Genomic DNA, 57671 nt, shown 5'->3' on the forward strand with positions numbered 1-57671 from the left:
GTCGACCGCCAGCACGGCGGCCTCGCGGACCCATCCGTGTTCCAGCAGGCGCGCTTCGATTTCGCCCAGCTCGATGCGCAGGCCGCGCAGTTTGACCTGGTGGTCGATGCGCCCGGCGTACTCGATAACGCCGTCTTCGCGATAGCGTGCCAGGTCGCCGGTGCGGTACAGGCGCTCGCCCTTGACGAAGGGATGAGCAACAAAGCGTTCGGCGGTGAGTGCCGGGCGACGGTGGTAACCACGGGCCAGGCCGATACCGCCCAGGTACAGCTCGCCCAGCACGCCGACCGGCGCCGGCTCGAAGTTGCTGTCGAGGATGTAGCAACCGAGGTTGGCGATCGGGCGGCCGATCGGCACGGCGTCGCGGCCTTCATCCACACAGGTCCAGTGGGTCACGTCGATGGCGGCCTCGGTCGGGCCGTACAGGTTGTAGAGCCCGGCCTGCGGCAGCTTGGCGAACACCTGCTGCTGCGCGTCCACCGGCAAGGCTTCGCCGCTACACACGATGCGCAGCAGGCTTTGGCAGGTTGCGACGGCCGGGTCTTGCAGGAATGCCTGCAACATCGACGGCACGAAGTGCAGTGTGGTGACCCTCTCTTGATTGATCAGGCGGATCAACTTCGCTGGATCACGGTGATCGCCCGGCGCCGCGACCACCAGGCGCGAGCCGGTCATCAGCGGCCAGAAGAACTCCCACACCGACACGTCGAAGCTGAACGGGGTCTTTTGCAGCACCGTGTCGCTGCCATCCAGGCCGTAGGCTTCCTGCATCCATTGCACGCGGTTCAGCAGCGCCGAATGACGGTTACCCGCGCCCTTGGGCTGGCCGGTGGAGCCCGAGGTGTAGATCACGTAGGCCAGGTTTTCGCCGTCCAGGGCGATATCCGGGTTGGCGTCGCTGTAACCCTCAAAGTCAGCCTCGCCCAGCACCAGGGTTTCCAGCCCTTGGGGAATCGGCAGTTGCCCAAGCAAATGCGCCTGGGTCAGCAGCAGCTTCACGTCGCTGTCTTGCAGCATGTAGGCCAGGCGTTCACGTGGGTATTCCGGGTCCAGCGGCACGTAGGCGCCACCGGCCTTGAGCACCGCCAGCAGGCCCACCACCATGTCGATGGAGCGCTCCACGGCCAGGCCCACCAACACGTCCGGCCCCACGCCAGCCTCGATCAGGCGATGGGCCAGGCGGTTGGCGCGGCGGTTCAGCTCGGCGTAGCTCAAGCGCTGCTCGGCAAACACCAGGGCCGCTGCGTCCGGCGTGCGCGCGGCCTGCGCTTCGATCAACTGATGCACGCAGAGCTGCAACGGGTAGTCCCGAGCGGTCGCGTTCCAGTCGTGCAGCTGCTGCTGACGCTCGGTCGCATCCAGCATCGCCAGCTGGCCCAGCCGCTGCTGGCCGCCCTCAAGCATCGCTTGCAGCAGGCTGACCAGATGGCGACCATAGCGTTGCACCGCGCCTGCGCTGAAATGCTCGCGGGCAAAGCTGAACTGCACCGACAAGGTGTCACCGACATCCACCAGCACCGTGAGCGGGAAGCTGGTTTGCTCGCGCGAGTCAGGCAGGCCAAAGCGGATACCGCTGCCGCCGCTCTGTTCCAGGGCCTTGGACACCGGGTAGTTCTCGAACACCAGGATGTTATCGAACAAGGCTTCCCCGCCCTGTCCGGCCCAGCGCTGGATATCGTACAGACCGGTGTGCTCATGCTCGCGCAGGGCCAGGTTCTGCGCCTGCACCGCTTGCAACCACTGCGCCACGGACTGTTGGTTATCCACCGCGCAGATCACCGGCAAGGTGTTGATGAACAGCCCGATCTGCTGTTCCACCCCCGCCAGCTCCGCCGGACGCCCGGCGACAGTGGCACCGAAGGACACCACCGCTTGCCCGCTGTGGCGCTGCAGCAGGATCAACCACGCCGCCTGGATCAAGGTATTCAGGGTGACCTTGTTGCCGCGCGCGAACGCCTCAAGGCGCGCAGTTAGCTGGCGATCCAGGCTCAGTCGATGTTCGCCCTGCCCGTCCGCCGCCATCGGCTGGCTGCTGCCCAGGCGGGTCGGCGCTTGCAGCGCATTCAGTTGCTCGCGCCAGAAGGCTTCGGTCGCACCCGCATCACGCTGCTGCAGCCAGCCGATGTAATCGCGATAGCGCCCGACCGCTTCAGGCACCGCCACGCCGGCGTAGCGTTGCAGCACTTCACCGAACAGTCGCGAGTTGCTCCAACCGTCCATCAGGATGTGGTGGTGGGTGTAGATCAGCTCATGGCGCTGCTCGTCGGTGCGCACCAGGACCAGGCGTACAAGGGGCGCCTTGGCCAGGTCGAAACCCTGACGGCGCTGGGTTTGCTGCAGGTTCTGCAGTGCCAGCTCAAGTTCCGGCATGGCCCGCCAATCAAGCTGTTCGATCGGCAAACGCGCCTCGCGGTACACCACCTGGCACGGCCATTCCAACTGACCTTCCCAGAAGAATCCACTGCGCAGTACATCATGGGCTTGCACGGTAGCGTCCCAGGCCTGTTGGAACCGCGCCACGTCCAGGCCCTCGACTGTCACGCGGATCTGGTTGATGTAGTCGCCGGCCGCCTGTTCGTACAGGGTATGGAACAGCATGCCCTGCTGCATGGGCGACAAGGTGTAGAGGTCTTCGATCGCCTCGGCGGCCAGGGGCAAGGATTCAAGCTGTTGTTGGGTGAGGCGCGACAACGGAAAGTCGGAGGCCGTCACGCCGTGGTTGCCCGGGGTGCAGCAATGCTCCAGCACCGCCGTCAATTCGCGGGTAAAGGCCTGGCTCAAGGCCTCGATCTGCGGCGCGTCGAACATCAGCGGGCTGAAGGTCCAGCCCATCTGCAGTTCACCGCCATACACTTGGCCGTTAAGGGTCAACCAGTTGCCCAGTGGGGCGTCCGGGCTCTGTTCGGTACCGGCGCTTTCCGAAGCCGGCGTGAACAGGCCGTCCGGTTGGTCAAAACTGCCGTCGAACTGGCCCAGGTAGTTGAAGGTAATGCGCGGCACCGGCAACGCGCTGAACGCCTGGCGCGTGGCGTCATCGCCCAGATAGCGCAGCGCGCCGAAGCCCAGGCCTTTGTCCGGTACCGCGCGCAGTTGTTCCTTGATCTGCTTGATCGAGGTGGCGAGAGATTCTGCCGGAGTCAGGCGCACCGGGAACAGGCTGGTGAACCAGCCCAGGGTGCGGGTCAGGTCGATATCGTCGAACAGCTCTTCGCGGCCATGCCCCTCCAGCTGGATCAGGCTGGAGGCCTTCCCGGTCCACTGGCAGACCACGCGTGCCAGGGCCGTCAGCAACAAGTCGTTGATCTGGGTGCGATACGCCGTGGGCGCCTGTTGCAGCAACTGCCGGGTGCGCTCGGCATCCAGCCTGCTGACCACCGTCCGGGCCAGGCGAGCGGGACGCGCGGCGTGCGGATCACGGCATGGCAAGTCGGCAGACACGCCTTGCAGCTGTTGCAGCCAGAAGTGTTTCTGCGGCTGTACCGCTTCGCTGCGGGCATGCGCCTGCAATCGCTCGGCCCAGGCTTTGAACGACGAGGTTTTGGCCGGCAACCTTTGTTGGCGATACTGGCTTTGCAAGTCCTCAAGGAACACCCGCCAGGACACGCCGTCCACCACCAGGTGGTGCATGACCAGCAGCAGGCGCTGTGAACCATCGGCCATTTCGGCGAGTACTGCACGCAGCAACGGGCCTTGTTGCAGGTCGAGGCTGCGTTGGGCACGCTCGCACAGGTTCTGCAGTTCGGCGCTGTCCTGCACGCTCGCTTGCCACAGCAAGGTGGCGGCTTGCGCGTCATGCCGAGCTGTCCAGCCCTCGGCCTGCCGGCTGAAGCTCAAACGCAGCACGTCGTGGTGCTGGGTGAGCGCTTGCAGCGCAGCTTCCAACTGATCGCCACGCATGGGTTGGCGCGGCGTCAGCAACACGGACTGGTTCCAGTGATGGTGGTCCGGCAGCTCCCGCTCGAAGAACAACTGCTGGAACGGCAGCAACGGCGTTTCGCCCTGCACCGGGCCCTGCTCGATCACTCGTGCGGTCTGCAACTGCGCCACGCGGGCCAGGCTGCGTACCGTCTGGTGCTGGAACAGCGCCTTCGCGGTGAAATGGATGCCGGCGGCGCGCGCACGGCTGACCACTTGGATGGAGATGATCGAGTCACCACCACGCTCGAAGAAGTTGTCGTTCGAACCCACCTGCTCGACGCCCAGCACCTCGGCCCAGATCGCGGCGATCCGCTGCTCAAGGTCATTTTGCGGCGCTTCATAGTGATGGGTGGCTTCGGGTCTGGGCAGGGCCTTGCGGTCGAGCTTGCCGTTGGGGCTCAGGGGCATCTGCTCGAGCAGCATCCATTGTGCCGGGACCATATAGTCCGGCAGGTGGTGGGCCAGGTGGATGGCCAGCACTTCGCGCCAGTCATCGCCGGCATTTTGCAGCACCAGGTAGCCCACCAGGTATTTGCCGTCGACCGCCAGCACGGCGGTTTCGCGAACCCAATCGTGTTCCAGCAGGCGCGCTTCGATTTCACCGAGTTCGATGCGCAGGCCGCGCAGTTTGACCTGATGGTCGATGCGCCCGGCGTATTCGATCACGCCGTCTTCGCGATAGCGTGCCAGGTCGCCGGTGCGGTACAGGCGTTCGCCCTTGATAAACGGATGGGCGATAAAGCGTTCGGCGGTGAGTGCCGGGCGATGATGGTAACCACGGGCCAGGCCGATACCGCCCAGGTACAGCTCGCCCAGCACGCCGACCGGCGCCGGCTCGAAGTTGCTGTCGAGGATGTAGCAACCGAGGTTGGCGATCGGGCGGCCGATCGGCACGGCGTCGCGGCCTTCGTCCACACAGGTCCAGTGGGTCACATCGATGGCGGCCTCGGTCGGGCCGTACAGGTTGTAGAGCCCGGCCTGCGGCAGCTTGGCGAACACCTGCTGCTGCGCGTCCACCGGCAAGGCTTCGCCGCTGCACACGATGCGTTGCAGGCTTTGGCAGGTCGCAACGGCCGGGTCTTGCAGGAATGCCTGCAACATCGACGGCACGAAGTGCAGTGTGGTGACCTTCTCTTGATTGATCAGGCGGATCAACTTCGCTGGATCACGGTGATCGCCCGGCGCCGCGACCACCAGGCGCGAGCCGGTCATCAGCGGCCAGAAGAACTCCCACACCGACACGTCGAAGCTGAACGGGGTCTTTTGCAGCACCGTGTCGCTGGCGTCCAGGCCGTAGGCTTCCTGCATCCATTGCAGGCGGTTCAGCAGCGCCGAATGGCGGTTACCCGCGCCTTTCGGCTGACCGGTGGAGCCCGAGGTGTAGATCACGTAGGCCAGGTTTTCGCCGTCCAGCGCGATATCCGGGTTGGCGTCGCTGTAGCCCTCAAAGTCAGCCTCGCCCAGCACCAGGGTTTCCAGCCCTTGGGGAATCGGCAGTTGCCCAAGCAAATGCGCCTGGATCAGCAGCAGCTTCACGCCGCTGTCGTGCAGCATGTAGGCCAGGCGTTCACGTGGGTATTCCGGGTCCAGCGGTACGTAGGCACCGCCGGCCTTGAGCACCGCCAGCAGGCCCACCACCATGTCGATGGAACGCTCCACGGCCAGGCCCACCAGCACGTCCGGCCCCACGCCGGCTTCGATCAGGCGATGGGCCAGGCGGTTGGCGCGCCGGTTCAGTTCGGCGTAGCTCAGGGACAGGTCATTGAAGCGCAATGCAGGTGCATCCGGCTGCGCCTGCGCCTGGCCTTCAATCAGCGAATGCACCCACTGCCCTTGCGGGTAGTCGCGCTCGGTGGCGTTCCACTGATACAGGATCTGTTCGCGCTCCCCGGCGTTGAGTAGTGCCAGGTCCTGTACGTGCACTGCTGCGTTTGCCACGGCATCACGCAGCAGGCTCAGCCAATGCTCGCCCATGCGCGCGACGGTGGCGGCGCTGAACAGGTCGGTGGCGTAGGTCAGCGACGCCCAGATGCCCTCGCCGCTTTCCTGGGTATCCAGGCTCAGATCGAACTGGGCGCTGTGACTGTCCCATTCCAGGTTGGCCACGCGCAGGCCTGGCAATTGCTGCGCGGCGCTGTGTGAATGGGCCTGGTGATTGAACATCACCTGGAACAGCGGGTTATGGCTCAGGCTACGCTCCGGTTGCAGCGCTTCCACCAGTTGCTCGAAGGGCAAGTCCTGGTGGGCCTGGGCCTCCAGCGCACGGCGCTTGGTGTGTTGCAGCAACTGGGCAAAGGTCATCCGGCCATCGAGGTCGGCCTTGAGCACCTGGGTGTTGACGAAGAAGCCGATCAGCGACTCGGTCTCGACACGGTTGCGATTGGCGATCGGCACGCCGATGCGAATATCCTGCTGGCCGCTGTAGCGGTACAAAAATGCCTGGAAAGAGGCCAGCAGCAGCATGAACATCGTCACGCCTTCGCGTTGGGCCAGGGCTTTGAGGCCCACCACCAATACCGGCTCCAGCGCGATGTCCTGCCGCGCGCCACCAAAGCTCTGCTGCGCCGGGCGCGGCTGGTCGAACGGCAACGCCAGCACCGGCTGCGGGCCGCTGAGCAATTTATGCCAGTAGTCCAATTGACTGGCTTTCTCCCCCGCTTCCATCCAGCTGCGCTGCCACATCGCGTAATCGGCGTACTGGATCGGCAGCGGCGCCAATACACACTCCAGGCCCTGGCTGTAGGCGGCATAGAGTTGCATCAATTCCTGCACCATCACGCCCATCGACCAGCCATCGGAGACGATATGGTGCTGCACCAGCACCAGCACGTGCTCCGCTTCACTCACCGCGAACAAGCTGACCCGCAGCAGCGGGCCTTGCTGCAAATCGAAGGGCCGGGCGATTTCAGCCTCTACCCGCGCCTTGAGGCGGGCTTCGTCGACCGCGCTTTCGGCGATCTCGATCGGTGCAGGCGCCAGCACTTCCTGGGCACGCTGTTCACCGTCCAGGTGCAGGCGGGTGCGCAGGCTTTCGTGGCGCGCCACCAGGGCGTCGAAACTGCGTTGCAGCGCGGCCTTGTCCAGCCGCCCGCTCAGGCGCAGGGCGCCGGGGACGTGATAGGCGGCGCTGTCCGGGTCCAATTGCCAGAGAAACCACTGGCGTTCCTGGGCGTAGGACAGCGGCAGGTGCTGGCCGTCCTCGCGGACCGAGGCAATCGGCAGTTGGGCGAAGCTCATGCCGCGGCTTTGCAGGCGCTGGTAAAACTGCTGGCGCTGTTCCAGAGGCAGGCGAAGAAAGCGCGAAACCAGATCGATATTAGGGTTGGAAAGCATGGTTCAAATCGCCTCTAGTTCGCTCAAAAAGTCACGAAGGTCATCAAAATCTTCCGCGCTGCCGGCGCGGAAGGTGGCGGCGGCCTGCACGTAGGCGCGCAGCGTTTCGGTCTGGAACACTTCCACCAACGGCACTTCAAGGCCCAGTTCGGCCTGGACCCGCGAGGTGATCTGGATCGCCAGCAGAGAGTGGCCGCCCACCTCGAAGAAGTTGTCGTTCAGGCCCACCTGCGGCAGGCGCAGCACGTCGGCCCAGATCGCGGCGATCTGCTGCTCCAGCTCGGTTTCAGGGGCTACGTAGGCTTGTTGCAACTGGCTGGCGTCCGGCTCGGGCAAGGCCTTGCGGTCCAGCTTGCCGTTGGGGGTCAGGGGCATCTGCGCCAGGAACATGAAATGCGCCGGCACCATGTAATCCGGCAGGCGGGTTTTCAGGGCCCCGCGCAGGCTGTCGCGGAACTCGGCCTGGTCGGCCAGGTTGGCGTCTGCCGGCACCACATAAGCGACCAACTGCTTACCGGTCGGGCCGTCCTGGGCCACCACCACGGTTTCACCGACGCTGTCCTGCTCACGCAGGCGCGCTTCGATCTCGCCCAGTTCGATGCGGAAACCACGGATCTTCACCTGATGGTCGACACGGCCGAGGTAATCCACCACGCCATCCGCACGGCCACGGGTCAGGTCGCCGCTGCGATACACACGGCTGCCCGGTTTGCCGAACGGGTCCGGCACGAAGCGCTCAGCGGTGAGCGCCGCACGCTCCAGGTAACCGCGCGCCACGCCCTCGCCGCCCAGATACAACTCACCGGCCACACCAATGGGTTGCAGGTTGAGGTGCGCGTCCAGCACGTAGCCGCTGCGGTTGCCCAGCAGCGTGCCAATCGGCGCGTAGACGGCGCCGCACGGATCGCCCTGGCGCGCCTTCCACAGCAGCGGCGTCACCACGGTTTCGGTCGGGCCGTAACCGTTGAACAGATAGGTCGGCTTGAGCGCGCGCCAGGCCAGGTCGTAGCTGGCTTGGGCAACGGCGTCACCGCCGAAGCAGTACACGCGAACAGCCGGCGGATTACCGTCGCGCTCGGCATGTTCGGCCAGCTGCTGCAGGTACACCGGAGGGAACACGGCCATGGTCACGTTGTGGCGGTGCATTTGGGCGTAGGTGTATTCGGGCAGCCACAGGCTGTCATCACGGATCAGCACGCTGGCACCGTTGATCAGCGGGTGCATCCAGCCTTCGTGGGCGCCGTCGAAGGCGAATGACATGAAGTGCAGTTCGCAATCGGCCGGCGATGTTTCATAACGTTCGCCAGTGGCAATGATGTGCGCCACCAGCGGGCCGTGGGAGACCGCGACGCCCTTGGGCATGCCGGTCGAACCCGAGGTGTAGATCACGTAGGCCAGGTTGTCGCCGTCCAGCTTCACCTCAGGTGCGCTGTCGCTGTAATCGGCCCAGTCTTCGGTGCGGTCGATTGCCAGGGTATCCAGCCCTGCGGGAATCGGCAGTTGCTGTAAGGCATGGGTGTGGGTCAGCAGCAACTTCGCACGGCTGTCCTGCATCATGTAGAGCAGGCGATCGCGCGGGTATTCGGTATCCAGCGGCACGTAGACGCCGCCGGCTTTCATCACCGCCAAAAATGCCACCAGGCTCTCGGCACTGCGCGGCATGGCAATCGCCACGCGCACTTCGGGGCCGATGCCACGGCTGATCAGGGCATGGGCCAGGCGGTTGGCCTGGCGGTCCAGTTCGCCGTAGGTGAGGGTTTGCGCGTCGAATTTCACCGCCACTGCTTGAGGGGTTTCAGCGGCGCGGTCGGCGACACGTTCGTGAACCAGACGCTCGGACGAGAAGCCCGCGTCCGTCTGGTTCCACAGTTGCAGGATGTGCTGTTGCTCATCTTCGCCCAGCAGGTTCAATTGGCCGATGGTTTGCTGTTGGTCGGCAATCATCGCCTGCAACAGGTTCTGCCAGTGGCGCGCCATGCGTTCAATGGTCGAGGCTTCGAACAGGTCGGTGGCATAACTCAGTGATGCGCCCAACTGTTGCGCCGATTCCTCAATATCCAGGGTCAGGTCGAAATGCGCGGCCGTTTCATCCCAGCTCACCGGGCTCACGTCCAATTGCGCCAGGCGTTGCAAATGCCGGCCCGCCAGGCTGACATGGTGATTGAACGCAACCTGGAACAATGGACTCAAGCTCAGGCTGCGCTCAGGCTGCAACGCTTCGACCAATTGCTCGAACGGCAGGTCCTGATAAGCCTGAGCTTGCAGAGCACGCTGTTTGACCTGGGCGAGTAACTCACGGACGGTGGTCTGCCCGTCGATATCGGCCTTGAGCACCTGAGTATTGACGAAGAATCCGATCAGCCGCTCTGTCTCGATTCGGTTGCGGTTGGCGATCGGTACGCCGACGCGGATGTCCTGCTGGCCGCTGTAGCGATGCAGCAACGCCTGGTAGGAGGCCAGCAACAGCATGAACAGCGTCACGCCCTCACGCTGCGCCAAGACCTTGAGGCTATCGACCAGCGGGGTCGGCAGCGCAATATTCAAGCGCGCACCACGATGGGACGGCACCGCCGGGCGCTGGTGATCGAGAGGCAACTCCAGCACCGGTTGTTCGCCGCCGAGCAGTTCAAGCCAGTAGTCGAGTTGACGGGACTTCTCCCCCGCTTCCATCCAATCGCGCTGCCACCGGGCGTAGTCGGCGTACTGGACCGGCACGGCCGGCAATTGCGGGGTTTGGCCTTGGCTATAGGCGGCGTAAAGCTGAACCAGTTCGTCGACCATTATCTGCATCGACCAGCCATCGGAAATGATGTGGTGCTGCACGATGACCAGCACATGCTCATCCTCGGCCAGGCGCAACAGACTGACCCGCATCAGTGGGCCATGGCGCAGGTCGAACGGCTGGGTAATGCGGGCCTCGACCAACGCTTTCAGGTCGGTCTCATCGGCTTCTACCGGACTGAGCTCCATGCACACCTGGGGCCTGATCACCTGCACCGTGCGGTCAGCATCCTGCTGCACATGGGTGCGCAGGCTCTCATGGTGCGCAATCAGCGTATTGAAGGCGCGCTGCAACGCGACATAGTCCAACTGCCCTTTGAGGCGTAACGCGCGGGGCACATGATAGGCCGCGCTGTGCGGGTCCAGTTGCCAGAGGAACCATTGGCGCTCCTGAGCGTAGGACAGCGCGAGCGGCTGGTCACGCTCGACACGCCCTATCGGGCATGCTTGGACCCGGGCGTCGGTCAGCGCCTCGACGAAGCGCTCGAGCACCGGCTGATCGAACAGCGCCTTCAATCCGACATCCAGGCCGAGCCCCTGGCGCGTGCGGGATATGGCTTGAGTGGCCAGCAGCGAATGTCCGCCCAGTTCGAAGAAATGGTCGTCCAGGCCGATCCGTTCCACGCCCAGCACCTCGGACCAGATAGCGGCGACCTGGCGTTGCAGCGCGGTCTGTGGGGCCACGTAGTCACGGGCCTGCACATCGGCTTTCGGCAGCGCCTTGCGGTCCAGCTTGCCATTGGGGCTCAGGGGCATCCGCTCCAGCCGCATCCACTGCGCCGGCACCATAGAGTTCGGCAGGTTCCGGGCCAAGTGGGCGCTCAACACATCACGCCAATCGTCACCCGCGTCTTGCAGCACCAGGTAGCCCACCAGGTATTGACCGTCTACCGCCAACACCGCCGTCTCAAGCACCCAATCATGCGCCAGCAGACGCGCTTCAATTTCGCCCAGCTCGATACGCTGGCCTCGCAGCTTGACTTGGTGGTCGATACGCCCGGCGTATTCAATCACACCGTTATCGCGGTAGAGCGCCAGGTCGCCGGTGCGGTACAGGCGCTCGCCGTGGACGAACGGGTGGGCGATAAAGCGTTCGGCGGTCAGTGCCGGGCGGCGGTGGTACCCGCGAGCAAGGCCGATGCCGCCCAAGTACAACTCGCCCAACACGCCAACGGGGGCGGGCTCGAAGTTGCTGTCGAGGATGTAGCAACCGAGGTTGGCAATCGGACGACCAATCGGCACCGCGTCACGATCTTCATCCACGCAGGCCCAGTGGGTGACGTCAATGGCGGCTTCGGTCGGGCCGTACAGGTTGTAGAGCCTGGCCTGCGGCAGCTTGGCGAAGGCTTGCTGCTGGGCAGCGACCGGCAGCGCTTCGCCGCTGCACACGATGCGCTGCAACGTATGGCAAGTGACAACCGCCGGCTCCTGCAGGAAAACCTGCAACATTGACGGTACAAAGTGCAACGTGGTGACCTGTTCAGCGTTGATCAGGCTGACCAGCCTGGCCGGATCACGGTGATCCCCAGGTGCGGCAACCACCAGGCGTGCGCCGGTCATCAACGGCCAGAAAAATTCCCACACCGATACATCAAAACTGAATGGAGTTTTCTGCAGCACGCTATCGCCGGTACCCAGTGCGTAGGCTTCCTGCATCCACTGCAAGCGGTTGGTCAGTGCCGAGTGCCGGTTGCCGGCGCCTTTGGGCTGCCCAGTGGAACCGGAGGTGTAGATCACATAGGCAAGGTTTTCGCCATCCAGGGCTACGCTTGGGTTGGCTTCGCTGTAAGCGTCGAACCCCACGCCATTGAGTATCAGACGCTCGACGCCGGACAGCACCGGCAATTGCTCAAGCAGATGAGCCTGGGTCAACAACAACTTCACGCCGCTGTCAGCGAGCATATAGGCCAGGCGCTCCCGCGGGTATTCGGGGTCCAGCGGCACGTAGGCGCCACCCGCCTTGAGCACGGCGAGCAGGCCCACCACCATGTCAATGGAACGCTCGACGGCCAGGCCCACCAGCACGTCCGGGCCCACACCGGCTTCGATCAAGCGATGGGCCAGGCGATTGGCGCAGCGGTTCAGTTGCGCATAACTCCAACGCTGCTGCCCGAAGACCAGCGCCGGTGCGTCCGGCGTGCGTGCGGCCTGCTCTTCAATCAACTGATGCACGCCGCGATGCAACGGGTAGTCACGCGCGGTGGCGTTCCAGTCGTAGACGATTTGCTGGCGCACCGCGTCCGCCAACATCGGCACATCGCCCACGCGCTGCAAAGCCACCGCACTGCTCAAACCAAGGAGCAGGTGCTGGAAGGACTCGGCCAGTTGGCGGATGTCGCCTTCGCCGAACAGCGCTGTATCGAAGCTGAATTCGAATTCGAGCGCTGTGCCTGCACCCAGCAGCACAGTCAACGGATAGTGGGTCTGCTCGATATTCTGCACATTGCTGAACGTGAGCCCGGCCGACGTACCTTGAGCCAATGCCGCGCTTACCGGGTAGTTTTCAACGACCAGCAGCGTGTCGAACAACGCCCGCCCCCCTGTATCGGCCCAGCGCTGGATATCGAACAGCGGCGTGTGTTCGTGCTCGCGCAGGCTCAGGTTGAGTTCCTGCACCTGTTGCAACCATTGGCCAATCCACAGTTGCGGATCGGGCGTGGCGATGATGGGCAAGGTGTTGATGAACAGGCCGACCTGCTGCTCAATGCCCTGCAAACCGGCCGGCCGGCCGGAAACGGTAGCGCCGAAGGTGACCGTTTCCTGACCGGTCTGACGCTGCAGTAACAACAGCCACGCCGCTTGCACCAGGGTATTGAGAGTGACTTTGTGCGCTTGGGCAAACGCCCTGAGTTGGGCGGTCTGCTCGACACTGAGGGCCTGATGTACATTGCCCTTGCTCGACGAAGGATTGGCCAAGGCGCCCCGCGCCAAATAGGTCGGTGCTTGCAGTACCGCCAGCTGGTTTTTCCAGAACACCTCGCTGGATGACTGCGCCTGCAACCAGGCAATGTAGGTTCGGTAATGCCCCTGGACCGCCGGCAATGGCTGACCGGCATAGTGCTGCAAGACCTCCCCGAACAGCTGAGCGCGGCTCCAACCGTCCAGCAGAAGGTGGTGGTTGGTGTAGATCAGATGGAAACGCTCGGCACCGGTACGTACCAGTTTCACGCTCAGCAGCGGTGCCCGTTCCAGGTCGAATCCCTGTGCGCGTGTCGACTCGCTCAATGCGTTTAGTGCCGCTTGCTGGTCGGGTCGCGCCTGCCAGTCGTATTCGGCGAACGGCAACACGGCTTCGCGGTAGACCGCTTGCAACGGCTGCGCCTGTGCATCCTGCCAGACAAAGGCGGTGCGCAGCATGTCGTGCCGCGCCAACACCTGCTCCCACGCGCGCTGGAAACGTGCCACGTCCAGGCCCTGGATGTCAGCGCGCAACTGGCTGACATAAATATCGTCCTGCCCTTGCTGGTACAGGCTGTGAAACAGCATGCCTTGCTGCATGGGCGACAACGGGTACAGGTCCTGCACGGCACGGGGTGCGAAGGCCAGATCGTCCAACTGCGCCTGGCTCAGACGGGCCAAGGCGACATCGGCCGGTGTGAGGCCGCCATGTTGCGGATCGACGCAATGGGCGATCAGCGCCAGCAGTTCCTGCCGGTAATCATCCACCAGGCGCTCAATGGTCGCCGCCTCGAACATCTCACGACTGAAGCCCCACCGCAGCGCCAGTTCCCCGCCGTACACCTGCCCCTCCACCGTCAGCCAGTTGGCCAGCGGCGCTTCAGGATCCTGGGCCTGGCCGCTGCCCTGGTCCGCCGGGACGAACAGCGCCGACTCGTTGAACTGACGATCAAACTGGCCCAGGTAGTTGAAGGTGATGCGCGGCGCGGCCAGGTTCGACAGGGTGGCGCGGGCGTCAGGCGCGCCGAGATAGCGCAGCAAGCCGTAGCCGATGCCTTTGCCCGGCACGGCGCGCAGTTGCTCCTTGACCGATTTGATCGCGCTCGACAGCTCGCCATCAGCCTCAAGGCGCACTGGAAACAGGCTGGTGAACCAGCCGACGGTGCGGCTCAGGTCAACCGAATCGAACAGGTCTTCGCGCCCATGGCCTTCCAGCTCGATCAACGCGGCCGGCTGGCCGCTCCAGCGCGTGATGACGCGCGCCAGTGCGGTCAGCAACAGGTCGTTGACCTGGGTGCGATAGGCTGCCGGGGCGTCTTGCAGCAGTTGACGAGTGTGTTCGGCGCTGAGGCGAATTTCGAGTTGGCTGCCCAAGCGGTTTTGCAGACCTCCCCGGGGGTTGTCGCAGGGCAGATCGGCGGTCGCGGTCTGCGCCTGCCAGTACGGCAGTTGAGCGTCCAGCGTCTGCGCATGGGCCTGCAATTGCTGCGCCCAGTGCTGATAGGCGCTGGTCTTGGCCGGCAACGCGGCGTTGCGATAAGCCTGCTGCAAGTCTTCGAGCAGGATGCGCCACGACACACCGTCCACCACCAAGTGATGCACCACCAGCAGCAGGCGTTGGCTGCCATCAGCCATGACGACCAGGACCGCACCCAACAGCGGGCCCTGTGCAAGGTCGAGGCTACGCTGGGCGTTGTCGCAGAGTGCGGCCAACTCAGCGTCTCCGGCGGCCTGGGCCTGCCACAGCTCGGGCGTGGTCACCGGCGCGGCATGGGTTTGCTGCCAGCCTTCCGGGTGGCGCACAAAACGCAGGCGCAGGGCGTCGTGATGGTTGATCAGTTGGGCCAGGGCCGCTTCCAGACGCACAGGTTCGAGGGCTTCACGCGGGGCCAGCAGCAGCGACTGGTTCCAATGTTGACGCGCCGGGATCGCCTGTTCGAAAAATCTGTGCTGCACGGGGGTCAGCATCACCTCGCCGGTGACCGGCCCCTGGTCGATAACGCTCGCTGGCTCACAGGTTGCCACCCGCGCCAGGCTGCGGATGCTCTGATACTGGAACAAGTCCCGTGGACTGAGGCGTATGCCGGCCTGGCGCGCACGGCTGACCACCTGGATCGAGATGATCGAATCACCGCCCAGTTCGAAAAAGTTGTCGTCCAGGCCGATCCGTGGGGCACCAAGCAGATCGCTCCAGATCGCGGCCAGGGCTTTTTGCAGCGCGTTTTCCGGCGCGGCATACGCCTGCTGTGGTGTGGCGTCCGGCACTGGCAGGGCCTTGCGGTCAAGCTTGCCGTTGGCGGTCACCGGCAGCTTGGCCAGGTGCACGATATGGGTAGGCACCATGTATTCGGGCAGGCTGTCGAGCAGCCATGCCTTGAGGTTGGCCGGCGCCTGGTCTTCCAGCACCAGGTAAGCCACCAGTTGCTTGCCGCCCTGCACCAGCACCACCGCTTCGCGCACCGAGGGGTGTTGCAGCAGGCGCGCCTCGATCTCGCCCAGCTCGATCCGCAGGCCGCGCAACTTGACCTGATGGTCGAGACGGCCCAGGTACTCGATCACCCCGTCGGCGCGCTGGCGCACACGGTCGCCCGTGCGATACAGGCGCGCGCCGTCAGCGAAGGGGCTCGGCACAAAACGCTCGGCGGTCAGTGCCGGACGCCGGTGGTAACTGCGCGCCAGGCCGATGCCGCCCAGGTACAGCTCGCCGCTGACGCCAGCGGGCACCGGGTTGAGCTGCGCATCGAGCACGTAGGTGCCGAGGTTGGCGATGGGCCGGCCGATGGGCACGCTGTCGGCGCCTTCGTCGATGCAGGTCCAATGAGTCACGTCGATGGCGGCTTCGGTCGGGCCGTAGAGGTTGAACAAAGCAACCTGCGGCAACTTGGCGAACACTTGCAGTTGCGCATCCAGCGGCAGGGCTTCGCCACTGCAGACGATGCGCTGCAATTGGGTGCAAGCCTGTACACCCGGCTCATGGATAAAGGCCTGGAGCATCGAGGGCACGAAGTGCAAGGTGGTAATGCGCTGCTGCGCGATGGTCTCGATAAGGCGTGCCGGTTCGCGATGTTCGCCTGGCGCCGCGACCACCAGGCGTGCGCCGGTCATGAGTGGCCAGAAAAATTCCCACACCGACACGTCGAAGCTGAACGGGGTTTTCTGCAGCACTGCATCGCTGGCATCCAGGCCATAGGCTTGTTGCATCCAGCACAGGCGGTTGACCAGTGCGCGATGGCTGTTGCCCGCGCCCTTGGGCTTGCCGGTGGAACCGGAGGTGTAGATCACGTAGGCCAGGTTCAGCGCGTGCAGGCTGACATCTGGCGATTGGGTGCTGTAGCTGTCGAGCCAGCCGTGGGGCTGGTCCAGAGCAAGCACCTCGACGTCGTCGACAGGCAGCAACGGCAACAGGCTGCGCTGGCTGAGCAGCAATTGGATGCCGCTGTCTTCGATCATGTAGGCCAGGCGTTCGCGGGGATATTCGGGGTCCAACGGGACGTAGGCGCCACCGGCCTTGAGAATCGCCAGCAGGCCGACCACCATGTCGACGGAGCGCTCGACGCAGATCCCCACCAGGACGTCAGGGCCGACGCCCTCCTCACGCAGGGCGTGGGCCAGTCTGTTGGCGCGCATATCAAGCTGGGCGTAGGTCAATGTGGTAGCGCCGAACACCAGCGCCGGTGCATCAGGCGTGGCATGCACCTGGTCTTCGATCAGGTGATGAATGCCGCGCTCGGTCGGGTAAGTCCTGGCGGTCTGATTCCAGGCGTGGACCAGCACCTGCTGCTCGTCCGGGGCCAACATCGGCAACTCGCCGATACGCTGCTCACCGTCGGCGACCATGGCCTGCAACAGGCTGAGCCAATGCCCGGCCATGCGCTGGATGGACGCGGCGTCGAACAGGTCAGTGGCGTAAGTCAGCGCGGCGTGCAGGGTGCCGGATTTTTCGTAGGTATCCAGGGTCAGGTCGAACTGGGTGGTGCGGGCTTGCCATTCCACCAGCGCCAGCTCCAGGCCGGAGGCGGTGCTGACCGAGGCGATATCGGCGACGACCGGCTGGTGGTTGTACATCACCTGGAACAAGGGTGTATGGCTGAGGTTGCGCTCAACCTTGAGCGCTTCAACCAGACGCTCGAATGGCAGCTCCTGATGAGCCTGGGCGCCCAGCGCATGTTCCTTGATGCTTTGCAGCAGTTCGTTGACGCGGGTTTGCCCGGTCAGCTCGGTGCGCAGGACCTGGGTATTGACAAAAAAGCCGATCAACCCTTCGACTTCAGTGCGATTGCGGTTGGCGATCGGCACGCCGACGCGGATATCGCCCTGCCCGGTATACCGATGCAGCAGCACGTTGAAAGCGCCGAGCAATAACATGAACAGGGTGACGTTGTGTTTTTGCGCGCAGGTGCGCAACTGTGCGGCCAACTGCGGGTCGATCGCGAAATTATGACGTGTGCCCCGATAGCTGGGCACGGCCGGGCGCGGGCGATCCGTCGGCAGTTCCAGCACCGGGTGCTCATCGCCCAGGCGCGCTTGCCAATAGTCGAGCTGGCGGGCCTGCTCTCCCGCTTCGAGCCAACGCCGCTGCCACAGGGCATAGTCACCGTACTGGATCGGCAAGGTCGGTAGTTGCGGTTCGGCATTGCGCTCGTGGGCGTCGTAGCAGCGGATGAACTCGTCGATCAGCACATTCATCGACCAGCCATCGGAGACGATGTGGTGCAGGGTCAGCAGCAGCACGTGCTCCTGCGCAGCGAGCTTGAGTAATTGCACGCGCAGCAGCGGGCCGTTTTCCAGGTCGAACGGCAGCAGCGATTGACGGGTCGCGGCTTCGCTGACGGCCTGTTCGCGCTCGCGGGCGGCCAGCGCGCTCAAATCCAGGTGCTCTACCCCCAGCGACGGCTCGAGGGCGACTTGCATCAGACGCTCATCCGCTTGGTGCCGGAACACGGTGCGCAAGGTCTCATGGCGCGCAACCAGGCTGGCAAACGCCTGCTCCAGCGCGCCAAGGTCCAGCCTGCCCTTGAGCCGTACGGCACCGGGCAGGTTGTAGGCGCCACTGGCGGGGTCCAGTTGCCAGAGCACCCACATGCGTTGCTGCGCATAGGACGGCGCCTGGCGATCCTCCACTTCCACTCCTGCCGGAATCGGAAACCGGGAAAAATCCACGCCCTCTTTCTGCAAGGCCTGCAGGAACAGTTGGCGCTTTTCCAGGGGCAACCCGATAAACCGGCGAGCAAGTTTCAAGGAGTCTTCAGCATTCATTTCTTGGAGTCCGGAGCAATAGGCAGGAAGCACAAAGGCACGTCGTCCCTATAAAACGAACCGCAGAGGGAAAAATTAGCGAGGGATGGCAGGCGTGGAGTGAGGTGTCATCAGGGGTTACATCAATTTCAGGAAGACCACACAAACCCGAGCTAGCATTGACGAACACCACTTTTTGCAACTACATTTAGTTACAGGCAAGGATCGCCGTGTCCAAAAATGAAAAGCTGCTGGCCAAACTGCTCAATGAGCACGTGGCATTTACCTGGCCCGAGCTCGTAACGCTGTTGCGTTGGCTCGGCTACACGCAGATTGAGGGGGCTGGAAGCCGCGTCAAGTTCGACATCGGTGACCCCAGTGCAATGATCACCCTGCACAGGCCCCACCCTGGCAACGAACTGAAACACTACATTCGGCGCCAGATCATTGAGCAATTGAGATCAGGAGAACTGATTCAGTGAACAACCAACTGAAACACAAAGGCTACATCGGCTCTATCGAAGCCAGCCTTGAAGACAACTGTCTGTTCGGCAAGATTCTGTTCATCAAGGCACTGGTGAGCTACGAAGGTAAAACCGTCGCCGAACTGGACGCCGCTTTTCGCGAGGCCGTGGATGACTATCTCGCCACCTGCCAGACCCTGGGGCACACACCGGAGAAGCCTTGCAAAGGCTCCTTCAATGTCCGTGTCGGCCATGACCTGCACCTGGCGGCGGCGCTGGCGGCGACCCGCAAGAAAGTGACGCTCAACGACCTGACCCGCCAAGCGCTGAATGAGTTTCTGCAGCACCACAGTGCCGAGGCCTGTCCGGCGATTGGCTGATCAGCCCAACCGCCGAAACCCCAGCACCGCTGCGCCCAACACCACCGCCCCCGCCGCCAGCGCGACCCAGAACCCACTGGTGGCGCCGAAATGGTCGATCATCCAACCGGCGCTGGCGGCACCGATGGCCACGCCGATGCTGAGACCGGTAATCAGCCAGGTCATGCCTTCGGTCAGGCGGCTGGCGGGTACGATCCGCTCCACCAGGGCCATGGACACGATCAGGGTCGGTGCGAAGAACAGCCCGGAGATAAAGATTGCCACCGCGAGCCCGGGAATGTGGGTGACCAGCAGCAATGGCAAGGTAGTCAACGCCGTGGCCACGCCGCAGAACAGGAACTGCCGGGGCAACGGCGCCTTGAGCTTGAGGGTACCGAACGCCAGCCCGGCCAGGCATGAGCCGATGGCGTACACCGACAGCACGATGCTCGCCGCCGCCGGCTGGCCCTGATGCTGGGCGAAGGCGACGCTGACCACGTCCACCACGCCGACAATCACGCCCATGGCCAGCAGCAGGATCATCAGGACCAGCACCGAGGGCGAAGCGATCAGCCAATGGCCGTGATGGGCCTGATGCTCATGCACGGCAGGCTCGGTCGCGCGTTGCAATACAAACGTGGTGACGCCCACCGCCAGCAACAGCGCTGCCACCAAAGGCCCTGCTTCCGGGAACAACACGACACTCAACCCCACCGAAATCGGCGGACCGACGATGAAGCACACCTCATCCAGCACCGACTCCAGAGCAAATGCAGTTTGCAGCTTGGGCTGGCCCCGGTACAACTGGGTCCAGCGCGCCCGCACCATGGCCGACATATTCGGCATGCAACCGGCCAACGCGGCGAACAGGAAAAGCGTCCAGTCCGGCGCCTGCAAACGGGTGCACAGCAGCAACATCAACAAAGCCCCGCCGCCGATCAGCGCGGCAATCGGCAGCACCCGGCCCTGTCCATGGCGGTCCACCCGCCTGGATACCTGCGGCGCGCAAAGCGCCGTGGCCAGGGCAAACACCGCCGCCACCGAACCGGCCAGGCCGTAACCGCCATGTACCTGCGAGAGCATGGTGATCAAGCCAATGCCCGTCATCGATACCGGCATGCGCGCCAGCATGCCCGCCAGCACAAAAGCCCTCGCGCCAGGGACCTGGAACAATTGCGCGTAGGGGTTTGCCATTATTCAGAAGCCTTTTGTCCTTAAAGTGCGCATCCTTTTATCACACCAACCGCTTGATCTGCTTGTGCCGCCACACCAACCGGTAATACGCGGTCTGCAACGCCAGCATGGCCAGGTAGGTCACCGGAAATGCCATCCACACCCCTTCCAGCCCGAAGTGAGCGTTGAACAGGTACGCCATCGGCAACTCGACACAAAGAACGCAGAAGATTGAGATCACCACCGGCATCAACACCACGCCGCTGGCGCGCATGATCCCGCCGATCACGGCCTGGAAGCCGAATATCAGGATGCTCCAGAGCATGATATGCAGCAGGTGCTCGGCGTTGACCCGTGCCACCTCGTCGGTGATGAACAGACCAAGCAGCCAGTGAGACAGCACGTAACCCAGCACGATCAGGCCACCGGTAAGGCAGGTGTTGATCAACAACCCGGTACGCAGGATCGGCCCGATCCGTTCCGCACGCCCGGCGCCAATTGCCTGGGCGCCAAGGATCGAGGCGGTGATGGCAATCGACAGCGCCGGAAACTGCACGTAGTTGACGATCTGCGTCACCGCGCCGTACGCCGCTGTGGCCTGGGAGCCGTGGCTGTTGACCAGGGCGAGAATGACCAGTTCCGACAGCGACAGCACCACCATTTGCAGGCCCGTAGGCAAGCCGATACGCAGGACTTTTGCGAGAATGACGCGGTCCAGGCGCAGGGCCGCGAGCAATCTGCGATCCGGCGCCATCACATGGTTCTTATGACGCAGGCGCAGGATCAGAAACAGCATCGCCAGCGCGTTACCCACTAACCCTGCATAGACCGCACTCTGGATACCCATGGGCGGCAGGCCAACCCAGCCGCGAATCAGCGCCGGCGTCAGCAGCAGGCCGACCAACGTCGAGACCATCAGCGCCAGCAACGGCGAGATCGTGTCGCTGACGCCGCGCAGCAGTTGGGTGTACAGAATGAAGACCAGCAGCAGCGGCATGATCAGCATCATCTTCTGCGCGTAGCCGACCGCATCGTCCAACACATCAACCGGCGTGCCCAAGGCCTGCAAGGCCGGACGCGCGAACAAGCTGCCCAGCACCGCAGCGATCATGCCCACCAGCGCCCCCAACGTCAGGGTGGCGCCGGTAATCGCCTTGACCGTGCCTGTTTCCTGGGCCCCCCAGGCCTGGCCGATCAGCACCGAGGCGCCCGCCCCGAGTCCGATGACCAGCGCGATAAAGAAGAACACAATGGGAAACATCCCCGACACTGCCGCCAACGCTTGAGTACCGAGCATCTGCCCGACATAGATGCCATTGAGCGTGCCGGAAAAGCTTTGCAGGAAGTTGGACAGCACCATCGGCGCCAGAAAGATCAGGTAGGTCTGCCACAGCGGGCGTTGCAGAGGGTTTTGCATGGAAAAACGGGGCCTCGGAGAACAAAAGCGTCTTCGGTTATACCGTAATTGGATCCTACATTCCTGTGCTTTGAAATGCCCCTGCCCGCTCGCCCCGGTAACACAGCATGCTACGGCACGTACGCTGCGCGGTTTTCTTCCATCAATTCGCTCAATAGCAGTTTCAGTATTTGCTGATTGGACGCGTACCGGTCGGTACCTATAGATTTCGCCATAGATAGCCTTTAGCCACCAACCCTAACTTACTGAATATCGAGCTCTCCATGAAAAAACCTATCTCGTTGGCGATGCGCATCGGCCTGGGCTTCGCGTCCACCCTTTCGCTGCTCGTGCTGATCACCGCCGTCGGTATCCAACGCGTGGGTTTTATTGACAGCACGCTCAAGGATGTCAGTGAAAAAGCCGCCGTGGTCCAGCGCTATGCGATCAATTTCCGGGGCAGCGTGCACAACCGTGCCATCGCCATTCGCGATGCGGTACTGGTCAAGGATGAACCGGCGCTGAACCGTCACCTGGCCGAGATCGACCAGCTCAAGCGCGGTTACCAGGAATCGGCCGTGATGATGGATCGCCTGTTGGGCAGCAGCGTGGCCAGCGCCGAAGAGATTCGCTTGCTGGGCGATATCAAGGCCATCGAGCGCCAGGCCCTGGCCGCTACCGAACGGGTGATCGACCTGCGTCGCAACCATGACATCGCCGGCGCCCAGGACCTGCTGCTGGCACAGGCGTCCGCCGACTACAGCCAGTGGCTTGACCGCGTGAACGCACTGATCGACTTCGAAGAAGCGCAAATCAGACAACGCCTGGATACGGTGCAATCCGCCGCCAGCCGTTTTGCACTGCTGATGGTGTTGGCAAGTGCCGCCGCGATCATCTTGAGCGTGCTGGTTTCACTGCTGATTATCCGCAACGTCAAGGCCACCCTTGGCGCCGAGCCCGAAGAGGTCGCCGAGGCGATCCGCCGCCTGGCCAATGGCGAGCTGAACCAGGCCATCCAAACGCGCTACCCCGACAGCGTGATGGGCATCCTGAAAAACGCCCTGGCGCGCCTGGGCGACACCATCACCGGGGTACGCTCTGCAGCGCAGGCGCTACGCCATTCATCGGCAACCCTGTTGTCGGTAGCCAGCGATAACCGGCGGCAGATCACCTTGCAGACCAGCGAAGCCCAGCATGTGGCGGCCGCCATCACGCAAATGGCCGCCTCGGTCAGTGAGGTTTCGGGCTACGCATCCGCTGCGTCCAGGGCGACCATCCTGGCCGACGCGGAAGTTGACAGCGGCAACCGCCTGGTGGGCGAAGTGACGGTGGCGATCGAGGAATTGGCGACGATCCTCGACCAGGCCACCCACCGGGTCAATCAGGTGTCCAGCGACAGTGAAAGCATCGAAACCGTGATTGAAGTGATCAACGCGATCGCCGCCCAGACCAACCTGCTGGCGCTCAACGCTGCGATAGAAGCCGCCCGCGCAGGTGAGCACGGTCGAGGATTTGCGGTGGTGGCCGACGAAGTGCGCTCCCTGGCGACGCGCACTCAAGAGTCCACCCAGGAAATCCGCGACATGGTCGCCAAGCTGCAAAGCGGCACCCAGGAGGCCGCCGATATCATGCAACGCAGCCGCAGCCTGGCCCAGGTCACCGTCGCGCAGACCCGCGGCTCCCAAGTAGCCCTGGGCAAGATCAGCCAGGAGGTGGGCGCAATCAATGCAATGAACGCCCAGATCGCCAGTGCCTCGGTACAGCAAAGCGCCGCCGCTGAAGAAGTCGCCCAGAACGTCACGCGCATCCACAGCTCTACCGTGCAATCGGCAGCCGGCTCCGAGGTGGTGGAAGGCGCCAATCAGGAACTCGCGGAGCTGGCGGATCGGTTGAGCACCAAGGTGGCGTTTTTCAACGTGGCGTAAAGACCGCTGTGCCCGGTCCGTCTTGGTTGGCGTGTCATGAGCGGCCTTGCCGGGCTCACTACGCGCCAAACGTGTGCGAGGGCCGGCGCAATGTCGGATCAAAGGGATTGATCCTCGGCCCGATCGCCGCCGCTTCGCGCTTGAGCAACTCCACCACCATCGGCAACCGGCTCGGCCCCAGTCGATCACTGATGGTCGCCACACTCAACGCCGCCACTGCATGCCCGTCGCGATTGAGAATGGGCACCGCCAACCCCGCCATCCCTTCCAGCACCCCGGTATTGCGTGCCGCATACCCCAGGGAGCGCACGTTCTCTACTTCCGAACGCAACAGCACCTCGTCGTACAGGTGGAAGTCCTTGAGCCGTGGCAGGTTGTAGCGGATCACCGTCTCGCGTTCTTCCTCCGGCAGGTACGCCAGGATCGCCAGGCTGCCCTGCCCCACGCCCAGCGCAACGCGCCCACCGATATCACCGGTGAAGGTGCGGATCGGGTACGGGCCTTCGCTGCGGTCCAGGCAGATCGCATCGAAGCCGCTGCGCGCCAGCAGGAACAGCGAATCGCCCAGTGACGCGCTCAGGCGCAACAGGCTCGGCCGCACCAGGTCGCGCAGGTTGCCGGTCTTGCCCGCATTCGCCGCCAGGGCGAAGAACTCCAGGCTCAGGCGATAGCGCTTGCTGCGCAGATCCTGCTCGACCATGCCTTCGTCCACCAGGCTGCGCAGCAGGCGGTGGGTGGTGGGCTGGGACAGCCCCACCTGTTGCGCCAGTTGGGTGACGCGTTCACCGCCTTCCGGAACCGTACCGAGTACTCGCAGAAGCGCGAACACACGAGAAACGCCGCCCGCGCCAACTTTCTTTTTATTTCGCTGAGTGGAATATTCCAATCTAGAGCTCTTATTAAATTCTGATCAGTGAATAAATTCGAAAATACTCAGTCATTCAGTGAAATTCGATCTTCCGCCCATCCTAGTCTTCGTCCTAATCTGCGTCCACAGGGGCGAATTGAACAACAACCGGCAGCCGACCCAGAGATCGAGCGCCAACGCACCCGCAAGACCCTTTTCGCATCTGCCCAAAACAAAAAAGCGCGTTTCGACGCGACTCAAAAAGGTGGAACGCAGACATGGCATTTCTCCAACTCAACGCCTTGAGCAAGCGCTACGGCGCCGTCGATGCGGTGGTCGCCACCGACCTTGCGGTAGAAAAAGGCGAGTTCGTTTCCCTGCTCGGCCCCTCGGGCTGCGGCAAGACCACCACCCTGCAAATGATCGCCGGCTTCGTCGAGGTGAGCGGCGGACAGATCCTGCTTGATGGTCGCGACATCACCCACGCCAAGCCCGCCAGCCGTGGCCTGGGCGTGGTGTTCCAGAGCTACGCGCTGTTCCCGCACATGACTGTGCGCGACAACGTCGCCTTCGGCCTGAAGATGCGCAAAATCCCCGCCGCCGAGATCGCCAGCAAAGTTAAGACGGTGCTGGAGTTGGTGCGCCTGGCCCCCCATGCAGACCGCTACCCACGCGAACTGTCCGGCGGCCAACGCCAACGGGTGGCCCTGGCCCGTGCGTTGGTGATCGAGCCGCCGGTGCTGCTGTTGGATGAGCCGCTGTCCAACCTCGATGCCAACCTGCGCGAAGAAATGCAATTTGAGATCCGCCGCATCCAGTGTGCCGTGGGTATCACCACCTTGATGGTCACCCACGACCAGGCCGAAGCGCTGTCGATCAGCGACCGCGTGGTGGTGATGCAGGCCGGCCGCGTGACCCAGATCGACGCGCCGTACCAACTTTACGAACACCCGCGCACGCGGTTCATCTCGGATTTCGTCGGCAAGGCCAACCTGCTGCCAGGCGATTACGACCCACTGGGCACGCCGCAGGTACGTCACGAAAGCGGGGACGGCGAACTGACCCTGAGCCTGCGCCCGGAAAAAATCCAGCTGGTGAATGCAGGCGCGGGCCGCCTGCAAGGTAAGGTCCTCCACAGCTACTTCTTTGGCAGCCAATGGCTGTATCGCATCCACACCCCGCTCGGCGAAATCACCGTGGTGCGCAGTAATGACGGCAGTGCGCCGCTCGGTGCTGGCGCAGCGGTGGGCCTGGATTGGCATTGCGACCTGCTGCGCGTACTGGCAACGGATGAGGTGCAGGCATGAGTCGCGGTTACCTGCTTTCGCTGCCGGCACTGGTGCTGTTTGCCGGGCTGCTGATCCTGCCGCTGGGCCTGACGCTGGTGCTGTCGTTCAACGTGTTCGACTACCAGGTGGGCGTGAAGGCTGATGAATGGACCTTGGCGCATTATCTGTCGTTGTTCAGCGATTCGTACTTCTACGAGATCTTCTGGCGCACCTTCTGGATCAGCGCGCTGGTGACCCTGCTGTGCGTGGTGATCGGTGTGCCCGAGGCCTACATCCTCAGCCGCATGGGCACCCCGTGGCGTTCGATCTTCCTGATCCTGATCCTCACGCCCTTGTTGATTTCGGTGGTGGTGCGCGCCTTCGGCTGGAGCCTGTTGCTCGGTGCGGACGGGCTGGTCAACCAAGTCATCCACTACCTCGGCGGCCGCCCGGTGAAGCTGCTGTATACGCCGTTCGCAGTGATCATCGCGCTGGTGCACGTGATGTTGCCGTTCATGATCATCCCGGTGTGGACCTCCCTGCAAAAGCTCGACCCGTCCGCCGAACAGGCCGCGTTGTCGCTGGGCGCCAGCCAGGCCACGGTGATGCGCAGGATTGTCTTGCCGCAGGTCATGCCCGGCGTGCTGTCGGGCACGTTGATCGTGTTCGGCCTGGCCGCCAGCTCCTTCGCGATTCCCGGCCTGCTCGGCGGACGCCGCCTGAAGATGGTCGCCACCGTGGTGTACGACCAGTACCTCTCGGAACTCAACTGGCCCATGGGCGCGACGATCGCGGTGGTGCTGCTGTTGGTCAACCTGCTGATCATGCTGAGCTGGAACCGCATGGTCGAAGGCCGCTACAAAAAGTCCCTGGGGGTTTAAGCGCATGTCCAGAAACGGTCCTTTGGCCCTCGGTTTCCACGCTCTGGTGGTGCTGTTCATGATGGCGCCGCTGGTGGTGGTGTGCCTGGTGGCCTTCACCCCGGAGAACACTTTGAGCCTGCCCACGTCGGGCTTCTCGCTGCGCTGGTTCTACGCGGTGTTCGAGCGGGCTGACTTCATCCAGGCGTTCTATAACAGCCTGGTCCTGGCGTTCACCGCAGCAAGCCTGGCCACATTGATCGCGGTACCGGCGGCATTGGCGATCAGCCGGTACCACTTTGCGGGGCGCGATTTTTTCAGCGCGCTGTTCCTGTCGCCGATCATTATTCCGCACCTGGTGCTGGGGGTGGCGATGCTGCGCCTGTTTGCGTTGATGGGCGTGAATGGCAGCTTTACCTGGTTGATGCTGGCGCATGTGGTGATCATCACGCCGTATGTGCTGCGCCTGGTATTGGCCGCCGCCATCGGCATTGATCGCAGCGCCGAGCAGGCGGCCGAATCCCTGGGCGCCAGCCGCTTTACCCTGTTCCGCCAGATCACCCTGCCGATGATCTTGCCCGGCGTGGCGGGTGGCTGGTTGCTGGCCTTTATCAACAGTTTCGATGAGGTAACGCTGTCGATCTTCGTCAGCTCGCCGGCCACGCAAACCCTGCCGGTACGCATGTATGTGTACGCCACCGAATCCATCGACCCGATGATGGCGGCGGTGTCGGCGCTGGTGATTGCGCTGACGGCGGCCACCATGATTCTGCTGGACCGGGTCTACGGCCTGGACCGCGTACTGGTGGGGAAACACTGATGGCGCTGTTCAAACGTCTGGCCGAGACCGAGCGCCCGGCCCTGGCCTTCACCCTGGACGGGCAACCGGCCAGTGGATTGCTCGGTGATACCGTGCTGACCGCCGTCCTGACCTGTGCCGAGCACCTGCGCGGCAGTGACTTCAGCGCCGAACGACGCGCCGGTTTCTGCCTGATGGGCGCGTGCCAGGATTGCTGGGTGCGGCTGGCGGATGGACGCCGCGTACGGGCCTGTTCAACGATGCTGGAAGAAGGCCAGGCCATCAGCCGTGACCCGGGGCGCCGGCCATGAAGCCAATAGTGATTGTCGGCGCGGGGCCGGCCGGGATCAGCGCGGCGCGCACCCTGCTCGACCATGGCGTCAAAGCCTGCCTGGTGGATGAGAGTGTAGGTGGCGGCGGGCAAATCTATCGGCGCCAACCACAGGGATTCCAGCGTACGGCAAAGCAGGTCTACGGCTTTGAAGCGCGCAAGGCCGAGGCGGTCCATCGCACGCTGGATGCGTTGGCGCCGCTGATCGACTACCGCCCGCTAACCCTGGTGTGGAACGCCGAGGACGGGCGCCTGGATACCCTCGACAACGGCCGCGCGGCAAGCATCGAGTATGCGCAGATCATTGTCGCCACCGGCGCGACCGACCGTATTCTGCCGGTACCGGGCTGGACGGCGCCCGGCGTGTACAGCCTGGGGGCAGCGCAAATCGCGTTGAAATACCAGGGCTGTGCCATCGGCGAACGGGTCGCGTTTTGCGGCAGCGGGCCGTTGCTCTATTTAGTCGCTTATCAATATGCCAAGGCCGGCGCCAAGGTGGTGGCAGTGCTCGACAGCGCCCCGTTCAGCGCCCAGTGCCGTGCGTTGCCGGCGTTGCTCGGGCAACCGATCACCTTGGCCAAAGGCCTGTATTACCGCGCCTGGCTGACCGCTCACGCGATTCCTGTGCACCAAGGCGCAACGCTTGAGCAGATTGATGCAGAGCACCGGGTCAGTGGCATTCGGTGGGCGGATCAGACGCTGGAATGCGACGCCGTCGCTTTCGCCCATGCCCTGCGCAGCGAGACGCAATTGGCGGATCTGCTTGGCTGTGAATTCGCCTGGGATGCCTTGAACCGCGCGTGGCTGCCACAACGTGACAGCGCCGGGCGCAGCAGCGTGGCTGGCGTATACCTGGCAGGCGACGGCGCTGCAATCATGGGCGCCGATGCCGCGCAAATGGCTGGCGAACGCGCGGCGCTGGCCCTGCTGGAGGACCGCGGCGTTGCCATCGACCCTCACCGTCCAGCGCTGTTGGAGCGACAGCTGGCCAGCATCCTGCGCTTTCGCCATGGCCTGGAAACCGCGTTTCCTTTTCCCCGCAAGTGGGCGGCGCAAGCCCCGGATGAGCTGATCCTGTGCCGCTGCGAAGAAGTCAGCGTCGGCGACGTACGCGCAGTGGTGGATGAAGGCCACTGGGAAATCAACCGGGTAAAGGCCCACTGCCGGGTCGGCATGGGCCGCTGCCAGGGCCGGATGTGCGCGCTGGCGGCGGCCGAAATCGTGGCCGAGCGCAGCGGCCGGGGCATCGAAAACATCGGGCGTTTGCGCGGCCAGGCACCGATCAAGCCGCTGCCGTTTGGCGTGGAGGTGCAGCCTTGATCGACGTCATCGTCGTGGGCGGCGGGATTGTCGGCGCTTCGGCGGCCTTGATGCTGGCGCAGAAAGGGCAGCGCGTGGCGTTGGTGGAGCGGGATTTCTGTGGCTCACATTCCAGCGGCGTCAACTATGGCGGCGTGCGGCGCCAGGGCCGGCCTTTGCACCAGTTGCCGTTGTCCCAGCGTGCCCACCAGCTGTGGGCCGACTTGCCGGGACTGATCGGTATCGACGGCGAATACGTGCGCTCCGGGCATTTGAAGCTGGCGCGCAGCCATGCCGATTTTGCCGCATTGCAGACGTACGCCGAACAGACCCGCGGCTTTGGCCTGGGCTTGCAATTGCTCGATTACACCGAGCTGCGCGCGCGTTTTCCCTGGGTCGGTGATATCGCGGTGGGGGCCTCGCTGTGCCCGCAGGATGGTCACGCCAACCCGCGCCTGGTGTCGCCCGCCTTCGCCCGCGCGGCCAGACAACACGGCGCGCAGGTGCATGAACAATCGGCGGTCACGCGCATCGCGCATGACGGCCGGCTTTTCCAGCTGCACTGCGCCAATGGCCTGCACCTGCAAGCGCCGTGGCTGCTCAACTGCGCCGGCGCCTGGGCCGGTACGGTGGCTGCGCAGTTTGGTGAAGCGGTGCCGATGACCTCGGCGCACCCGGCGATGCTCGTCACCGAACCACTGCCGGTGGTGATGAGCGTCAGCACTGGCGTTGAAGGCGGTGGCATTTATGCGCGCCAGGTCGCTCGGGGCAACTGCATCCTGGGCGGCGGGCGCGGCTTTGCCCTTGGCCCGCAACAGGCACGACCGGGGCAGGCCGCGGTGCTGGAGATTTTGCGCCATGCCAGTGAGCTGTACCCGTTTCTCAAGGGTGCCCAGGCGATTCGTACCTGGAGCGGCACCGAAGGATACCTGCCCGATCATGAACCCGTGATCGGTCCCAGCAGCACCCAACCTGGCCTGCTCCACGGTTTCGGCTTTGCCGGCGCCGGGTTCCAGCTCGGTCCCGCCGTCGGTGAAGCCCTGGCAGAGATCGTCTGCGAAGGGGCCAGCCGCCAACCCATTGAAGCCTTTTCCATCCGTCGTTTCCAAGCCTGAGAGGAAAACTGTCCATGAACCCACGTATCGCGCTGTCCTGCTTGTCCGTCGCCTTGCTCGCCTCCACTGCCCATGCGGCGCCGACGCTGTACCTGGGCATGAACGGCGGCACCATGGAACGGGTGTACGCCGACAAGGTGTTGCCCGCGTTCGAAAAGGCCAACAACGTCAAGGTGGTGATCGTGCCCGGCACCTCGTCGGACATCCTCGCCAAGGTCCAGGCCAACAAAGACAACCCGCAGATGCACGTGATGTTCCTCGATGACGGCATCATGTACCGCGCCATTTCCATGGGCCTGTGCGAGAAACTGGCGCCAAGCCCGACCCTGGAACAGATCCCGGCCAAGGCACGAATCAAGGACGAAGCCGTGGCCGTGACCCTCGGCGTCACGGGCCTTGGCTACAACGCCAAGATGTTCAAGGAAAAAGGCTGGGCCGCGCCCACCTCGTGGATGGACCTGGCCGACCCGCGCTTCAAGGACAAAGTGGTGTTCCAGTCCCTCGCGTCGTCCACCTTCGGCCTGCACGGTTTCCTGATGTTCAACCGCATCCAGGGCGGCAGCGAAACCGACGTGGAGCCTGGCTTCAAGGCCTGGCCGAAGACCGTCGGCCCCAATGTGCTGGAATACATCGCCAGCTCGGCGAAAATCTCCGAGATGGTGCAAACCGACGAAGCCGCGATCTTCCCGCTGACGCCCACCCAGGTCACCACCCAGAAACTGCTCGGCGTGCCGATGGAATATGCGCAACCCAAGGAGGGCGCGGTGGTACTGAACGTGGCCGAATGCGTGATCGCGCGCAATGACCAGCCGGAATTGGCGCAAAAACTTGCCGCCTTCCTGCTCAGCGCCGAAGCCCAGGCGCCTGCGTTGGAAGAAGGCGACCAGATCCCGTCGAACCCGACCACGCCGACCACCGACAAAACCCGCGCACGCGTGGAAGCGATGCAGGGTTACCTGCAGACGGCGATTTCGATTGATTGGGACCAGGTCAACCAGGCGCGACCGGAGTGGAACGCGCGGTGGAGTCGATCGATCGAACGTTGATCATTGCGGCACGAAGGGCAGCGCGCGTTTGTGCGCTGTCTGGTGGTATGCCTTCTCGACTATCGCCCTCACCCGCTCGCTCACCGGCTCGCCCATCAGGTACGCGTCGATCTCTGCATAGGTGCAACCGTACGCCAGCTCATCCGCTTTCCCCGGCGCCAGCTCTTCGAGGTCGGCGGTGGGCAGTTTGCCAACCAGCTCGGCCGGTGCGCCAAGGCCTGCGCCCAGCAGGCGCACCTGGGTTTTGGTCAGGCCGGACAGCGGTGCCAGGTCGCAGGCGCCATCACCGAACTTGGTGAAGAACCCCATCAAGGCTTCGGCGCCCTGATCGGTGCCGACCACCAGGCCGTTGTGCAAATTGGCCACGGCATACTGGGCGATCATCCGCGCCCGCGCCTTGACGTTGCCCTTGATGAAATCCACGCGCTCGGCGCTGACGTCTGACACAGACAGGTTGGACATCAGCCCGTCGACGCCCGCTGCAATATTCAGCGTTTCGGTCTGGTCAGGGCGGATGAAGTCCAGGGAGGCTGTCGCATCGTGCTCGTCCGCCTGGCTCTTGTACGGCAGGCGCATGGCAATAAAACGCGCGGGATAGTCTTCATCGCGCAGTTGCTCCACCGCCAACTGGCACAGACGCCCGGCCACCAACGAGTCGACCCCGCCGCTGATGCCCAGCACCAGGGCCTTGCAGCCGGACTGACGCAGGGTGTCCTTGATAAAGTCGACGCGGCGCTGGATTTCCTGGGGCTCGCCGCCTTTTACCAGCGAGCGGTCGATATTCAATTCCTGAGCGATACGGTCCTGGGTTTGCATGTCACACCTCCACACTGCCAACGTTGAACACTTGTGCTGCGTACTGCAAGAACGAAGGGTCTTCGCAGACGTTCTTGATCGGATCATCCGAAAATTTCACCACCGGTTCGCCGTGCACCCTGACCAGTTTCATCACGATGCTCAGCGGTTCTACGCCCTCCACATCGCAGGCCAGGCTGGTGCCCATGCCAAAGCCGAACCGGGCCTTGCCACGGATATGGCGCAGGATCGGCAGGCATTTCTCGAAGTTGAGGCCGTCAGAGAACATAAGGTCTTTGGTCATGGGGTCGATGCCGAGTTCCTTATATCTGGCCAGGACTTTGTCGGCCCAGACGATAGGATCACCGGAGTCCTGGCGCAGGCCGTCGTACAGCTTGGCGAAGTACAGGTCGAAGTCCTTGAGGAAAAAGTCGGTGCTGATGCAGTCGGTCAGGGCCATCCCCAGGCGGCCACGGTATTCATGCACCCAGTTTTCCAGGGCGGCATTCTGGCTTTCACGCAGACGGCCCAGTTGCTGGTGCACCATCAGCCATTGGTGGGCCATGGTGCCGATCAGCGGCAGGTCGAATTCATAGGCCAGGTGCGCGTTGCTGGTGCCAAGGAACTGGCCGGGGAAGTCGCGGCGCATGATATCGACCACTTCGCGCTGGGCCTTGAACGACAAGCGCCGCCGCGTGGAAAAATCGGAGACACGCAGGTCGGCCAGCTCCTCGCGGCTGAGGTTTTTCTCCAGCCAGTCGAACTTCTGGTAGAGCTTGCGGGTAACGTCTTCCAGGGTCACGTCGGGGTATTTGTCGCGGTTGCGCAGCTCGCTGACCAGCGCCAGTACCGGTTGCTCGAACATGATGCAGTGCAGCATCGGGCCGACCACGCGGATGTTCAGTTGACCGTCGACTTCACTGACGCGGATATAACGCAGGTTGAAGCGGAACAGGCCGAGGAAGCGCTCGTAGTCCGGGGTAAGGTATTCGCGAAAGCGTGGGTTGAACAAAAAGCGCAGTTCACCTTCGCGCATGTGCAGGCCGGCAAGTTTCTCCAGCTCGTCGCGCAGTTGCGGAATCAAATGGCCCAGTTTTTCCCTGGAACGAACGATGAAGTTGTACTCCACATCGACGTTGGGGTGCTGGTGCAACACGGCCTGCATCATGGTGAAGGTGTAGTAATCAGTGTCGAGCAGCCCCTGGATGACCGGGGATTGGTAGTCGTATGCACTTTCCATGGTGTATCTCCTTAACGCGTGGCCATCGCGGCCAGTTCTTCGCGGGTGCTGCTGATGACGGCACCGGCCTTGAGCAACTCATTGATTGCCTGTACGCCGCCCTCCTCGGTAATACCCCGGCACGCCGGCAGGTGCAGGACCACTTCCAGGCCAGCCTTGAGCAGTTGCAACGCGGTGGTCTTGACGCAGTAGTCCAGGGCCAGGCCGCCGACGATTACGCGGGTGACACCCCGGGCCTTGAGGTACTCGATCACGCCCGTGGACAGCTTGTCGTGCAGGTCGTGGTAGCAGGCGCCGTAGGGGTGCAGGTCGGGCTCGACGCCTTTCCAGATGAAGTAATCGTAGTCATAGGGAGTGGGGAGTTCGTCCAGCAACGTGAAGCCCTCGGTGCCGGGCACGCAGTGGCTCACCCAGGTCACATCGGCGTGGGGCAGGCCGGTGGGTTGCAGCATCGCGCTGTGTTGGCTCACCACCCAGGGAGCGTGCGGCGTGTGAGCGTCTTTGCTGCCGACGCGATGGCCGGCGAGACTGGCCATGTAGTTGAGCTCGGCACCAATCAAGTCGCCCCCGACCACGGGCAACTCATCAGGGCACAGCGGCGTGAAGCTCTTCTGGGCGTCGACGTCGAATGAAGCAATGGCGGTTTTCGCGAGGGTCATGGCGTTCTCCTGTGGCCTGGAAACAAAAGTACATGTCATGTACTTTCATTGCAAGAAACATTTGATTATCTGTGCTGGAGCAAGTACATGACATATCGGCTCGATTCGTTAGACTGTGCTCTACCGCTGTTAGAAGGACATCCCATGCCACTGAGCGCCTACCTCCATACCGTTGACCTCTGCGTACTGTTTTATTGCCGCGCGGACGGGGAACTGAAGCTGCTGTTGAACAAGCGCGAGGCCGAACCGTTCGCCGGGCATTGGGCGTTACCGGGTGTAGTCGTCAACGGCGGTGTGCAAGATTTGAGCCTCAAGGATGCCGTGGAGCGGTTGCGTGCGAGTGACAAGGTTGGGCTGGCGTTGGCCTGGAGCGAGCAAGTCGGCACCGTGGGGGATGCGTTTCGTGATCCGCGCTGCTGGTCGTCGTCCACTTACTACCTGGCGATCGTGAGCGATGAGGTGGCGTTGGCCGAGCACCAGGGCTGGTTTTCACTGACGGCGGTGGCCGACGGCGGGATCAAGTTGCCCTTCGATCACAACAGCATTGTGGCGGCGGTCAAGGAGCGGTTGTTTTCCAAGTCGTTGTACAGCAGCTTGCCCTTGATGTTCCTGGGCGAAGAATTCAGCGCGCCGCAAGCGACTGCGATCTTTTCGCTGGTGCTGGAGCGGCCGGTGTTGAAGACCAGTATTCGTCAGCGTTTGCTCAAGCTGACTGAGGCAGGCTATTTGCGCGAGACCGGGCGCAAGAAGCACGGTGAAGGCGGCAGACCCCAGGCGACGGTGGAAATGCTGAGGCCCGCAGAGATCTACTTCTTTGATCGCAGTTTTGCTGACTGACCTCGATTTCCAGAACGCCTGAAATCATCTGTGGGAGCGGGCTTGCTCGCGAATGCGGCGTGACAGACATTAAATCTGTTACTGATACACCGCCTTCGCGAGCAAGCCCGCTCCCACACTTAGTGCGCGCAAGGAGTTAGTTCATCCAATTGCCGCCATCCACGTTGTAAGTCTGCGCAACGACGTAATCGGCCTCCCTGGACGCCAGGAAAACCGCCATCCCCGTCAAATCCTCCGCCGTGCCCATCCGCCCAAACGGCACTTGGGCCCCTACCCGCTTCTTCTTCTCGCCGGGCGCCAGGCCTTCATGCCTGGCAAACAGCGCATCCACCCCGTCCCAGTGTTCGCCATCCACCACACCCGGTGCGATGGCGTTGACGTTGATGCCTTGCTTGATCAGGCTCAACCCCGCCGATTGCGTCAGGCTGATCACCGCCGCCTTGGTCGCGCAGTACACCGCCACCAATGGCTCACCGCGGCGCCCGGCCTGGCTGGCCATGTTGATGATCTTGCCGCCGTGTCCCTGGCTGATCATCTGCCGTGCGGCGGCCTGCAGGGTGAACAGCGTGCCGGCGACGTTGATCGAAAATAGCCGTTCATAGCTATCGCGGGTGATGTCGACAATAGGCGCCAGGTCGAACAGCGCGGCATTGTTGACGAGAATGTCCAACTTGCCGGCCTGGGCCACCACGGCGGCAATCGCGCCGTCGATGGAGGCTTGGTCGGTGACGTCCATCGCCACCGCATAAGCCTGCGGGCCAAGCTCCGCAGCCGTGGCCTGGGCCCTTTGCAGGTTGATATCGGCGATGGCCACCGTAGCGCCTTCGGCGATGTAGGCCTGGGCAAAGGCGCGGCCGATACCGCGCGCCGATCCGGTGATCAACGCACTCTTGCCTTCCAGTCGTTTCATGAAATACCTGTCCCTTGTTCGGAGCGTTATTTGGGATAACCGGCGCGCTTCATCTCGCGCTCGGTAGTGGTCTGGGCCTGGAGCAAGGCCTGGTCAACCGACATGCCGCCGGTCAACGCAGCCGAGAACAGCTTGCCGACCGAGGTGCCGATCGCCTGGAACTCAGGAATGGTCACGTACTGGATACCCACGTACGGCACCGGTTTGGCCGACGGATGCGCGGGATCGGCATGCTTCATCATTTCCAGGGTCACCTGGGCAAACGGCGCGGCCTTCAAATAGGCCTCGCTATAGGTGGACTGGCGAGTGCCCGGCGGTACATTGGTGATGCCTTCCTTGTCGGCGACCAGTTGGATGTAGTCCTTGGAGGTGGCCCAAGTGATAAAGGCCTTGGCGGCGTCCTTGTGCTTGGACGTGGCCGGGATCGCCAGGGACCAGGCGTAGAGCCATGAGGAACCTTTGTCGGTCACTTCGGTAGGCGCGGCGGCGAAGCCTACGCTGTCGGCCACCTTGCTTTGGGCCTTGTCGGTGGTGAAGGACCCGGCGACGCTGGCATCGACCCAGATCGCGCACTTGCCGCTGTTGAACAGCGCCAGGGTTTCGTTGAAGCCATTACTGGACACCCCCGGCGGGCCGTATTGCTTGAGGGTGTTGACGTAGTAGTTGGCGGCAGCGGTCCACTCCGGGCTGGTCAGCTCGGGCTTCCACTGTTCGTCGAACCAGCGCGCGCCAAACGCATTGGCCATGGTGCTGAGCAAGGCGACGTTCTCGCCCCAGCCGGCCTTGCCGCGCAGGCACATGCCGTACTGGCCTTGGTCCTTGGCGGTGAGCTTGGCCGCGAAGTCGCCGAGCTGTGTCCAGGTGGGGTGCGCGGGCATGCTCAGGCCAGCCTGCTTGAACAGGTCGGTTCGGTAATAGGTGACCGTGCTTTCACCGTAGAACGGCAAGGCATACAGGGTGTTGTTGACCGAAAGCCCCTGGCGCACCGAGGGGAAAATGTCGTCGGCGTCATAGTCGGCCGGCAGTTGGGTCAACGGTTCCAACCAGTGCTTGGCGCCCCACAGCGGGGTTTCGTAAGTGCCGATGGTCAGCACGTCGAACTGCCCGCCTTGGGTGGCGATATCGGTGGTGAGCCGCTGGCGCAGCACGTTTTCTTCCAGTACCACCCAGTTGAGTTTGATCCCTGGGTGCTGTTCCTCGAACACCTTGGACAGGCGCTGCATGCGGATCATGTCGCTGTTGTTGACCGTGGCGATGGTCACGGTGTCGGCGGCGTGGCTTGGCAGCGCCAGCGCCAGGCTGGAAAGCAGGAACAAGGCTTGCGGGATCTTGGCTTTGCCGTTCAGGAACATGGCGGTTTCCACCTGTTGTTTTTGTTTGAGTGCCGATTACAGCAGCTTGGCCCAAGCCCCACAAACCCGTGGCGGATGCTCGACCGATACTTTTTTAACCCTGGGTCAGCGGTCAAAAAAGTATCAGTGGCGGGCAAAACGGGGGTAGCGCGCCCACGACCCAGGCGCGTATTTTGAAGCGTCCACGAATCATAAGAAGCCCGCCATGCCTGTCAGCCGCGCCAAGCTGTTCGAGCACCGCCCCGCCGAGCTGGAAGTGATCCTGCCCGAACCCGACCAGTGCTTTCGCTGGTTCGAACACGATTACCCCTACGACCTGGCGCGCTGGAACCACCACCCCGAATTCGAAATCCACTTGATCCGCCAAGGCAGCGGCAAGCTGGTGGCGGGCGACTACATTGGTGCGTTCAACGCCGGCCATGTCGCCCTGATCGGCCCCGACCTGCCTCACGACTGGATCGGTGAATTGGCGCCCGGCGAACACCTGGCCGGCCGCGACGTGGTGCTGCAATTCGACGGCGCCGCCCTCCTCGCCCTGCGCACCACCCTGCCGGAGCTTGGCGACCTGCAGCCGTTGTTCGAGCGCGCCCGGCGTGGCCTGGAATTCACCGGCGATACGGCATCGCAGGCCGCGCAGTTAATGGAAGCCATCGGCAGCGCCCATGGTCTGCAGCGATTGATCCTGTTCCTGCAACTGCTCAACGCCTTGAAAAACGCCCCGACGCAGCAGGTCAAGGCCCTGGCCAGCCCTTGCTACGCACCGACGTTGGATGCACGCAGCGCTGAACGCATCAACAAAGCGTTCGACTATTTGATGCGCGAGCTGACCGGCGAGGTACGCCTGTCGGTGATCGCGCAGCAACTGGAGATGAGCGAGCCGGGCTTTTCACGCTTTTTCAAGCGCAACACCGGCCACGGCTTTATCGACCTGATGCGCAAGTTCCGGGTGCAGCGCGCCTGTCGGCTGTTGCTGCAAAGCGACCGGTCAGTGGCAGACATCTGCTTCGAAGTGGGCTACGCCAACCTGTCCAATTTCAACCGGCACTTTCGCATCGAGATGAACCAGACGCCGAGCGACTATCGACGGGAAACGGCGACGCATCTGTTCCGACGCGTTGAAAAAATGCCACCCAGTCAATTCTGACCAACAGGTCGACTAAATCGTCTTTTTTTCAGGCTGATCAATCGATTGAGCCAAGTTGGTACAACCTGTGCAAACGTTTGCGGTGAGGACTTGCCCGGCAAGTTCACCCTTACCCGAAGAATCGGGTTCAAACCGCGTACGAATAGGGATTTTCAATGCACCCCACCTCAAGGCGTCCTGCCACCCTTGGTGTTTCCCTGCTACTGGCCGCCGTTACGGGAGTACTCAGCGCGCCCATTTTGGCGCAGGCGCAACCCGTCGATGACTCAGCACAGGGCGAAACCCTCAGCCCAAAAACCCAGAGCCCTGACGCCGGCCCGGCGAAACCAGGCGCGTACCTGTCGGACTGGTTCAACCAGGACCTGACGTTGATCGGCAGCAAAGACATCAGCTTCGGCCCCAAGCCGCAGGATGATATCTACCTGGAATATGAGTACTTCGGCCGCAAGGGGCCTTTCGAGCTGTACGGCTACATCGACGTGCCGAAGATCCTCACCATCGGTAACAGCAATGACAAAGGCGTGTGGGACCATGGCTCGCCGGTGTTCATGGAGCACGAGCCACGTATTTCCATCGACTACCTGGCGGGCCGCAGCCTGGCCATCGGGCCGTTCAAGGAATGGTACGTGGCGTTCGATTGGATCTACGACCACGGCAGCCGTAAGGAAAACCGCGCCAACACGTTGTACAGCGGCTTGGGTACCGACATCGATACCCACTCGCGCGTCAACCTGTCGGCCAACTTCTACGGGCGCTACCAATGGGAAAACTATGGCGCCAGCAATGAGTATTCGTGGGACGGTTACCGCGCGCAAATGAAGTACATCGTGCCCATCGGCAAGTTCGACAACGGGGCCTCACTGACCTATATCGGCTTTACCAACTACGACTTCGGCTCGGATCTGCACAAGGACAACCCTGCACGCACCGCCAATTCCCTGGTCGCGACCAACGTGCTGTTGTATTCGTTTACCCACTTGCGCTTCAGCCTGGTCGGCCGTTACTTCCATAACGGCGGCAACTGGGAGGATGGCAGCGAGTTGAATTTCGGCGAAGGCAACTTCCGCGCCCGCTCCGACGGCTGGGGTTATTACGCTGGCGTGGGCTACCAATTCTGATGGAGGCGTTACCGATGAAAGCACTTACCCGACTCTCGCTGGCCGTGGGCCTGGCCCTGCTGCCCCACGTGGTGCTGGCGGATACGCCGGCGCCGATCAAACCCAAAGTGATGCTGATCACCATGTTCGCCCCCGAGGCGCAAACCTGGATCGATCGCCTGGCGCTCAAGCAAGAAGTGCGTGTACCCGGGCTGTCCGCCGAATACCCGGTGATCCGCTGCAACACCCAGGACGTGTGCCTGCTGGTCACCGGCATGGGCCAGACCAATGCCGCCGCGTCCACGCTGGCCCTGGCGCTGTCGCCCAAGTTCGACCTGCGCCAGAGTTATTTCCTGATCGCGGGGATCGCCGGCATCAACCCCAAGCACGGCACCCTCGGCACCGCCGCCTGGGCGCACTACCTGGTGGAGTTCGGCACCCAGTGGGAACTCGACGCGCGGGACGCGCCCAAGGCCTGGCCGACGGGCTATATCGGCATCAACACCAAGGGGCCCAACGAGAAACCACCGCTGGACTACAAGACTGAAGTGTTCGAACTCAACCCCAAGCTGCAGGCCAAGGCGTTTGCCTTGTCGCAAAAGGTCGAACTGAGTGAAAGCAAAGAATCGAGCGCCTGGCGCAAACACTACCCTGCGGCACCGGCCAACCAGCCGCCGCAGGTTACCCGTTGCGACACCTTGGCAGGCAACACCTGGTTCTCCGGCACGCGCCTGAGCGAACGTGCCGAAGTCTGGACCAAGCTGCTCACTGACAACAAAGGCGAATACTGCACCACCCAACAGGAAGACAACTCCACCTACGAAGCGCTGCTGCGTGCCAGCCGCGAGGGTCTGGTGGACATCCAACGCCTGGCCGTGGTGCGCGCCGGCTCGGACTTCGACCGCCCCTACCCGGGCTACAGCGAAGTGGACAACCTGCTCAAATACGCGGACCAGGGCGGCTTCGTACCGGCGCTGGAAAACCTCTACCGGGCGGGCAACCCTTTGGTGCAGGCGATCCTGCAGAACTGGTCGGCGTGGGAAAAAGGTGTTCCCGAAGCCTGAGGAAGAGGCAACCCTGGTGATGGCTACCGCCCGGCAATCCAACTGAATTTTCGCGGCCGGCGGGGATCACTTGTTTACACCACCAGGGTTGATGGACCAATGAATAACGCAAAACTCTTTGTGATCGACTACAGGCTGCATGGCGAATCCAAGTCGTTCATTATCCGCCTGGAAAAGCTCGACAACCTGGAAGCCTGGCATTGGGCGAGCTGTGATGCAGGCATAGGCCGTATCGGTCGGTTCGCGCGTGAACAGGTGAAGAAAACCAGCCAGGAGCAAGCCGAAAAGTTCGGCCTCACCGGCGTGCAATGGCGCCGCTCCGATGCGCGCGCCCAGGCTTGATCGAGGAGAGATACCCATGAATTCACTGGAACCGGTCACTGGCCGAGCGCGCATCGACTACACCCAGGACACGCTGTTCGGGCCGATGGCCAAGCATGCCGAGTGCCAAGTGGCCGTGCAGCGTCAAACAGACGGGATGGTACTGAAGGTCTTCCAGCCGTTGCCGGACGATCTGCACGCAGCGCACACCGTGGTGGTCGCCCTGGATGGGCGGCGAACCAGCGGCGTGGTCAAGGATAGCCAACGTCTGTCCGACGATAGCCTGAGGCTTGAGCTGGAAATCCAATAGCCATCTACACAACGCCCTATGGCTGACGAATCTCTTGTAGTGAGCGGGCTTGCCCCGCGCTGGGCGGCGAAGCCGCCCCCAATAAAAGACACCGCCGAGTCCGCATAGAACCGAGTAGCCTGGTTTTGGGGCCGCTTCACGCCCTGCGCGGGGCAAGCCCGCTCACTACAAAGAGATGGCCATTGCAGGCAAGCGGGCTCCCAGAGTTTTCAACTGCGGTCAGTCATGGGCGGCTTTGGCGCACTCGCACCCGTTTACCGCCGCACACGGCTCACCATGGGCATGGTGTTCGGCACAACCCTGGCAGCAATAGCCCTTACCGTCCTTCATCACCGCGTCGATGCCCAACACACATCGGCAATGTGGGCAGGCACACGTTTGATCTGGCATGTTCAGACTCCTCATTTAATCGTGACCGGTGCGGCGCACGCCCCACCTCAAACAGTGACTGTGCGCCGTCGGCGATGGTTCAACTCATTGATCGGTGCGGGTATTGCTGCGGTACATGAACACCAGTGCCAGGGCCAGACAGGCCATCGCCACGATCCGGCTGCCCGACAGCTCAATGGCCGGGTTGCCCAGCCAACCGAAATTATCGATCAACATGCCCATGCCCAGTTGGCCGACGATCACCGCTACGGTCGCCACGGCCGTGCCGACAATCGGCACCGCGCCGACCATCACCATCATGTACACCACCCCGAACAACGCACCAGTCAGTTGCCATTTCGGCACATCCAGCAGGCTCACAGTTTGGGCGGGTTCAACGAACAGAATCAGCAAGGCGGTGACAACCGCACCCACCACAAAGGTCAACAGGCTGCCGCGCAATACACCGACCGCCTGGCCCAGACGGCCATTGATCGCGGCCTGCACACTCAACACCGCGCCAGCGGCCACCACCACTGCCAATAACAGAATCAGATTCATCGCCTTAACCTCGCGCAATCAAAACAAGTGCCACCACAATCAACGCCAACGCAATCCAGCGCTCGCCATTGACCCGTTTGCGCGCCGTGCCGAACCAGCCGAAATGATCAATCAGCACACTCTTGCCGACCTGCCCGGACAAAATCGCGATCATGGTCATTGCAATACCGATATGCGGCGTGGCCAGGGTCAGCACCACCACGTAAATCGGCCCCAAAAAACCGCCGATCAACTGCCAGCGCGGCAGCTCGGACAGCGCCGGGCCCTTTTGCGGGCCACTGAACAACAGCAGCAGATACAATATCGCCGAGCCCACGCCGAAGATGCTCAAGGTCGCCCACAAATGACCCACCTGCACACCCAGCGGCCCGAGCAACCCCGCCTCGACCGACAGGCCCATGCCGGCCAAAATCACCAGCGGCAACAGCAGCAGCCGTAAAAAGCTTTTTTTCGGCGTGGCCTGGGCCACGCCCTCGATGGAACTTACTTGCATACATCACCTGCACATCAACAAAGGATTGGATGGCGCGCATTATCCGTTGGTGATCCTGTGCGATAAATGGGAGCATGCAGACAACACCTTTGCGCAAAACGCACAGCATGGAGACGTGATGCAAGGTTTGAATGAATTGAGTTTCAAGGCGCTGCGCCTGTTCGTCGCGGTGCTGGACCTGGGCAGTTTTTCTGAAGTGGCGCGCCGTGAAGGCCTGGCGCCCTCTTCCATCTCCCGGCAGATACAGCTGATGGAGCACGCCCTCGGCCAGCAATTGCTCTACCGCCATACCCGGGCGGTCAGCCCCACCGAGGCGGGACGCTTATTGGGCCGGCATGCACGCTTGATGCTCCAACAGCTGGAAGCCGCCGGCCAGGCCCTGCAGGAACAGGAAAGCGAGCCCAGCGGCCTGGTGCGCATCAATGCACCGATGGTATTTGGCCAGCGTCATCTTTCGCCTTGGCTCGGCGAGCTGTGCCGGCGCTATCCGAAGCTGCAACTGGATATCCAGCAAACCGACACTTTCGTCGACCCTCTGCAAGATGGCACCGACCTGCTGTTTCGCATCGGCGTGCTCAACGACTCCAGCATGCAGGCACGCATCTTTGCGCCACAACGCTTTCGCATCGCCGCCAGCCCAGCTTATCTGGCCAGGCATGGCACGCCGCGACACCCCGACGAACTCGCCAGCCATCAGTGCCTGGCCTACAAAGGCATCACCGGCCAGCAACGCTGGTTCTTCCGCAAAGGCCAGGGGGACTGGACGCCCTACAGCGTCAGAGGCCCGATCACCGGCAACCATGCCGATACCCTCACCCACGCTGCCGAGCAAGGGTTGGGGCTGGTGGTGTTTCCTTCATGGTTGATCGGCGAAGGCCTGCGTGCCGGTACGTTGCGGGCGGTGCTCACCGAGTACGACGTTGCGACGACCCTGGAGCCGCAGCAGATTGCGGCACTGTGGCCAGGCAGCCGACGCTTGTCGCTGAAGGTGCGTACGGTGATTGATTACTTTGTGGAGTGTTTTGGACAGGTGCCGTATTGGGATCGTTGATGTGCGAACGGTTCGCCGAGGACATTTCCTACTTTAATAAGTAGTTCCATTCTGAATTTGCTGGCCAGTATTTATGGGTGCCATGCACTGCGACAGACTCTGGCGAAACTTTTTGGAGAAGTGCCATGGACGTCGTTTACCACAAACCATCACGTGCTGAGCGAACCGCCGCCGCCAGCCGTCAGGCTGTTTTTGATAGCGCGCCAAGTTTTGGCTATATTTGGCCAAAACAGGGAGAGAACCGCATGATCACCATACCCTTGGGTGAGGCAAAGAATAACTTGTCAAAACTGGTTGATGACGCCGCCGCTGGCAAGATAATCACCATCGCCAAGCATGGACGTGCGATGGCACAGCTGGTTCCGATGGGCAAATCGAACGGTCGGCGAATCGGCGCCATGAAAGGAAAACTCACCATCCCCGAGGATTTTGACGCGCCGTTACCCAGTGAGCTGCTCGATGCATTCGAGGACAGTCATTCATGAGAGTGCTGCTGGATACCCATATCCTGCTGTGGGCACTGACTGAAGACCCCCGGTTATCCGGCAAAGCCCGAAAACTGATCGAGAATGCAACTGAGGTTTACATCAGCGCGGCCACTTTCTGGGAGATGGCGATCAAGGTTGGCCTGGGGAAGCTCAGTGTCAGCCTGGACGAAATCCGTGAGTACTGCCTGGACAGCGGATTCGTCGAATTGCCCATCACCTCAGAACACGCCATTGCGGTAAAGGACCTTGAGCATCATCACAAAGACCCTTTTGATCGCCTCATCGTTGCAGCGGCCATGAGCGAACCGATGAAGCTGTTGACGGCTGATCTACAGGTCGCCCAATACACGTCTTTGGCGATTCTGGTGTAGACCATCAATTTCAAAACACCCACTGCCCAATCAACCACGCATTCGCCCCACTGATCACCGCAAACAGAAACCACGCCAGCAACCGCGTCGGCAGCCGGTTCACGAACGGCCCCATCAGCTGTTTATCGCCGGTCATGCGAATCAACGGGTACAACGCGAACGGCAGCTGCAGGCTGAGCACCACCTGGCTGAGGACCAGCAGTTTGCCGATGGCATCGTCGCCCATCAGCCACACGCCGAGAAACGCCGGAATCAGCGCCAGCCCTCGGGTGATCAGGCGCCGTTGCCAGCAAGGAATCCGCAGGTTGAGGTAGCCCTCCATGATCACCTGCCCGGCGATGGTACCGGTGAAGGTGGAGCTTTGGCCGGAGGCCAGCAGGGCCACGCCAAAGAGAATACTGGCAAACGCGCCGCCTACCAGCGGGTCGAGCAGATGGTAGGCATCCTGGATCTCGACCACGTCGGTGTGGCCCGTCTTATGGAAGGCGGCTGCGGCCAGCACCAGGATGGCAGCGTTGACCAGCAAGGCCAGCGCCAGCGAGCCGATGGTGTCGATACGGGCCAGCTTGACTGCGTCCTGTTTGCTGGCAAGGTCCTTGCCGATCAACCGGGTCTGCACGATGGAGCTGTGCAGGTACAGGTTATGGGGCATTACCGTGGCACCGAGAATACCGATAGCCAGGTACAACGGCGCGGCATCGCTGATGGCCGACAATGACGGCGTGAACCCGCTGAACACGTCCGGCCAATAGGGTTTGATCAGGACCAGTTCTATAAAGAAACACACGCCGATGGTCGCCACCAGCGCCAGCATGATCGCTTCCAGGCGGCGGAAACCGCGGTTCTGAAGGGCCAGGATCAGCAACGTGTCGAAGGCGGTGATAACAATACCGGTGGTCAGCGAAACGCCAAGCAGCAGGTGAAATGCCAGGGCGCAGCCCAGCACTTCGGCAAGGTCGGTGGCGATGATGGAGATTTCCGCCAGCGCCCACTGGGTGCGGGCGGAACGCTTGCTGTAGCGTTCGCGGCACAGTTGCGCCAGGTCCTTGCCGGTGGCGATGCCCAACCGCGAGCACAGGCACTGCACCGCCATCCCTGCCAGGCTGGCCAGCAACACCACAAACAATAGGCTGTAACCGTAACGCGAGCCGGCCTCGATGGCCGTGGCCCAGTTACCAGGGTCCATGTAGCCGATGGAAATCAGCAGGCCCGGGCCTGCGAACATGAGCACGCGCTTGAAGAACGAGGCCTTGGGATCAACGGCGACGGAGCCCGCCACTTCCGGCGGGCAAAACGGGGCGGTAGCGATTTTTGGCAGGCTGAATTTCACGCGGCATTCCAGGCAAACACACTCGATGGAGGCGCAGCTTATCAGTCCGACGCAACGGTGCGCATCACCGTCTCCCGCGGCAGGTCGAACGCTTCGACCACTTGCACCACCAGGTCCAGCTCCTGATTCAGCGCTTCACGCTCCATGCGCTGGCGGATCACCCCGATCACCAGTACCGCCAGAGTAGTGATCGAATACGCAGGCCCGGAAAACGCGCGTACGCCGCTCACCAGCAGCATCGCCGCCGCCACCGCTTGCCCCACCACCGGAATCGCCGACGCCGCGCCACGGCGCAGGATAAACCCGGTCAGCCCGGCCAATGCCGTACCACTCAACGCCGTGGTGGCCGATCGGCCGACATCGAAACGGCTGAATAACCCCTGTTCCTTTTGCGCGGCGGCCTTGAGTTGCGCGTCGAACACCTGCCGGTCAGCGTGACTGAGCTTGTCCTTGTACTGCTCGATGAGTTTTTCCGCGACCTGAGCTTCCAGGTCTGCCAATTCAACGGTATCGAGCGGCACGTCGAACTTGATGCCCAAGCGCCGCACCACATCTTCGGCGATCTGGCGATAGCTCACGCCATGGCCACGGGCCAGGTTCATAAAGGTATCGCCGCCCATGCGTTGCAACTCGATGGCCAGCTTGAGCGGCTCACGCACCGTCGCATCGACGGATGCACTGCGCTTCTGCGCCATCAGTTCGGCGAGGAACTTCAACTCTTCCGGCCGCGCCTGCACCAGCGTCGGGAAAAGCTCTGCGTCTTCTTCGGCAAAACGTACCTCGGTGCTGCGCTGGTCCGAGCGGATCATGCCGCGCCGCTCGTGCAACAGGTCGGTGTACTGCACCACCGTCTGCAACTGCGGCCAATAGGCGGCGTGGTCGAAGCTTGCCAGGTGCACGTTGGTGACCTTGGCCTTGAGCGCCGGCGTCACCGGTATCGCGTAACGGCCAATGCAGCGCTCGGTATCCGGCTTCATGGCCAGGGCCCAGTCCTTGCTGGAATGGCAGTTGATCACGCGCCCCTTGAGTGGCGCCGACACGTCATCCCACGGGCTTGACGTGCAAATCGCACCGCCCATCAACAGCAAGTTGTCCAACGGCAGTTCGCGGGCGGTTTCAGGGCTGGCCAGCAGGCTCTTGACCAGAATGCGCGCGCCCAGGGAATGGCCGATCAGGTTGATACGCCGCACCTCAAGGGACTCACCGTGCAGGTAGCTGGCGAGCTCCGGCAACAGGCTCCTGGCGACTTCGTCCACCCGCGCCTCGACGCTTTTATAGTGGTCGAGAAAATACGCAATGGCCTTGCCCACCCCCACCGTCGCAGCGCCCAGGCTACCGCCGCCGAGCATCGCGCCCATCACATCCTTGAAGGGGGCAAACAGGTTTTCCAGGAAATGCCCGGCTGGCCAGAACAGCATCAGGTTGGTCGAACCTTCGATGCCAGCCAACTGCGCCTTGAAGCTACCCAGTTGCTGCCGGTTGAAGAACGCCGAATAACCGTGAACGTAGAGATTGAGCACTTCGCCCTGGGGCTCGCCACACAGTACAAACGTGGGCTTGCGGGTACGGTGCATTTCATCCCACTGCTGCTGCATGGGTCGGTGACTCCTGGTGAAGAGGGAGGGCGATAGTATCAAAGGCTGTGGTTCAACGGCGTGCCGCTGGGGAGAAGGCCTCCGTTGGTCTATCCAGTCATGTGCGGCAAGAGTGGGGATGGCACCCGCGTTCAGTAGGCAAAATTGTCGATCTTGACCTGACCATCAGGAAACGTCGCAATGATCTCCAACTCACCGCCCATCGCACGGATGTAGTTGCGCAACGTGCTGATGTACATGTCGGTGCGCCGCTCCATCTTGGAAACGGCCGCCTGGTTGATATTCAATGCCTTGGCCAGGCTCTCCTGGCTCAGCTGCTGAGCCTTGCGCAGCTCGTGCAGGGGCATTTCCTTGAGGTGTTGCTGGAACAACTGCTTTGCCTCGGCTCGAGACTCCGGCGTCATGCCGGCTTGAAGTTCAGCGAATTTTTTAGCCATGGGTACGGCCCTCTCTACGCAATGATTCCAAATGTAGGTCATACAGCTTTTCTGCTGCTGGGACTTGCTCGTCATACCATCGTCGTTGGCCGGTTTTATCACCGCCGAGCAGCAAGAGCGCGCATCGTCGCGGATCGAAAACGTACAACACTCGATAGGGTCTCCCCGCATGCTGTATGCGCAGTTCACGCATGCCGCCATGCCGGGAACCCTTGATGTCACTGCTGTGTGGAAAGCGCAAACCCGGCCCGAAAAGCCCCAGTAAATCAACGCTGGCAGACACCGAGACTTGCTCCTTTGCGTCCAATTGTTCCCACCAAGCTCCGAATTCATCCGTGTATTCAATGTCCCAATCCATGCAAATATGCCACCTAAGGAATATAAACTCAAGAGCATAAAAGTTAGTAGACGAACCGGACGAACCGCCACTTGCTCACGCAGGGGAATTGTTTGTACATCTTTCGAGACGGGCCGCAGGACCTTCAGTTCGCGACAGGAATAAGGCTTTCCCATGGCCTCACGCGCTGCAAAAACACAATTATCAAATTGTAAAAAGCGCTCTAATACGCGCCTGTCGATTTGGTTTTGAAGAGCCTGGAGTTCGCAATGCCCCATGAAGGCAACCTGTTACAAGCAGCCGTGGTGTTCCTGCTCGCCGCCGTGCTGACCGTGCCCCTGGCCAAGCGTCTGCAGCTGGGTGCGGTGCTGGGTTATCTGTTTGCCGGTGTGATCATCGGCCCGTCCGTGCTGGGCCTGATCGGCAACCCGCAAAGTGTCGCGCAATTCTCCGAGCTGGGGGTGGTGTTGCTGTTGTTCATCATCGGCCTGGAATTGTCGCCCAAGCGTCTGTGGGTGATGCGCAAGGCGGTGTTTGGCGTCGGCCTGGCCCAGGTGCTGCTGACCGGCGTGGTGATGGGCGCGGTAGCGCTGTGGCTGTTTGGCCAGGCGTGGAACAGCGCCATCGTGCTGGGACTAGGCCTGGCGCTGTCGTCGACGGCCTTTGGCCTGCAAAGCCTGGCCGAACGCAAGGAGTTGAACCAGCCACACGGTCGCCTGGCATTCGCCATCTTGCTGTTCCAGGACATCGCCGCGATTCCGCTGATCGCTCTGGTGCCGCTGTTGGCCGGAAGCAATCACCCGACCACCGAAGCCGAGGGCCTGCGGCATGTCTTGCAGGTGCTGGGCAGCATCGCCGTGGTGATCATCGGCGGTCGCTATCTGTTGCGGCCGGTGTTTCGCATCGTCGCCAAGACCGGCCTGCGTGAAGTCTCCACCGCCACCGCGTTGTTGGTGGTGATTGGGACCGCCTGGTTGATGGAGCTGGTGGGCGTGTCCATGGCCCTTGGCGCCTTCCTCGCCGGCCTGCTGCTGGCGGACTCGGAATACCGCCACGAACTGGAATCCCAGATCGAGCCGTTCAAGGGCTTGTTGTTGGGGCTGTTTTTCATCAGCGTGGGCATGGGCGCCAACCTCGGTTTGCTGCTCAGCTCGCCGCTGGTGGTGATCGGGCTGACGCTGCTGCTGATCGGTTTGAAACTGCCCCTGCTCTACGCCGTGGGCCGCCTGGTGGGCGACCTCAACCGGGAAAGCGCCCTGCGCTTGGGCGTTGTACTGGCGGCCGGCGGCGAATTTGCCTTCGTGGTGTTCAAGATCGGTCGCGACCAGGGCCTGTTCGAACCCCACCTGTACGACATTCTGGTGCTGACCATCACCCTCTCCATGGCCGTGACCCCGCTGCTGTTGCTGGTGTGCCCAAAGCTGTTCAAGCCCAAGGTCAAGCCGGTGGAAGTACCCGAGGAATACCGCACCATCGAAAGCGATGCGCCGCGCGTGGTCATCGCCGGCATGGGCCGCATGGGCCAGATCGTCGCGCGCATCCTGCGCGCGCAGAACATTTCATTCATCGCCCTGGACACCTCGGTGGAAACCATCGAGCTGACCCGCAGCTTCGGCGGCATGCCGGTGTTCTACGGCGACCCGCAACGCCCGGAGATCCTGCACGCGGCCAAGGTCGACCAGGCGGAGTTCTTCGTGATCGCCATGGATGACCCGGAGATCAACATCAAGACCGCCGAGTTGGTGCGCAACCTCTACCCGCACATGAAGATCATCGCCCGCGCACGTAACCGCCAGCACGTGCATCGCCTGGTGGACCTGGATGCTTCGCCGATTCGCGAGACGTTCTACTCCAGCCTGGAAATGAGCCGCCGCACCCTGGTCGGCCTCGGCTTGAGCCAAGCCCAGGCCGACGCACGCATCACCCGCTTCAAGAACCACGACTTGCAAGTGCTGGCCGCGCAACACGCGGTGTACGACGACGCCGCCAAGGTCATGCAAACCGCCCAGGAAGCGCGGACGGAACTGGCGCGGCTGTTCGAGATGGATCGACTTGAGGAAGAGTCCGACAAGGTGTGAAGTTGGGGATGAACGATTTTGCGAAAATTCTGACAGAATACGGCGCAATTTCGTTTATCCCTGGAGCGCTTCATGGCCACTTTCACCAAGACCGCCGCCCTGCTGGCCCTCGCGCTGACCGCCGGCAGCGTTTTCGCCGCTTCCAAGCCGGCCACGCAAACCATCTCCACCTTGGGCGGCAAGTTCACCTTCACTCTGCCCAAGGCCTATGTTGCCGACACCCTGCCGGCCGGCAAAACCGAAGACGGAACGGCGGACACCCAAGGTACGATGTACGCCAACCAGACCACGAAAAGCGTAGTGATCGTCGCCGAGACCGTGCGCAACGACGGGGTGAACATCAAGGAAAACGACGCGCAGTTCCTTGACGGTGCCGTGGCCGGTTTCATCAAGGACCAGAGCGCTGCCCTGCCTGACTTCAAGAAACAGAGCGAGAAAAAGCTGACGTTCAAGGGCCTGGGCCTGCGCCAGGTGGACAGCACCGCGACCCAGGGCGGCGGCAAGACCTTGAACTCCACGTTCCTGGGTGGCTCGGGTAATCACCTGTTGGTGATTCAGGCCATTTCGCGGGCTGATGATGCGAAAGGGCATGCCGCGTTGGTAAAGCAGATTACCGGCGGCAAGTAACCCGATTCTGCATACGACATAGATCCATGTGGGAGCTGGCTTGCCTGCGATAGCCATACGTATCTACACAACTCTCAACGACTGAAAAATATCCCTGTAGTGAGCGGGCTTGCCCCGCGCTGGGTGGCGAAGCCGCCCCATTAAGAACACTGCAGTGTTTCAGATAGAACACAGTTGCCTGGTTTGGGGCGGCTTCGCCACCCAGCGCGGGACAAGCCCGCTCACTACAAAAATGTGTAGATACCTATGCTGCGATAGCGGTGGAACAGGTGATAAATCATTCACGGATCACCGCTATCGCAGGCAAGCCAGCTCCCATATTTTTTGACCGTGTTTATTTCAGGCTTTTCTCCAGCCAGGCCTTCAAGTCCTGCACCTCTGCCTCGCTGACGGTGTGGTTCATCCCCGCATACCCATGAAACTCCGGCTTCAACCCCAACCCCGTCAGCACCTCATTCGCCTGGGTCGCCGACGCGTACGGCAGCACCTGGTCCAACGTGCCATGGCCAATAAAGATCGCCAACTTGTCCAGTGCCTCATCCCGCTTCAACTGCGCCTTGAGCACCGGTAACACGCTGCCACTCAACGCCGCGATCCCACGCACCAACTGCGGGTCACGCAACGCCACTTCGTACGACATGATCGCGCCCTGGCTGAAACCCACCAGGAACACCCGGTCGCTGCGAGTGTGGTACTTGGCGGTGGCTTTGCCGACAAAATCCTTGATCAGCCGGGCACTGCTCTGCAGGTCGGCCGTCACGCCGTCGTACTCGCCGTCGCCGGGGGTCTTGGTAAACCAGCGGAATCCATTCGCGTCCACCGGCATGGGCGCCCGCACCGACAAGTAGGTCCAGGTAGCGGGCAATGCGTCCTTGATACCGAACAGGTCTTGCTCGTTGCTGCCGAAACCGTGCAGGAAAATCACCAGCGGCTGGTTACGTGCGTTGCCCTGGGTCTGTTCCAGGTAAGACAACGGCAAATCGGTGTGCAGCGTATCGTCGGCATGGGCGGTGCCGACCAGCAGGGTCAGCGCCAGGGCGAACAGTTTGAGCATGGGAGGTTACCTCATGGTTTGCGTAACAGATAAGTGTCCATGATCCAGCCATTTTCCAGGCGCGCGGCCTTGCGCACCCGTTCGATTTCTTGCGCTACCTCGCTGACTTTGCCGCTGATGAGGATCTCGTCCGGCGTGCCCAGGTAGGCCCCCCAATAAATCTCCAGGTCTTGATCGGCCACGGTGCGGTAGGCGTCGTCGGCGTCGAGCATGACCACCAGGGTATCGGCATCACTCGCCTGCCCCGCCGCCAGGCGCCGCCCGGTGGTGATCTCGACGGACTTGCCAATGCGGTTCAACGCCACTTTGTGCTGCGCGGCCAGGGCCTGGACGCTGGTAATACCGGGGATCACTTCGAACTCGAAGGTGCAACGGCCACTGGCCAGGATCGCCTGCAGGATGCGAAGGGTGCTGTCGTACAGCGCAGGGTCGCCCCAGGCGAGGAAAGCGCCCACTTCACCGTCAGCCATTTCCTCGTTGATCATGCGCTCGAAAGTCTGCTGCTTGTCGCGGTTGAGGTCCTGCACGGCCGTGGTGTAGTCGATATCGCCACGCGCGCGCTCGGGGCACGCGGCCTCGACGAAGCGGTAGCCGGGCTCGGTGATGTAGGTCTGGCAGATCTCGCGGCGCAGGTCGATCAACTTGTCTTTGCTCTGGCCCTTGTCCATCAGGAAAAACACGTCGGTGCGGTTCAGCGCCTTCACGGCCTGCATCGTGATGTAGTCAGGGTTGCCGGCGCCGATGCCGATGATCAGGATGCGTTTCATGGGTTGCTCTCAGTGCGGGGTTTGGATTTTGCCATGTTCAGGTGTCTGGGCGTGAGCTTCCAGGCGCAGGCGCCATACCTCGTTGAAGCGCAGCTCGGTCGCGGACAAAGGCTCGACGTCGATCCGGTAGAACATCGCCAGCCCCAGCTGCATGACGTGCAACATCGCGGCGCGGATGACGAAGGGATGGGTGATGGCCACCACATGGCCAGGCTGGGTCTCCAAGGATTTCAGCCACTGCGCCACGCGCGCGAACAGCGCATCCATAGACTCACCGCCATGGGCCCTGAAGGTGCTGTCCGTCAGCCAGGCGTTCAACTCGTCGTGATTGAGCTGGTTGATGAACTGACCTTTCCACACGCCGAAATCAGCATCGCGCAGAGCGTCGTCGCTCACGGCTTCAGCTGCGAACAAGCCCGCTGTCTGCCGGGTCCTCGCCTCCGGCCCGCACAACAGGCGCGCGGTGTTCTTGTAGCGGTCGGCCAAGGACAATGCCGCGCCTTGCCAATCCATCGCCACCGCCTCGTCCTGGGGAAAACGCCCCTGTTTTTGCAAGGGCGTCATGGCATGGCAAATCAGTGTCAAACGAGTAGCCTGCATCACGAAATGTTTCAACGACTAGGACGGGCTACCAAGACTGGCGCAGTTATCGCCGGGGCGCAACGCCTTGTGCCAGATAGAGCACCTGGAAACCCGTTCCCGAATGCTCGACGTCCAGTGCCTTGGCCGACAAGGTAAACCGCACCAGTCGCCACGCCTGCACATCCAGCGCCAGCAGCACCGCGAATGTGTCGCTGCAATCCGCCACCTGTTGATTGCGGCGCTTCTCCTTGGCCAAGACCTCGGCCCGATCCGCGTCAGGCTCCAGCGCCCATTCTTCCCGGTACAAACTCAACGCGCCCTGCGCCGGGCCACGGTGTAGATCCAGCGGCAACCAGCTCTCGATATGCGGGCGGCCAAAGCTGTCGAGCACTTTCTGAAACCGCTGCCCCAGCAGAAAGTCGGCGGCCTCGTGGCCCCGGCTGGAGCGGTGGACGTGAGCGAGCAATACGCTTTACCGCCGTTGCCCGTCAGCGAAGTGGTGCTCCACAGCCGCATCAGCGATGGCCGTTCCAAGGAGACGTTGCGCGCACTGAGTGCAACCTTCCGAGGCGTGTTGCAACGCTAGGATGAACCCTCCACGGACCTTTTTATGGGCGAAAAAGCTGCCGCGGCTTGGCCGGGTTCGACGACAAAGTCGTCAATCAAACCACTCCCGCCGCCCCTCGAACGTACCGACGATCAACTCCACAATCATCCGCACCGCCTCGGCATCGCGCACTTGCACATTCACCGCCATCCACACCTGGCGTTGCATGCTTTCGGCCAATAGCCCCGGCAGCGCCACCAGGCCACGGTCGAAACTGCTCATATAGTGCGGCAGCAAGCCGATACAGGCACCGCAGCGGATCATCTCGAGCATCAGCGAATACGCATGCACCTGCACGACTGCCGCCAAACGCTGCTGCACCACGTGGTTCCACGCCTGCAACGCGCCCACCTGCGCATCAGGCTGCCATTGCACCAGCATGTAGTCGTCGAGGTCTTCCACACTGTCCGGCCGTGTCGTCAGCCGTGAATACCGCTTGGCGATATGCGGCAAATACTGCAAACGCGCCAGGGCCCGCGGCGGCTGGGTGGCAAAGCTCGGGCCAGGCACGGGGCCATCGGCATCCGACAGCCACAGCACTACATCCACATCCACCGCTTGCAGCGACAACGGGCTGTCGATGGAGACGATCTCCAGCCGCACGCTGGCATTTCTGCGCAACAAAGCGATCAGGTCGCGCCCAAGGATGTCATGCAGGATCGGCTCAGCCACCGCCAGCCGAATCAACGGCTGCTCCGTCACCGGCAAGCGCCGTTCATGGGCCAGGGCAATCAGTTGCGCCTGCAACTGCTGGCCATCGCGACTGAGCACCAAGCCATTGCCCTGATAGCTGAACAGTGAATGGCGCACCTGCTGTTCCAACTGCGCCAGGCGCTTGCGCAACAGCGTGGCCTTGATATTCAAACTGCGCGCCGCCTGCATGAAACAGCCGCAGCGCGCGCTGACCAGGAAGTAGCGCGCCACCTGCGGGTCGATCTCATCGGCCTGGGCCAGCCAGGTGCCGCGCGCCTCGCCCGGCGTGCGATAAACGGACGGCCCCCGAGGGGCGGACGGTTCCAGCAATACCATGGGAGACTCCCTGTCTTGTCAATCGGTGCATCCAGTGCGGGTTGACGCGGGTTACTCCAGCACCTTGTTCAACTCGGCGCCGTCGATGCTCAGGGTGGCCGTGTTGAGCATGCCTTCCAGATAGGCCTTGGCGATCTGCTCCTGGCGCTGGGTACGCAAGGCTTGTGTCAGGCGTTCACGCAGTTCGTCGAGGGTCGCGGTGCGCGCCGGCTGTTGCCCGGTGAGCTTGAGCACATGAAACCCCGCTGCGCTTTGCACCACGTCCGACACCGCACCGACCTTCAGACGCGACACCGCATTGCGTACTTCCGGCACCAGCTGTTGCAGGGGTTGCATGCCCGAGTCGCCGCCGCGCGCGGCGGAGTCGGTGTCCTGGGAAAACTGCGTAGCCAGCCCGGCAAAATCGGCTGGCGCCGCCTGGGCACGTCGGCTCAACTCCTGGGCCTGGCGACGCACAGCGTCGACCGATTGCGGGTCATTCACCGCGAGGAAAATCTGGCTCACCCGGTACAACGGCGGCGTTACCCATTGTGCCTTGCCGCTGTCGTAAGCCTGCTGCAACTCGGCCGCGCTGGGATAGTCGGCCGGCACTTGGCTGACCGACAGCATGTAGTCGCGGAACACGATCTGCTCCGTGGCGGCGCGGGTCTGCTGCTCTACTTCGGGGCGTTGGCGCCAGCCTTGGGCGTCGGCTTGTTCGAGCACGGCTTTTTGCGCCAGGCGTGAACGAATCCAGCTTTCCAACGCCCCCCGGTTACCGCGCAATTGCTCGCGGGACTCGGTTGGCAGGCTGGCGAGCACGCTTTTCAGCTCCGGCAGGTCAATCTGCTGATTGCCCAGGCGTGCCACCGCCGGGCCGGCCGCTGCGGCGCTGAGTACCGGCGCCGGTTGCTGCGCCGCCACCGGGTCGCTGCCCGGTCGCAGGCTCAAGCCCACCGCCACCACCAGCAAGGCCAGCGCGCCCGCGCCGACCATCAGGGTTGGTTTCTTCACAGTACGGGCGCCTCTTCGTCAATCGATGCAGCCTGCAACTGCGCCGCCTGCTGGCTGTACTCACGCAGGTAGACGATAAACTCCTGCAACAGGCGGTCCCACAATTCCAGCTGGCTACGCAGGTGCGTGGCGCCGACGCCGGCCACCACCACGTCCATTTCCATCAGCAAGAATTCGCCCTGCACCGACAACCGCGCAAAGCGTCGCGAGGCGTTCCACACCTGGGCCAACCCTTCAGGCAACTCGCCCTGGATGCGCAACGCGCAGCTGTAGGTGAAGTCCACATAGTTGCCCTGCTCCGCCGCCGGGTTACCGAAACGCACGGCGAAGCCGATGCCCTGGCTGGCGCTGAGCAATTGCACGATGCCATTTTGTGCGGTCTGGTTAACCCGGTAACCGGCTTCCTGCAGCAATTCGGTGAGGCTCTGGGGGGTGACGCTGGTGATCAAATCGCTCATGGTGATTCTTCCCTGTCTCTATCAATGATTGGCGGTTGCCTGGGGCGCATCGAAACGGCTCTTGTACAAATCGTCGCCAAAGCCTTGGGCCAGTTCCTCGAACTTGACCCGCGCGCTGCTGGCGAACGGCTGGCGGATACTCATCACCTCGGCCACATCGATTTTTTCGTAGGCCGCGAGCAACTGCTGGGCCACGCCGTACATCTGTTGATTCTTGACCGAACATTGCTGCACCTGTGTGTCACGTTCGCCCAAGGACGCCTGCAAGCGGGCGCGCTCGGCTTCTTTGCCCTTGGCCAGCACCAGCAGTTCCTCATAGGCCTTCTTGAACTTGCCGATCTGCTCGTTACTCGCCGCCACCTGGGCTTGCGCCTGGCTGTGCAGGTTCTGTTGCTGGCCGGCCAGTTGCTCGGCCACGCCCCGAGCCTTGTCCAGCTCGGCCGTCAGTTGCTTGATTTGCGCCTGGGCCTGCTTGGCCTGGTTTTCGGCGGCCAGGCGTGCGGCGCTGGCCTGGGCCTGTTCGCTTTGCAAAGCCTGCAATTGCTGGGTGGTGCTGCGCAGTTGCGTGCGCAGGCGCTCTTCCATGCCTTCAGCCGACGCCGCCGTGGCGACGAACACCAAGAGCAGCGCGCAGATTCGCGTATTCATGTGGCATCTCCCTGCGCATCAAAAGCGCGTGTTGAGTTCCAGTTGCATCACATCGACTTCGAACGGTGCGCCATACACTTCCGATGCACTCAACCAGCGCGCGCTGGCGTAGATGTTCTTTTCGATGCCGTAGTTGGCGCCAATGAAGTAACCCTTGGCGTTGGTGCCGCCCAGGTGAAACGAGGAATCGTTGAAGCCGTCGGGCAAGGCGTCGGGCTGGATGTACTTGTAGCCGGCCAGCACGTTCCAGTCGCCGCGTTTGCGCATTTCCATCGCGCTGCCGAGGGTGAACGAGACCATCAGCGCATTGCCGCCACTTTCAAACTGGCCGTTGCTGTTGACGTTATTGACGATCTGGCCTTCGCTGCGCTTGAGCATCTCGCCCTTGTCGTAGCCCAGGTTGTGAATGAAGTTACCCTGGGTGCGCAGCTTGAAGTCGCTGGGCAGCTCGGTGTCCCAGGCCAGGTTAAGGTCCAGAACGTTGAACTTGGACGCCAGTCCCACGTACTGCGGATCGGGTGTTCTGGCCGGGTCCGCCGGATTGACGGTGTTGTTACGCAGCAGGAACACGCTGTTGCCTTTTTGCATGAAGGCCACACGCGAGCCATCGCTGTCGCAGCCCGGTGCCCCGGCCCACGGTGAGCAAGGGCTGGAACGTTCGCCCTCGATGTCCTGAAACTGGTAATAGGCTGCGGCGAGCTTCAAGCGGTTACTTTGGTTGATCCTCCAATCGGCGCCGATTTGCCCGCCGAACAGCCATTTGGTCTCACTGTCTTGCTTGTCGATGCCGTTGCTGCTCGCGGCATCCGAGGTGTACTCGACCGGGAAGGCGCCGAGGGTGCCGAACAGGCCCCAGTCGCTGTTGAGCTTATGGTTGAAGATGGCGGCCACGCCGTCGAAATTGAGGTCGTTGGAATACATCATGTCGGTGGAATAGAACGGGTTGCCGATTCGCCCCCCGGTCAACGTCACGTCATCACTGCTTTTCCAGCTCAGATAACCCTGGTCGAGCCAGATGTC

At 62.5% G+C, this 57671-nt stretch carries 46 protein-coding genes and 2 pseudogenes (2 of these 48 cut by a window edge); 22 read left to right on the forward strand and 26 right to left on the reverse strand.

The window, feature by feature from the left end:
• Both KVG91_RS26020 and KVG91_RS26025 read right to left on the reverse strand, forming a co-directional pair.
• Nucleotides 1-7251 carry the 5' portion of a non-ribosomal peptide synthetase gene (locus KVG91_RS26020; RefSeq protein WP_217894954.1) on the reverse strand. 531 nt of this gene lie to the left of the window's left edge, so 7251 of the gene's 7782 nt are visible here — the first part of the coding sequence; its start codon is at nt 7249-7251; its stop codon lies beyond the left edge, outside the window.
• 3 nt (nt 7252-7254) lie between these two features.
• Complete coding sequence (locus KVG91_RS26025) at nt 7255-18186, reverse strand: non-ribosomal peptide synthase/polyketide synthase (protein ID WP_217894955.1); 10932 nt, start codon at nt 18184-18186, stop codon at nt 7255-7257.
• Nucleotides 18187-18395: 209 nt separating this feature from the next.
• Between KVG91_RS26025 and KVG91_RS26030 the strand changes: the two genes are divergently transcribed.
• The gene (locus KVG91_RS26030) at nt 18396-18647 is read left to right on the forward strand and encodes a type II toxin-antitoxin system HicA family toxin (protein WP_169374667.1); all 252 of its coding nucleotides are present in this window, start codon (nt 18396-18398) and stop codon (nt 18645-18647) included.
• Nucleotides 18644-19009: a type II toxin-antitoxin system HicB family antitoxin gene (locus KVG91_RS26035; protein ID WP_169374668.1), complete on the forward strand. Its 366-nt coding sequence runs from the start codon at nt 18644-18646 to the stop codon at nt 19007-19009. Before KVG91_RS26030 ends, KVG91_RS26035 begins: the two co-directional genes overlap by 4 nt.
• On the opposite strand, the gene KVG91_RS26040 is transcribed toward KVG91_RS26035, so the two are convergent.
• Both KVG91_RS26040 and KVG91_RS26045 read right to left on the reverse strand, forming a co-directional pair.
• Complete coding sequence (locus KVG91_RS26040) at nt 19010-20182, reverse strand: MFS transporter (protein WP_169374669.1); 1173 nt, start codon at nt 20180-20182, stop codon at nt 19010-19012.
• Nucleotides 20183-20222: 40 nt separating this feature from the next.
• Nucleotides 20223-21578 carry an MATE family efflux transporter gene (locus KVG91_RS26045; RefSeq protein ID WP_169374670.1) on the reverse strand — a complete coding sequence of 452 codons (1356 nt, stop codon included), beginning with the start codon at nt 21576-21578 and terminating at the stop codon, nt 20223-20225.
• A gap of 263 nt (nt 21579-21841) precedes the next feature.
• Between KVG91_RS26045 and KVG91_RS28245 the strand changes: the two genes are divergently transcribed.
• Nucleotides 21842-23482: a methyl-accepting chemotaxis protein gene (locus KVG91_RS28245; protein ID WP_169374671.1), complete on the forward strand. Its 1641-nt coding sequence runs from the start codon at nt 21842-21844 to the stop codon at nt 23480-23482.
• Nucleotides 23483-23540: 58 nt separating this feature from the next.
• On the opposite strand, the gene KVG91_RS26055 is transcribed toward KVG91_RS28245, so the two are convergent.
• Nucleotides 23541-24368: an IclR family transcriptional regulator gene (locus KVG91_RS26055; RefSeq protein ID WP_169374672.1), complete on the reverse strand. Its 828-nt coding sequence runs from the start codon at nt 24366-24368 to the stop codon at nt 23541-23543.
• A 239-nt stretch (nt 24369-24607) separates the two neighbouring features.
• Here KVG91_RS26055 and KVG91_RS26060 point away from each other — a divergent pair, with 239 nt between their 5' ends.
• From KVG91_RS26060 to KVG91_RS26090, 7 genes are read left to right on the forward strand one after another with little or no spacing between them, the layout of a single operon-like run.
• A complete protein-coding gene (locus KVG91_RS26060; RefSeq protein WP_169374673.1) occupies nt 24608-25636 on the forward strand; it encodes an ABC transporter ATP-binding protein in 1029 nt (342 codons plus the stop codon).
• Entirely contained in the window at nt 25633-26478 is an 846-nt protein-coding gene (locus tag KVG91_RS26065; protein ID WP_169374674.1) for an ABC transporter permease, read from the forward strand. Before KVG91_RS26060 ends, KVG91_RS26065 begins: the two co-directional genes overlap by 4 nt.
• A gap of 4 nt (nt 26479-26482) precedes the next feature.
• Nucleotides 26483-27277, forward strand: coding sequence for an ABC transporter permease (locus KVG91_RS26070; RefSeq protein ID WP_169374675.1), 795 nt, complete (start codon nt 26483-26485; stop codon nt 27275-27277).
• Nucleotides 27277-27567, forward strand: a complete 291-nt coding sequence (locus KVG91_RS26075) for a (2Fe-2S)-binding protein (RefSeq protein ID WP_169374676.1) — start codon at nt 27277-27279, stop codon at nt 27565-27567. The genes KVG91_RS26070 and KVG91_RS26075 overlap by 1 nt, the downstream gene beginning before the upstream one ends.
• Entirely contained in the window at nt 27564-28907 is a 1344-nt protein-coding gene (locus KVG91_RS26080; protein ID WP_169374677.1) for an FAD/NAD(P)-dependent oxidoreductase, read from the forward strand. Before KVG91_RS26075 ends, KVG91_RS26080 begins: the two co-directional genes overlap by 4 nt.
• Nucleotides 28904-30001, forward strand: a complete 1098-nt coding sequence (locus tag KVG91_RS26085) for an NAD(P)/FAD-dependent oxidoreductase (protein WP_169374678.1) — start codon at nt 28904-28906, stop codon at nt 29999-30001. The genes KVG91_RS26080 and KVG91_RS26085 overlap by 4 nt, the downstream gene beginning before the upstream one ends.
• A 14-nt stretch (nt 30002-30015) precedes the next feature.
• Nucleotides 30016-31047 carry an ABC transporter substrate-binding protein gene (locus tag KVG91_RS26090; protein WP_169374679.1) on the forward strand — a complete coding sequence of 344 codons (1032 nt, stop codon included), beginning with the start codon at nt 30016-30018 and terminating at the stop codon, nt 31045-31047.
• Here KVG91_RS26090 and nadE read toward each other — a convergent pair whose 3' ends face one another.
• Genes nadE through KVG91_RS26105 form a run of 3 tightly spaced genes read right to left on the reverse strand, consistent with a single transcriptional unit; the run spans nt 31048 to nt 33741 of the window.
• The gene (gene nadE, locus KVG91_RS26095; protein WP_169374680.1) at nt 31048-31863 is read right to left on the reverse strand and encodes an ammonia-dependent NAD(+) synthetase; all 816 of its coding nucleotides are present in this window, start codon (nt 31861-31863) and stop codon (nt 31048-31050) included. It abuts the gene before it with no gap.
• Between the two features lies 1 nt (nt 31864).
• Entirely contained in the window at nt 31865-33082 is a 1218-nt protein-coding gene (pncB, locus tag KVG91_RS26100; protein WP_169374681.1) for a nicotinate phosphoribosyltransferase, read from the reverse strand.
• A gap of 11 nt (nt 33083-33093) precedes the next feature.
• Nucleotides 33094-33741 carry a nicotinamidase gene (locus KVG91_RS26105; RefSeq protein ID WP_169374682.1) on the reverse strand — a complete coding sequence of 216 codons (648 nt, stop codon included), beginning with the start codon at nt 33739-33741 and terminating at the stop codon, nt 33094-33096.
• A gap of 144 nt (nt 33742-33885) precedes the next feature.
• On the opposite strand from KVG91_RS26105, the gene KVG91_RS26110 reads away from it, so the two are divergent.
• Nucleotides 33886-34578: an NUDIX hydrolase gene (locus KVG91_RS26110; protein WP_169374683.1), complete on the forward strand. Its 693-nt coding sequence runs from the start codon at nt 33886-33888 to the stop codon at nt 34576-34578.
• Between the two features lie 136 nt (nt 34579-34714).
• On the opposite strand, the gene KVG91_RS26115 is transcribed toward KVG91_RS26110, so the two are convergent.
• Both KVG91_RS26115 and KVG91_RS26120 read right to left on the reverse strand, forming a co-directional pair.
• Nucleotides 34715-35488, reverse strand: coding sequence for an L-iditol 2-dehydrogenase (locus KVG91_RS26115; protein ID WP_169374684.1), 774 nt, complete (start codon nt 35486-35488; stop codon nt 34715-34717).
• 26 nt (nt 35489-35514) lie between these two features.
• Nucleotides 35515-36840 carry an ABC transporter substrate-binding protein gene (locus tag KVG91_RS26120; protein WP_169374685.1) on the reverse strand — a complete coding sequence of 442 codons (1326 nt, stop codon included), beginning with the start codon at nt 36838-36840 and terminating at the stop codon, nt 35515-35517.
• Between the two features lie 205 nt (nt 36841-37045).
• On the opposite strand from KVG91_RS26120, the gene KVG91_RS26125 reads away from it, so the two are divergent.
• The 5 genes from KVG91_RS26125 to KVG91_RS26145 all read left to right on the forward strand — a co-directional run bounded on the left by KVG91_RS26125 (nt 37046) and on the right by KVG91_RS26145 (nt 40776).
• A complete protein-coding gene (locus KVG91_RS26125; RefSeq protein ID WP_169374686.1) occupies nt 37046-37984 on the forward strand; it encodes an AraC family transcriptional regulator in 939 nt (312 codons plus the stop codon).
• A gap of 155 nt (nt 37985-38139) precedes the next feature.
• A complete protein-coding gene (locus KVG91_RS26130; protein ID WP_169374687.1) occupies nt 38140-39102 on the forward strand; it encodes a nucleoside-specific channel-forming protein Tsx in 963 nt (320 codons plus the stop codon).
• 14 nt (nt 39103-39116) lie between these two features.
• Nucleotides 39117-40145: a purine-nucleoside phosphorylase gene (locus KVG91_RS26135; RefSeq protein ID WP_169374688.1), complete on the forward strand. Its 1029-nt coding sequence runs from the start codon at nt 39117-39119 to the stop codon at nt 40143-40145.
• A 99-nt stretch (nt 40146-40244) separates the two neighbouring features.
• Nucleotides 40245-40487 (forward strand): DUF6555 family protein, encoded by a 243-nt coding sequence (locus KVG91_RS26140; RefSeq protein ID WP_169374689.1) that lies wholly within the window; start codon nt 40245-40247, stop codon nt 40485-40487.
• A 16-nt stretch (nt 40488-40503) separates the two neighbouring features.
• A complete protein-coding gene (locus tag KVG91_RS26145; protein ID WP_169374690.1) occupies nt 40504-40776 on the forward strand; it encodes a hypothetical protein in 273 nt (90 codons plus the stop codon).
• 219 nt (nt 40777-40995) lie between these two features.
• On the opposite strand, the gene KVG91_RS26150 is transcribed toward KVG91_RS26145, so the two are convergent.
• The 3 genes from KVG91_RS26150 to KVG91_RS26160 form a co-directional block, all read right to left on the reverse strand.
• Complete coding sequence (locus KVG91_RS26150; RefSeq protein ID WP_169374691.1) at nt 40996-41166, reverse strand: metallothionein; 171 nt, start codon at nt 41164-41166, stop codon at nt 40996-40998.
• Between the two features lie 84 nt (nt 41167-41250).
• The gene (locus tag KVG91_RS26155) at nt 41251-41706 is read right to left on the reverse strand and encodes a DMT family transporter (protein WP_169374692.1); all 456 of its coding nucleotides are present in this window, start codon (nt 41704-41706) and stop codon (nt 41251-41253) included.
• 4 nt (nt 41707-41710) lie between these two features.
• Nucleotides 41711-42199, reverse strand: coding sequence for a DMT family transporter (locus tag KVG91_RS26160; protein WP_169374693.1), 489 nt, complete (start codon nt 42197-42199; stop codon nt 41711-41713).
• Nucleotides 42200-42317: 118 nt separating this feature from the next.
• On the opposite strand from KVG91_RS26160, the gene KVG91_RS26165 reads away from it, so the two are divergent.
• The 3 genes from KVG91_RS26165 to KVG91_RS26175 all read left to right on the forward strand — a co-directional run bounded on the left by KVG91_RS26165 (nt 42318) and on the right by KVG91_RS26175 (nt 44109).
• Nucleotides 42318-43250 carry a LysR family transcriptional regulator gene (locus tag KVG91_RS26165; protein ID WP_169374694.1) on the forward strand — a complete coding sequence of 311 codons (933 nt, stop codon included), beginning with the start codon at nt 42318-42320 and terminating at the stop codon, nt 43248-43250.
• Nucleotides 43251-43375: 125 nt separating this feature from the next.
• Nucleotides 43376-43735 carry a type II toxin-antitoxin system Phd/YefM family antitoxin gene (locus tag KVG91_RS26170; RefSeq protein ID WP_178114981.1) on the forward strand — a complete coding sequence of 120 codons (360 nt, stop codon included), beginning with the start codon at nt 43376-43378 and terminating at the stop codon, nt 43733-43735.
• Nucleotides 43732-44109, forward strand: a complete 378-nt coding sequence (locus KVG91_RS26175; protein WP_169374695.1) for a type II toxin-antitoxin system VapC family toxin — start codon at nt 43732-43734, stop codon at nt 44107-44109. The genes KVG91_RS26170 and KVG91_RS26175 overlap by 4 nt, the downstream gene beginning before the upstream one ends.
• 10 nt (nt 44110-44119) lie before the next feature.
• Here the strand turns inward: KVG91_RS26175 and KVG91_RS26180 are convergent, their stop codons facing one another.
• The 4 genes from KVG91_RS26180 to KVG91_RS26195 form a co-directional block, all read right to left on the reverse strand.
• Nucleotides 44120-45439: an Nramp family divalent metal transporter gene (locus tag KVG91_RS26180; RefSeq protein ID WP_169374696.1), complete on the reverse strand. Its 1320-nt coding sequence runs from the start codon at nt 45437-45439 to the stop codon at nt 44120-44122.
• 41 nt (nt 45440-45480) lie between these two features.
• On the reverse strand, nt 45481-47034 hold the full coding sequence (locus KVG91_RS26185) for a DUF726 domain-containing protein (protein WP_169374697.1): 1554 nt from the start codon (nt 47032-47034) through the stop codon (nt 45481-45483).
• Between the two features lie 131 nt (nt 47035-47165).
• The gene (locus KVG91_RS26190) at nt 47166-47471 is read right to left on the reverse strand and encodes an XRE family transcriptional regulator (protein ID WP_169374698.1); all 306 of its coding nucleotides are present in this window, start codon (nt 47469-47471) and stop codon (nt 47166-47168) included.
• Entirely contained in the window at nt 47464-47829 is a 366-nt protein-coding gene (locus KVG91_RS26195) for a type II toxin-antitoxin system RelE/ParE family toxin (protein ID WP_169374699.1), read from the reverse strand. Before KVG91_RS26195 ends, KVG91_RS26190 begins: the two co-directional genes overlap by 8 nt.
• Before the next feature lie 248 nt (nt 47830-48077).
• On the opposite strand from KVG91_RS26195, the gene KVG91_RS26200 reads away from it, so the two are divergent.
• Nucleotides 48078-49886: a monovalent cation:proton antiporter-2 (CPA2) family protein gene (locus KVG91_RS26200; protein ID WP_169374700.1), complete on the forward strand. Its 1809-nt coding sequence runs from the start codon at nt 48078-48080 to the stop codon at nt 49884-49886.
• A gap of 72 nt (nt 49887-49958) precedes the next feature.
• Nucleotides 49959-50513 carry a DcrB/PsbP domain-containing protein gene (locus KVG91_RS26205; RefSeq protein ID WP_169374701.1) on the forward strand — a complete coding sequence of 185 codons (555 nt, stop codon included), beginning with the start codon at nt 49959-49961 and terminating at the stop codon, nt 50511-50513.
• A gap of 334 nt (nt 50514-50847) precedes the next feature.
• On the opposite strand, the gene KVG91_RS26210 is transcribed toward KVG91_RS26205, so the two are convergent.
• The 4 genes and pseudogenes from KVG91_RS26210 to KVG91_RS26225 all read right to left on the reverse strand — a co-directional run.
• Entirely contained in the window at nt 50848-51567 is a 720-nt protein-coding gene (locus tag KVG91_RS26210) for an alpha/beta hydrolase (protein WP_169377450.1), read from the reverse strand.
• 11 nt (nt 51568-51578) lie between these two features.
• Nucleotides 51579-52334, reverse strand: coding sequence for a precorrin-6A synthase (deacetylating) (cobF, locus tag KVG91_RS26215; protein ID WP_169377449.1), 756 nt, complete (start codon nt 52332-52334; stop codon nt 51579-51581).
• Nucleotides 52335-52343: 9 nt separating this feature from the next.
• A complete protein-coding gene (locus KVG91_RS26220) occupies nt 52344-52934 on the reverse strand; it encodes a histidine phosphatase family protein (protein ID WP_169377453.1) in 591 nt (196 codons plus the stop codon).
• Between the two features lie 46 nt (nt 52935-52980).
• Nucleotides 52981-53349, reverse strand: a pseudogene (locus KVG91_RS26225) (DUF4865 family protein); the annotation flags it as partial.
• Here KVG91_RS26225 and KVG91_RS26230 point away from each other — a divergent pair.
• Nucleotides 53347-53502: pseudogene (locus tag KVG91_RS26230) on the forward strand (LysR family transcriptional regulator); the annotation flags it as partial. The pseudogenes KVG91_RS26225 and KVG91_RS26230 overlap by 3 nt on opposite strands.
• A gap of 72 nt (nt 53503-53574) precedes the next feature.
• Here the strand turns inward: KVG91_RS26230 and KVG91_RS26235 are convergent.
• The 5 genes in view from KVG91_RS26235 to KVG91_RS26255 are tightly spaced (at most 51 nt apart) and all read right to left on the reverse strand, a layout consistent with a single transcriptional unit that may run on beyond the window.
• Nucleotides 53575-54552, reverse strand: coding sequence for a LysR family transcriptional regulator (locus KVG91_RS26235; protein ID WP_169377448.1), 978 nt, complete (start codon nt 54550-54552; stop codon nt 53575-53577).
• Between the two features lie 51 nt (nt 54553-54603).
• A complete protein-coding gene (locus tag KVG91_RS26240) occupies nt 54604-55545 on the reverse strand; it encodes a peptidylprolyl isomerase (protein WP_169377447.1) in 942 nt (313 codons plus the stop codon).
• Nucleotides 55542-56003: a YbjN domain-containing protein gene (locus tag KVG91_RS26245; RefSeq protein WP_169377446.1), complete on the reverse strand. Its 462-nt coding sequence runs from the start codon at nt 56001-56003 to the stop codon at nt 55542-55544. Before KVG91_RS26245 ends, KVG91_RS26240 begins: the two co-directional genes overlap by 4 nt.
• Nucleotides 56004-56024: 21 nt before the next feature.
• Nucleotides 56025-56651: a DNA repair protein gene (locus KVG91_RS26250; protein WP_169377445.1), complete on the reverse strand. Its 627-nt coding sequence runs from the start codon at nt 56649-56651 to the stop codon at nt 56025-56027.
• Between the two features lie 18 nt (nt 56652-56669).
• Nucleotides 56670-57671, reverse strand: partial view of a putative porin gene (locus tag KVG91_RS26255; RefSeq protein ID WP_169377444.1) — the 3' portion only. 699 nt of this gene lie beyond the right edge of the window; only the last 1002 of its 1701 coding nucleotides appear in the window; its start codon lies beyond the right edge, outside the window; the stop codon is at nt 56670-56672.

This window comes from Pseudomonas azadiae (assembly GCF_019145355.1).
GTDB classification, from domain to species: Bacteria; Pseudomonadota; Gammaproteobacteria; order Pseudomonadales; family Pseudomonadaceae; genus Aquipseudomonas; species Aquipseudomonas azadiae.

Coding starts and splice junctions, on each gene's coding strand:
- KVG91_RS26045 (WP_169374670.1), bottom strand. CDS start 21,578: ATGCAAAACCCTCTGCAACGCCCGCTGTGGCAGACCTACCTGATCTTT.
- KVG91_RS26145 (WP_169374690.1), top strand. CDS start 40,504: ATGAATTCACTGGAACCGGTCACTGGCCGAGCGCGCATCGACTACACC.
- KVG91_RS26205 (WP_169374701.1), top strand. CDS start 49,959: ATGGCCACTTTCACCAAGACCGCCGCCCTGCTGGCCCTCGCGCTGACC.
- KVG91_RS26130 (WP_169374687.1), top strand. CDS start 38,140: ATGCACCCCACCTCAAGGCGTCCTGCCACCCTTGGTGTTTCCCTGCTA.
- KVG91_RS26250 (WP_169377445.1), bottom strand. CDS start 56,651: ATGAATACGCGAATCTGCGCGCTGCTCTTGGTGTTCGTCGCCACGGCG.
- KVG91_RS26065 (WP_169374674.1), top strand. CDS start 25,633: ATGAGTCGCGGTTACCTGCTTTCGCTGCCGGCACTGGTGCTGTTTGCC.
- KVG91_RS26135 (WP_169374688.1), top strand. CDS start 39,117: ATGAAAGCACTTACCCGACTCTCGCTGGCCGTGGGCCTGGCCCTGCTG.
- KVG91_RS26080 (WP_169374677.1), top strand. CDS start 27,564: ATGAAGCCAATAGTGATTGTCGGCGCGGGGCCGGCCGGGATCAGCGCG.
- KVG91_RS26070 (WP_169374675.1), top strand. CDS start 26,483: ATGTCCAGAAACGGTCCTTTGGCCCTCGGTTTCCACGCTCTGGTGGTG.
- KVG91_RS26220 (WP_169377453.1), bottom strand. CDS start 52,934: ATGCAGGCTACTCGTTTGACACTGATTTGCCATGCCATGACGCCCTTG.
- KVG91_RS26175 (WP_169374695.1), top strand. CDS start 43,732: ATGAGAGTGCTGCTGGATACCCATATCCTGCTGTGGGCACTGACTGAA.
- KVG91_RS26185 (WP_169374697.1), bottom strand. CDS start 47,034: ATGCAGCAGCAGTGGGATGAAATGCACCGTACCCGCAAGCCCACGTTT.
- KVG91_RS26150 (WP_169374691.1), bottom strand. CDS start 41,166: ATGCCAGATCAAACGTGTGCCTGCCCACATTGCCGATGTGTGTTGGGC.
- KVG91_RS26155 (WP_169374692.1), bottom strand. CDS start 41,706: ATGAATCTGATTCTGTTATTGGCAGTGGTGGTGGCCGCTGGCGCGGTG.
- KVG91_RS26160 (WP_169374693.1), bottom strand. CDS start 42,199: ATGCAAGTAAGTTCCATCGAGGGCGTGGCCCAGGCCACGCCGAAAAAA.
- KVG91_RS26040 (WP_169374669.1), bottom strand. CDS start 20,182: ATGGCAAACCCCTACGCGCAATTGTTCCAGGTCCCTGGCGCGAGGGCT.
- KVG91_RS26235 (WP_169377448.1), bottom strand. CDS start 54,552: ATGGTATTGCTGGAACCGTCCGCCCCTCGGGGGCCGTCCGTTTATCGC.
- KVG91_RS26190 (WP_169374698.1), bottom strand. CDS start 47,471: ATGGCTAAAAAATTCGCTGAACTTCAAGCCGGCATGACGCCGGAGTCT.
- pncB (WP_169374681.1), bottom strand. CDS start 33,082: ATGGAAAGTGCATACGACTACCAATCCCCGGTCATCCAGGGGCTGCTC.
- nadE (WP_169374680.1), bottom strand. CDS start 31,863: ATGCAAACCCAGGACCGTATCGCTCAGGAATTGAATATCGACCGCTCG.
- KVG91_RS26140 (WP_169374689.1), top strand. CDS start 40,245: ATGAATAACGCAAAACTCTTTGTGATCGACTACAGGCTGCATGGCGAA.
- KVG91_RS26245 (WP_169377446.1), bottom strand. CDS start 56,003: ATGAGCGATTTGATCACCAGCGTCACCCCCCAGAGCCTCACCGAATTG.
- KVG91_RS28245 (WP_169374671.1), top strand. CDS start 21,842: ATGAAAAAACCTATCTCGTTGGCGATGCGCATCGGCCTGGGCTTCGCG.
- KVG91_RS26170 (WP_178114981.1), top strand. CDS start 43,376: ATGGACGTCGTTTACCACAAACCATCACGTGCTGAGCGAACCGCCGCC.
- KVG91_RS26090 (WP_169374679.1), top strand. CDS start 30,016: ATGAACCCACGTATCGCGCTGTCCTGCTTGTCCGTCGCCTTGCTCGCC.
- KVG91_RS26115 (WP_169374684.1), bottom strand. CDS start 35,488: ATGAAACGACTGGAAGGCAAGAGTGCGTTGATCACCGGATCGGCGCGC.
- cobF (WP_169377449.1), bottom strand. CDS start 52,334: ATGAAACGCATCCTGATCATCGGCATCGGCGCCGGCAACCCTGACTAC.
- KVG91_RS26060 (WP_169374673.1), top strand. CDS start 24,608: ATGGCATTTCTCCAACTCAACGCCTTGAGCAAGCGCTACGGCGCCGTC.
- KVG91_RS26125 (WP_169374686.1), top strand. CDS start 37,046: ATGCCTGTCAGCCGCGCCAAGCTGTTCGAGCACCGCCCCGCCGAGCTG.
- KVG91_RS26200 (WP_169374700.1), top strand. CDS start 48,078: ATGCCCCATGAAGGCAACCTGTTACAAGCAGCCGTGGTGTTCCTGCTC.
- KVG91_RS26120 (WP_169374685.1), bottom strand. CDS start 36,840: ATGTTCCTGAACGGCAAAGCCAAGATCCCGCAAGCCTTGTTCCTGCTT.
- KVG91_RS26165 (WP_169374694.1), top strand. CDS start 42,318: ATGCAAGGTTTGAATGAATTGAGTTTCAAGGCGCTGCGCCTGTTCGTC.
- KVG91_RS26210 (WP_169377450.1), bottom strand. CDS start 51,567: ATGCTCAAACTGTTCGCCCTGGCGCTGACCCTGCTGGTCGGCACCGCC.
- KVG91_RS26075 (WP_169374676.1), top strand. CDS start 27,277: ATGGCGCTGTTCAAACGTCTGGCCGAGACCGAGCGCCCGGCCCTGGCC.
- KVG91_RS26105 (WP_169374682.1), bottom strand. CDS start 33,741: ATGACCCTCGCGAAAACCGCCATTGCTTCATTCGACGTCGACGCCCAG.
- KVG91_RS26025 (WP_217894955.1), bottom strand. CDS start 18,186: ATGAATGCTGAAGACTCCTTGAAACTTGCTCGCCGGTTTATCGGGTTG.
- KVG91_RS26110 (WP_169374683.1), top strand. CDS start 33,886: ATGCCACTGAGCGCCTACCTCCATACCGTTGACCTCTGCGTACTGTTT.
- KVG91_RS26195 (WP_169374699.1), bottom strand. CDS start 47,829: ATGGATTGGGACATTGAATACACGGATGAATTCGGAGCTTGGTGGGAA.